This is a genomic window from Lacibacter luteus, assembly GCF_004118265.1.
Lineage (GTDB): Bacteria > Bacteroidota > Bacteroidia > Chitinophagales > Chitinophagaceae > Lacibacter > Lacibacter luteus.
Genome location: NZ_SDHW01000010.1, coordinates 1 through 57671, shown reverse-complemented (window position 1 = coordinate 57671; position 57671 = coordinate 1). Strand labels below are relative to the sequence as shown.

The following is a 57671-nucleotide window of genomic DNA, read 5'->3' as shown; positions in this document are numbered from 1 at the left end:
GAAAAATCAAAACAAAGAATTTATTTTGTATATACAAGATAATGGCAACGGCTTTGATATTAATGAGATATCAGGCAAAAAAACTCTCGGACTTTTGGGGATGCGTGAGCGTTCTATTGCAATGGGTGGTACATTTACCATTCAAAGCAAACCTGGAGGTGGAACAGAAATTGAAGTACGAGTGCCTTTAACGTAATCGAGTTTAGACCTAGAAAAAGCGATATGAAAAGAATTTTAATTGCAGATGATCATGCTATTGTAAGGCGGGGACTTCGTTTATTATTGTTGGAGGAATATCCTTCTGCAGAAATTGGAGAAGCAAGTGATGCCGAAACCCTGATTAACAAAATTATACAACACGAGTGGGATGTTGTTATTTGCGACATTAGTATGCCAGGCCGTAGTGGCCTCGATGCACTATCGCAGATAAAACAAATGGCGCCAAAACTACCGGTATTGATCATGAGTATGTACCCCGAAGATCAATATGCATTACGAGTACTTAAAGCAGGTGCCGCAGGCTATTTGGGTAAAGAAACCATTCACGATGATATTATAAAGGCGATTCACACTGTTGAGTTGGGTAAAAAATTTATTACACCAACAATTGCTGAAAAACTGGCAAAGGCTTTTGAAGAAGATCAGTCCGATCAACTCCACGAAAAACTTTCCGACAGGGAGTTCGATGTATTTAAAATGCTTGCAAGCGGTAAGGCTGTAAGTGAAATTGCCAACCAGTTTGCCCTTAGTGTTACTACTGTAAGCACATACCGCTCCCGTGTGCTCGAAAAAATGGGTATGAAGTCAAATGCCGATCTTACCAGGTACGCACTTGAAAAGAAGCTGATCTGATCTTGTAGTTTTTTTACTACAGTTTCTCCGTTAAACGCTCGATACTTATTCTTGTAAAAATGGGATAATTTGCTCGAGCAATTTAAACTGCTATATCTTGGTATTGATTGTTGATGATAATGTTAGCTATACAGAACGGATAGTAGAAATTCTTTCGGAAGACTTTCAAACGGTTAAATTCAACACAGCTGTGAGTTATGAAGATGCATTGCCGTTTGTTGATGCAGCCGATTTGCAGGTTGCAATGCTGGATATTAATCTGCCGGGTAAAAGCGGTATTGATTTGCTTAACTATATTCGGAAGAGCAACAAACATTGCAAAGTAATAATGATTACTAACCAGGCATTTGACAGTTACCGCAAAAAATGTTTAGAATTGGGAGCCGAACATTTTCTCGACAAAACATCCGATTTTGAAAAAATACCAGTACTGCTTGCAGAAATGCTGGATTAAGAATAACGATCGATTTTGATGATGATCTATCCTTTTTATTTAATCAGGATAATTGCTTGCTAATAAAAAAAGGGTATAACAAATTTGTTATACCCTCTCTTTTTTTAGCTGTAAGATTATCTTTTCAGATTCAAAGTGAAAACTCGGCTGTCGTTACAATAGCTGCTGTTGCTCCAGTACAAACTCTTGTCTGTAGTTTCTGCGTACCATTTTGTCCAGTTACCAGGTACCCAAACATCAATACGTACAGAAGTTGCATAAGGAGAAAGACGACCTTGGTAAATACCTTCTACCCAAATATCTACATAGTGGCCAGTGTAGTTATCGAAATAGGCATAGCAATAACCACGTGTTTTCTTTTCACGAGGGCCGGCTTCGGGGCCAGGTAAATCTTTTTTCTCTTTTACTTCCTGTGCAATTACAGCTACTTTCTTTTTAGTAGCAGCTTGTGCAGTTGCTTTGTTACCAAAAGCAATAGTTAAACCAATTACGGCGAACATGAAGAATACTAACTTTTTCATACTGTTTGTTTTTGTTGAGGTTTTAAATGATGATTAAAGAATTATTGTTTTTTAGGAACGATTTTATAAGGGACAGAATAAATATTTACAGCATCGGGTTGAATGGTTTCTTCGTCGCTTCCTCTTGTTTGCACAGCATCTGCTTTATTAATGCCCTGCATAAGTTTTTCAAACGGATTGTTGGGCTTTGGTACATCTCCTCTTGAAAGTCCATTGCTTACAAATACCTGTCGTAAGTTAAGGGGCGATCTTGCTGCAACCAGTTTAATCACATTCATACCATTCGGTGGACCAATGCGGAAAATTCTTGTTAACCGAACAGTATCGCCGGGGTTTATAAAGCAATCCATCGGCTGCTGGTTGTTTGCAGGAAATAATACGTTTACAAGATTGTCGGGTTGTATTTCAAGTATGTTATAATACAGCCGTTCCTGCCCGTTGTTAATGATGCGTAAATTGTAACGGTCATCGTGCTGAAAAACAATGTTGCCCGATGCATCTGTAATTGTTTTCTTAGGCAGATCTTTTATGATTGCGTTATTATTTCCTTCTGCTTTTTTATAATCAACAGGAATAAATTCAAATGTAACATTCAACTCTTCATTCTTCATATTAAGGTTGCGTAAATAAGCAGCACGGCCATAAGCAGCAACTTTTGCATTAATAAATGTTGCAATTGCTTCGTTGCCTGTTTTAATGCTGTACGCTCCTAACCGGTAATCGCCCGATGTAGAGATATAAAACGAATCGGCAGAAAAACCATCGGCACCTTGTTCTATAAACACATCGCCTTGTGCATTGGCAAGTTTTACTTGCTTATTCGTTGTAAGAATTTGGTTTACCTGTTGTGCAAGTGTTGCGTCTTTAATCTTTACGGTTACCGGCACTGTTAAGTCGCCAAAACTTACCTGGTCTAAAAATACCCATGCCGTTTTCAATACATCTTCGCTTAATTCAGTATCCAGTTCGGCCTCGCTGCTGTAATCGCCTGCTGTTGTAATAATTGCTTTGGCTAACGGCTTTGCAGTTTCTTTGTTATAGGTATTTGATGGATAAACTAACAGAGTAGTTCCTGCAAACACACTGTATATTTTGCCACAACCAATGGTTATTTTCTTTTTACTGATAATTTTTTCCGCTGTATAATAATTGGGCTTGCCTAATGCTGCACCGCCAAAAATTTCTTTGTCAAGTTCACCTTCTGCATTAGGTGTTTGGCCGGGCACAATTTTGCTCATTTCTAAGCGGATATTATCAAATAAGCCACGATAACTTGTTTTTGTATCTGCTTTGGCCAATGCTTTTGAAAATGCCAGTGACAAACTGCCGCAATGTTCCTCGCCGCATTCTTGGTTTAGTTCTGATGCTGCCGAAGCAAAAAAAGCACTCATTGGCGCTAGCCCGGGTTTAGTTTCACCCAAACTAAACAACCCTTCATTAACGATTTTAGTATTGGCAACAGGCTTGTAACCTTTAGGTGCATATTTGGTAGTAGTGCCTCGGTATGTTCCCAAGCCCGATCTTGTACTTGTTCCGCTATGGCATGCATCAATAAGAACCAACAGGTTGCCATTGCTGCCCAAGTGTTTTCTTATTTCTTCCAGTTTAAAACCAAACTCATCATCACGCAAATGCTTTTCTACGCCACCCTCGTATTCCATTGGCGAATCGTAGGTTACAAGAGCTTCATCATATCCATCAGCTTCGTCGCCGTTATTATCCATTACCTGCTGACCGTGACCGCTAAAATGAAAAACACAAATGTCGCCGGGTTTAGCCTTTGTAATAAGCTGTTGCTGCATGGCCAATAAAATGCCCTGTTTAGTAGCTTCTTTATCTCGTATAATACGAATATGGGTTTCTTTAAAACCCTGACGTTTTAAGGACTCCTTAATCAGCGGTATATCGTTTTCGGAGTTAAGCTCATTCCAGCCGGTGGAAGGGGCATAATTAGAAATGGCTACAATTAAAGCATACTTCTCGGGCACTTGTGCTGCTGCATTAAGCAAGAGTATGGTTAAGAATATGGAGAAGATCAGCTTCATGTTGTAACAGGTGGTTGTAACTATTTCGAAGCAATAATAGGAATTATAATAACCGGTTATCATACCCACTTGAAGGTATTTTAGTCTTATTCACGGGTTTCATGAAGCGGTTCGCTTCATTCTTTCTATTTTTATTGCATGGGGGCTGCTTTGTTTTACACGGCTGTTGTTATTCTGTTGTATAGTTATGTGGGATACCCGTTACTGTTATCGGTTCTTGCTGCATTTAAAAACATGCAATTAAATACCGTACAGGCAGAATGGCCGTTTGTTACTATAATTATTGCGGCATATAATGAAGAAGCTGTAATAGCCAGCAAAATCAAAAATACACTTGCGTCCGATTATCCACCCGAACGTATACAGCTAATTGTTGCTGCACAAGGTTCAACCGATGGTACTGTTGCTATTGCTTCTTCTTTTCCTGCTGTACTGGTGCTTCAATCCAACGAACGGAAAGGAAAATCTGCTGCCGTAAACGAGGCAGTAGAAAAAGCAGTGCATGAGTTTATTGTTGTTACTGATGCAAATACGTTGCTTACTGTACAAACAATAAAAACGCTTGTGGTTAAATTAAATGATGCTGCTACAGGAGCTGTTGCAGGCGAGAAAAAGGTAATGGATGCGAAAGGTACCAACATTTCGGGCGAAGGGTTGTATTGGCGTTACGAATCGTGGTTAAAAAAACAGGAAACAAAGTTTTATACGGTGGTTGGTGCTGCAGGGGAGTTGTTTGCTTTTAAAAAAGAATTATTTGTTCCTATTCCGGTACAAGCAATAACCGACGACTTCTTTTTATCGTTAGCAATAAACATGCAGGGAAAGAAAGTAGTTTATGCTGCAGATGCTGTTAGTACAGAAGTTGCATCGCTTTCGTTACACGACGAATGGAAACGAAAACTCCGTATTGCTGCCGGCGGCATCCAGTCGTTGTTTCTTGTAAAAAAGGCATTAAACCCTTTCCGTTATCCGTTGTTAAGCTTTCAGTTTTTTTCGCACAGGGTGTTGCGTTGGTTGTTTTGCGGACCTGCATTAATTATTCTGCTGCTTTCAAACGCAATGCTTCTGCTTGCAAATGAAGGAATCTTTTTTTATAGCTTTTTTTTAATGCAGCTACTGTTTTACGTTTTTGCGTTGGCAGGCTATGTTTTGTCAAAACAAAAACAATCCTTCTTTCTTTTTACTGTACCATTTTATATTGTGTTTATGCATGCGGCTATGATGGCCGGACTTGTTCGGTATTTTACAACAGGCCAATCTGTTTTGTGGGAAAAAGCACAGCGCTAATTTTGTAAAGCGATTCTTCAATAATTTCACGGCTTAAAGACTACTATCAGTAATACAGCTTCGATATTAAGCAGCCCCATCGAATACCTTAAAGGTGTTGGGCCTTTGCGTGCAGATTTGTTGAAGAAGGAGTTAGGCATTTTTACGTTTAATGATCTGCTCGAACATTTTCCTTATCGTCATCTCGATAAAACAAAAATTACACCTATCGGACAAATTACGATGCATATGGAATATGTGCAGGTTGCTGGTCGGTTAATCGACTTTGAAGTTGTTGGTGAACGAAAAGGTAAACGGTTAATAGCACATATTCGTGATAGCAGCGGAACAATGGAACTTACCTGGTTTCAGGGCATCAGCTGGGTACAAAAAATGTTGGCTATCGGCGAAGAATTTTTAGTGTTTGGCAAGCTTGGTTTTTTTATGGGCAAGCCACAAATTGTGCATCCCGAGCTGGAAGTTCGTACAGCTTACAATGCCGATGGTAAATCGTTACTTGAACCAATTTATCCTGCAACAGAAAAACTAAAAGTGCGTGGCCTTAACGGCCGCAATATTGCCAAGCTAACTGCAGCGCTGTTGCCACAGCTTCATCCAAACGATTTGCCTGAAAATTTACCGGCACATATACTTAATAAACTAAAATTTCCTTCGAGGTATCATGCCTATTTTTCCATTCATTTTCCAGCCGATCAGGAACAATACGAAGCAGCTTTGCGCAGATTGAAATTTGAAGAGTTGTTTATTGCACAGCTGCGAATGGGTATGATTAAAAGTAATCGTCATCGTTTTTCGAAAGGGGTTGTGTTTGATAAAGTAGGCGATCTGTTCAATAATTTTTACAATCATCACTTACCATTTCAATTAACGGGTGCGCAAAAAAGAGTACTGAAAGAAATAAGACAGGATACAGCCCGTGGTCATCAGATGAATCGCTTATTGCAGGGCGATGTGGGCAGTGGCAAAACCATTGTTGCATTGTTGAGTATGTTACTTGCAGCCGATAATGGTTATCAAAGCTGTTTGATGGCACCAACAGAAATTCTTGCACAACAGCATTTCAACAGTTTATCCAATCTTTTGCGTGAAATGCCGCTGACGGTTAAACTGCTAACGGGCTCAACCAAAAAAAAGGAACGGGAAAAAATATTAGACGATCTGCAATCGGGCAACATTCAATTGATCGTAGGTACACATGCGCTTATTGAAGATCCGGTGCAGTTTCAAAACCTTGGTCTTGCAATTGTTGATGAGCAACATCGCTTTGGTGTGGCGCAGCGTGCCGAATTACAAACTAAAGGTAAGCTGCCCCCGCATGTGTTGGTAATGACGGCAACACCTATACCCCGTACCATGGCCATGACGGCTTACGGAGATCTGGATTATAGTGTGATGGATGAATTACCTCCCGGACGTAAACCTGTTACAACCGTACACAGGAACGAAACAGCAAGACCATCAATTATGGATTTTGTGCGAAAAGAAATTGCCAAAGGCAGACAGGCATATTTTATTTATCCGTTGATTGAAGAAAGTTCGAAAATGGATTTCGAAAACCTGATGAAGGGATATGAAGAAGTGAAAGCATTTTTTCCTGAGCCACAGTTTTACATAAGCATGGTGCACGGTAAACAAAAGCCTGATGTGAAGGACACCAACATGATGCGTTTTAAAACAAACGACACACAAATTATGGTGGCAACAACGGTAATTGAAGTGGGAGTAGATGTGCCCAATGCAAGTGTGATGGTGATGGAAAGTGCTGAGCGTTTTGGTCTTTCGCAGCTGCATCAGCTTCGTGGAAGGGTTGGACGGGGTAGTGAACAAAGTTTTTGCATTCTTTTAACAGGCAATAAATTAACGAATGATGCCCGGGAACGGTTAAAGATAATGTGCGCCACCAACGACGGTTTTTTAATTGCAGAAAAAGATCTTGATTTGAGAGGACCGGGAGATATTGAAGGAACAAGACAGAGCGGTACGTTAAACTTTAAGCTTGCAAGTATAGTCCAAGACAAAGAAATTCTTGAGCAGGCAAAAATATTTAGCGATGAGTTGCTGCAAAACGATCCTGACCTTTCTTCGGCAGAAAATTTGCTGTTAAAATCTTACCTGTTGTTGAAAAAAGGAAAAACGGAGTGGAGTAAAGTGGCTTAACGAAATATGTGCAGAGGTATTTCCGTTTTAAATAATTAAATTCAAAGTCCATTAGATCAGAATCAAAACTCATGAAAGTACTCCGACTCCTTTCTGTTCCATTTCTGTTACTGGCTGTACCAATGTGCAGCTTTGCACAATTGTATTTTGTAGAAAACAAAGGACAGTGGGATCAGCAGGTGCACTTCAAAACAGAAGTTGGTAACAGTGCTTTCTTTTTAACTAAAGATGGGTACAGCATCTTAATCAATCATCCCGAAGATTATTTACGTTTAGCAGAGTTTAATCATGGTCATGGATTTGATTCTTCAGCCAAACAACAGTTTCGTACTGCTGCTCCCGATAAAATGCGGGCACACGCATTTCGTGTAAAATTCCTTGGCGGAAATTTCAATTCAACACCTGTTATGGAAAAACCATTGCCGGGAGTTGAAAACTTTTTTATTGGAAACGATCCTTCAAAATGGGCAAGCAACTGCAAAACTTACCAGGCTGTTACTTATAAAAACGTGTATCCTAATATTGATGTACGCTATTATGTTCAGGACGATCAGTTGAAATATGATTTTGTTGTTTACCCCGGTGCAGATGTATCCACTATTCAAATGCGATATGATGGGGCAGACAAAATCAGCCTCAGAAGCAACGAACTCATTGTGTCAACTTCAGTTGGCGAAGCCCGTGAGTTAAAACCTTATTCGTATCAGTTTGTAAACGGCAAACGTGAAGTGGTAAACAATAAGTATAAGGTTACCGGCAATACCGTAGGTTTTGATGTAAGTGCCTATAACAAATCAACCGTATTGGTTATCGACCCAACGTTGGTGTTTTCTTCATTTAGCCGCAGTACCGCCGATAACTGGGGCTTTACAGCAACGCCCGGTGCCGACGGAAGTTTTTTTGGTGGTGGTATCGCTCAGCCAACCGGTTTTCCTGTAACAGCAGGAGCAATACAAAGCACAGGCGCTGGTGGTGGAGGTTCCGGCGGCGTACCTCCGGACATTGCTATTATCAAACTCTCGCCCGATGGTCGTACAAGAATTTATGCAACATATTTAGGTGGTAACGGGCTCGATCAACCGCATAGCTTAATTGCAGATGCAGCAGGTAATCTTGTTATCGCCGGTCGTACAAATTCCGGTGCAAACTTTCCGGCAACATTGGTTGGTTCCGGTGGCGCCTACGATATTTTTGTTACAAAAATCAATGCCACTGGTACGGCAATTATTGGTTCGTTACGCATTGGCGGTACTGGCGACGATGGTGTGAACATTACTGCAAGCCGTGGTGGTGCAAATTCACTGCAACGTTTTTATGGCGATGATGGACGTAGTGAAGTGATTTTTGCAGCCGATGGAAGTATTCTACTGGCATCTTCAACAAGATCTCCATCCGGCACTGGCGCTTTTCCTGTATCTAACGGATTTCAATCTGGATTAAGCGGTAACCAGGATGCGGTAGTGCTGAAATTAAATGCAAATGCAACGTCAGTCACATGGAGTACAGTTCTTGGAGGTTCCGGCGACGATGCCGGCTTTGTTTTGAGTTACGATCCGTTAAACCCAGCTAACATCTATGTTGGTGGCGGTACAGGTAGTACCAACTTTCCAATGGGTGCAGGCGGTACATTACAAACAACTTATAACGGGGGGGTGGCCGATGGTTATCTTGCACGTTTGCAGGACAATGGCAATTCTGTTAGTTTAAACAGATCAACTTATCTCGGCACAGGCAACATTGATATGGTATATGGGGTACAGTTCGACAGCAGGGGTTTCCCCTATGTAATGGGTACAACAACCGGGAACTGGCCTGTACAGAATGCGGCCTACTCTGTAGCTAATTCTCGCCAGTTTATTGCAAAGCTTCGTCCCGATCTTAGTGCATTTGTGTATTCCACTACGTTTGGAACAAGCGGGGCGTTAAGTCCGAATATTTCACCTGTAGCTTTCCTGGTAGATAATTGTGAGAATGTATACGTTTCGGGCTGGGGAGGAGGTGCAAATAATTTTGGCGGAACAGGTTACCCAAGTGCAGGTACTACAGGATTACCAATTACACCCGATGCATTTCAACGAAATACTGATGGCAGTGATTTTTACTTTTTTGTACTGCAAAAAAATGCAGCATCACAATTATATGGAAGCTTCTTTGGACAGCTTGGTGGCGGAGGTGGATTAGAACATGTAGATGGAGGTACCAGCCGTTTTGATGCGAATGGGGTTATTTACCAGGCCCTTTGTGCAAACTGCAAAAACGTAAGCAATGGTGCGCCACTGGTATCACCTTTCCCCATTTCAGCAGGTGTTTATGGTAACGTTAATCCTGCTGGTGGAAGCGGCTGTAATTTAGGGATGGTTAAAATGCGGTTCGATCTTGCAGGTATTGATGTGTCGTTGCGTGCAGTTGGCGCTAAACAATTGAACTTCTGTCTGCCTGCAACAATACAGTTTACCGATACTATCCGTAAAGCAAAACAATACATCTGGATATGGGGTGATGGTTCACGAAACGATACTACAACAATTAACCCGTTTACGCATACTTACACAAGCACCGGCTTCTTTGATGTAAAAGTGATTGGTATCGACAGCAACTCCTGTAATGTAAAAGATTCTGCTACGATGCGTATTCGGGTAACAACCGATTCGGTAGATGTGGGTTTCAACTTTGCACGGCAAAACTGTAACAGCTTAACGTTCAACTTTACCAATACAAGCGATATACGAACAGCTTCAACACCTTTTGGTCCAAAATCATTTATGTGGGTTTGGGGCGATGGTTCAAAAAATGATACCATACCGGGCTTCGCTCCGCCGGTTGCACATACATTTCCAGGCGTTGGATCGTACAATGTTCGTTTGGTGTTAATCGATTCCAATTATTGTAATCTTGGCGATTCATCGGGCTTTGTTAACTTCCAGGTTATAGATAACATAAAAGCAGGCTTCCGTTTATCAAATGTTTGCGTGCCCGATACCATTAATGTTGTTGACACTTCGCTTGGCGCATTAACATATTTATGGGTAAGTAGTGATGGTCAAACATCAACCAATCCTGTTCCCGGCTTTATTTACAATACACCCGGCTCATACACCATCAAACAATATATTTTTAACCCTAACAGTTGTAACGGTGTAGATTCTACAGAACGTGAATTTCTGGCTGTAGGGCCACCAACAGCTGGCTTTACATATAATCCCAACCCATCGCAGGAAAATACACCAACACGCTTTACCAGTACAGCTTCTGCAGATGTGGTGAAATGGTTATACGATTTTGGCGATGGCACAACATCAACACTACGGGATCCTGTTCATCAATATGTATCACCGGCAATAAATATGGTGTGCCAAACTGTAACCAATGCTGCAGGTTGTGTTGATTCCGTATGTATTCCTGTAGAATCGATCATCAATGTGGTGAATGATCTGCCTTCGGCCTTTACGCCTAATGGCGATGGTGTAAACGATGTGTTTATGGTGCGTGGTTTTGGCATTACAAAAATGACATTGCGTGTTTATAACAGACAAGGGTTGATGGTGTTTGAAAGCCGCACACAGAATATTGGTTGGGATGGTAAATACAAAGGCTTGCCACAACCAATGGATGCTTATGCATGGACCTTGGATGTAGAATATTTTACAGGCGAAAGTTTTAAAAAGAAAGGTGATGTTACGTTGATACGATAGTAAGAAGCCCGATATCCTGATTGACCAAAACCAAGACCGACAGCGAAATAAATGCTTAAATGATGAGCCATGATGTGTAAACGAATTACAGGTGCTGCGTTGATCTTATTGTTGCTGCAAGTAACTGCAGTTGCACAGGATTTACATTTCTCTCAATTTATGAATTCGCCATTAACAACAAACCCGGCGAATACAGGATTTATTCCTGAAGCGGATTATCGTATTGGCGGCAACTTCCGCAATCAATGGACTTCTATTCCTGTGCCTTACCGCACAGCGAGTGTTTGGGGCGATGCACAGATATTTCGTAATTCAATTGAAAACGGATGGGTTGGTGTTGGTGCAGTGTTGCTGAATGATGTTGCCGGTCGTGGTAATCTTCGTTCAAATAAAGTGTATGCATCTGTTGCATATCACCAAATGATAGGCTTGAGCAGCTTGTTAAGTGCAGGATTTAATGCCGGTTATGCCAACAAACGTATCGATATAACCAAGCTTACTTTCGATAATCAATGGAATGGAAAGTTTTTTGATGCAGGTGCTCCTACAGGCGAATCCATTATTGCCAATCCGAATACTTCTTATTTCGATTTACAGGTAGGAATGAACTATGCTTATTTCCCAACAGAGAACACTTACATCAATGCTGGCGTTTCGGTACATCATATCAACAAGCCCAAAGAAACATTCTTCAGCAACGGTACCAACGAAGTGCCACGCCGTTACATTGGTTTTTTAAATGGAAGCTTTAAAGTAAACGACGACTGGATTGTAAACCCCAACGCTTATTTTTCATCGCAGGCAAAAGCCAATGAACTTGTGTTTGGAGGCAACCTTGCACACAATGTATTGGGCGATGGAAGTGTGGTTGTGTTTGGCGGGGCTTACTATCGCTGGAAGGATGCAGCTGTTGCTATGGTTGGTCTCGAATGGAAAGACATTCGTTTTACATTTACTTACGATGCTACAACAAGCAATCTTGCACGCTTTAATAATGCGAACGGAGCCTATGAATTTTCGTTGATCAAGAACGGCTACTACAACGAATATTTTGGCGATAAGAGTCAACGTAGACAAAGTATGTGTCCGAGATTTTAATGCATAAGCGCTTTACCTATTAGCGAACAGCCATTCTTTTATTTGATTTTGCCGCCTGCACTACCTTTCCGAATTTCGCCCAAAATTTCAGCACATGACCTCCGTTGATGAATATGCAAAAGTTGATCTGCAGATTGTTGAGCAACTGAAAACGATTGTTGGCGAACAGTATGTTTTTGTAGATGAAGAATCGCTCAGCAGGTATGCACACGATGAAACAGAGAATCTTCATTTTCCTCCGGAAGTGGTGGTAAAGCCACGCACAACAGAAGAGATCAGCGCCATTATGAAGCTGTGTAACGAAAAGCTTATTCCGGTTACACCACGTGGTGCAGGTACTGGATTGGCAGGTGCAGCATTGGCCGATAAAGGAGGTGTATTACTTTCTACCGAACGTCTCAATTCTATCCTCAATATTGATGAACGTAATCACCAGGTAACAACAGAGCCCGGCGTAATTACAGAAGTGTTGATGGAGGAAGTGAAAAAACTTGGTTTGTTTTATCCTCCCGATCCAAGCAGCAGAGGCAGTTGTTTTATTGGCGGAAATATTTCTGCCAACAGTGGCGGCCCGAAAGCGGTGAAGTATGGTGTGGTGCGTGATTATGTGTTGAACCTTGAGGTAGTGTTGCCCAACGGAGAAGTTATCTGGACAGGCGCCAATGTATTGAAGTATTCAACAGGTTATAATCTTACTCACTTAATAGTTGGCAGCGAAGGCACATTGGGCGTTGTTACAAAAATTGTATTGCGGTTGATTCCCTTGCCAAAGTACGATCTGTTGATGTTGGTTCCTTTTAAAAATCTGGAACAGGCGGGTGAAGCAGTAAGCGAAATATTCAGAGCAGGATTTGTGCCAAGTGGATTGGAATTAGTTGAGATCGATGCCTTACAGATTGTAAGTAAAATGGTGGATAGTTCTGCTGTACCTCTTACAGATGATACTGCTGCGCATTTAATTATTGAAGTGGATGGCAACGACATGGATGTGTTGATGAAAGACATGGAAGCAATTGGCGAACTCTTAACGAAATATGATATTGGTGAATTGTATTTTGCAGATGATGCACAGCAGAAGGCTGAGTTGTGGAAGTTGCGCCGTCGTGTAGCAGAAGCTGTGAAGATGGTGGGTTATACCATCGAAGAAGATACAGTGGTACCACGTGCCGAACTGCCGGCACTCATTAAAGGAGTAAAAGCATTGGGTAAAGAATACGATTTCAACGTAGTTTGCTATGGCCATGCAGGCGATGGTAATCTGCACATCCGTATTCATAAAGAAGGTACGCCTAACAGCTATGGCGATGCAGAAATGGCGAAATGCCTGCGTGCTATGTTTGCATTGGTACATGGGCTTGGCGGAACAATCAGTGGAGAGCATGGCGTTGGTTTAATTCAGAAAGGTTACATGGATATTGTAATGAAAGAAGCTAACCTGAAACTGATGCGTGAAATAAAAAGAGCTTTCGATCCAAACAATATTCTCAACCCGGGAAAAATTTTCGATCTGTAATAAACAAACTGGAGTCATGAAAAAAAGTATAGTTGCTTTTTGCTTAGTGCTGGTTAGTTTAAACCTGTTTGCACAAAAAGAAGAACGTGAAAAAGGTTTCAAGCAGGAACAGATGTATATCGGCTCCGGTATTAACGTAGGTTTTTCGCAGGGCTGGATACTCGGTCTTAACCCGGAGATCGGTTACAGTTTAAACAATTTCCTGGATGTTGGCATTGCTACAAATATCAACTACATCACGCAAAATTATGGCAGCGGTACGTCGTATAAATTCTTTGCATACGGTGCAGGGCCATATGTACGTGGCTGGATCATTAACCAGTTTTTTATAACAGGACAGTTTGAATACAACCGCATTGCAGAAAAATATACTGATCAATATGGATCGGTTAGAGATGCTTACGCAAGCCCCAGTGTATTGGTTGGCGCAGGTTATGGCAGCAGGCAAATAGGAAGGGCGCAGTTTTTTACAAGCATTATGGTTGATGTGTTGCGCAAACCAAATTCGCCATATGTAGACAGGCAAACAAACAGCCTGTTACCGGTGTTTCGTACAGGGTTTATGTTTTACCTGAAACCGCAAAAACGTTAAGCAAATATTTCTTTCGGCTCGCTAACAATTACAATACGTTCTTCAATTTCTTCGTACAGAAAATTTTCTTTGTACATCTGTCGCATATGAGCAATCAGGTGTGTGTAATATCCATTGCTGTTAAGTAAAAATATTTTTTTGCTGTGGATCTTTAATGTATTCCATGTCAGCATTTCAAACAGCTCATCAAGTGTGCCATAACCACCTGCAAGAATTACTGCAGCATCGCAAAGTTCATACATCATTTTTTTACGGATATGCATATCGCTTACTACATGCAGCTCTGTAATGCCTTTATGTTGTGCTTCCCATTCCAGCAGAATTTCCGGAATAATACCAACAACTTTGCCGTTGCCTTCCATTACCGCATCAGCAACAGCACCCATTAAACCTTTGCCTCCACCGCCATAAACAAGTTTAATGTTTCGTTCAGCCATTATGTGGCCAAGCTCTTTTGCATGTGCAGTAAACAAAGGGTCGTTGCCCGGTTTCGATCCGCAAAAAACAGCGAGTGATGATAGTTGCATAGTTAAAGTTAGATAGCGCAAAGTACAGAAACTGTTTCACCGTACGATTAATTCTTTATCTTCATTTTTAAACGAATTGGTATGTCGCCTTTATTGCTGTTTTCATTTGTATTTGGTTATTTTTTGTTATTACTGGTGGTAGCGTGGTACACATCTAAAAATTCAAACAACGACTCGTTTTTTATAGGTAACCGCAGCAGCAACTGGATGTTGGTGGCATTTGGTATGATCGGTACTTCGCTCAGCGGTGTTACGTTTGTAAGTGTGCCCGGGGCAGTTGCAAAAGAATCGTTTGCTTATTTTCAAATTACAATTGGTTATCTGATCGGGTACATTGCCATTGCTTATGTATTGCTTCCGTTGTATTACAAACTCAATCTTACTTCCATCTACAATTATCTCAGCGGACGATTGGGATTCAGATCATACAAAACAGGTGCCTCATTCTTTATTCTTTCAAGAACATTGGGTGCAACTGCACGGCTGTACCTTGTAGTAAAAATTTTGCAGGATGCTTTGCCTGCCAACATCAATATTCCTTTTTGGGTAACAACACTGGTTATTCTTCTTATGATCTTGTTATACACTTACGAAGGCGGCGTAAAAACAATTGTGTGGACAGATACCCTGCAAACAACATTTATGCTGTCTGGCCTTGTAATATGTGTGGTGTACCTGCTCAATCAAATGGGAATGAGTTTTGGCGATAGCATTACTGCCATGAATGAGAAAGGCTACTCCAAAATTTTCTTTACCGACCCGTCAGGCAAATTGTTTTTTCTGAAACAGATTTTAGCCGGTGCATTCATTACCATTACGATGACAGGTATGGACCAGGAAATGATGCAAAAAAATATTTCGGTGAAGACATTAAAGGATTCGCAAAAGAATGTACTTACGCTTGGTTTTATTTTAATGATCGTTTTGATGTTATTCCTTTTTCTCGGGGGCGTACTGTTATTGTTTGCACAACAGCAGGGTATTACAGCTGCAGGCGATAAACTCTTCCCCGCAATTGCATTAAACCATATGCCGCCGATCGTATCGGTTATTTTCATCATTGCACTCATATCTGCATTGTTTCCAAGTGCCGATGGCGCTATTACTGCACTCACATCTTCATTCTGTATTGATATTATCGGCATACAACGTAGAGCTGATATGAGTGATGCTGAAAAGAAAAAAGTAAGACAACGGGTGCATCTCACTTTTGCAGCTGTATTTCTTGTGCTGGTAATGGTGTACAAATGGGTAAACGAACCAAGCATGATCGGCGTGATATTAAAAGTAGCAGCTTACACATATGGGCCATTACTTGGCTTGTTCACTTTTGGCATTATAACCAAACGTGCAGTAAACGATAAGCTGGTGCCCATTGTATGTATTGTTGCTCCTGTAATCTGTTTCTTTATTGATAAATTTCAGAAACAATTATTCGGCTCGTTTGAAGTAGGACTTGAATTGCTCATCATCAACGGCCTTTTAACCTTTATTGGTCTGTTCATGATCTCTCACAAAGCAGAAGCAAAGCAGGCGATAGCCTGATTGGTTATTGCCAATTGCCTGCCGATTATTGCCTGTTTTCGGCGCATGTGTTTTATCTTTGCCGAAACGTTTTTACTTGGAGTTGATCAACCCGAAGGCCGAAACATATGCAGCACTTTATTCTTCTAAGGAAGATGCCGTATTGCAACGCATAATAGCCGAAACGGAACAATCGCACAAACAGCCGCATATGCTGAGCGGCCATCTCCAGGGTCAGTTCCTTGAAATCATCAGCAAACTGGTACAACCCCAACGCATACTCGAAATTGGTACCATGGTTGGCTACAGCAGTATTTGTCTTGCAAAAGGTCTTGCTGTAGAAGGAATACTACATACCATTGAAATGCGGGAAGCAGATGCAGCAGTTGCAAAAGCTAATTTTGAACAGGCCGGTATGCAGGATCGTATTCAGCTGCATGTTGGCAATGCACAGGAAATTATTCCGCAGTTAAACGAAACATGGGACCTGGTGTTTATCGATGCAGATAAGACGGGTTACGCCAGATACTACGAGCTGGTAAAGCCACGTTTAAGAAGTGGAGGTTTAATTCTTGCCGACAATGTGCTTTTTCACGGCGATGTGCTGGAAGAGGAGATAAAAGGCAAGAACGGAAAAGCAGTACACGCTTTTAATGAACTGATAGCTGCTGATGAGGAAGTTGAAAAAATAATGTTAACACTGAGAGACGGATTGTTTCTCATCCGAAAAAAATAAAATATACTATGAGGAGACTGTTGTATCTGTCCATGGCTCTTTTTGCTTTTGTTGCAGCAAATGCACAAACCATTTCGATTGAAGAGTATATTGATGCTTACAAAGAAATTGCAATGAAGGAAATGATCCGCACAGGTGTTCCGGCATCTATTACATTGGCACAGGGCATTGTTGAAACAGAAAACGGCAACAGTAAGCTGGTAAAAAAATCAAACAATCATTTTGGTATTAAGTGTAAAGAAACATGGACGGGTCCATCGGTAAGTCATGATGATGATGCACCCGGTGAATGTTTCCGTGTTTATAACAATGCCGAAGAATCGTATATCGACCACTCCAACTTTTTACGCACAAGAAAGCATTATAATTTTCTGTTCGATCTGAATCCGGCAGATTACAAAGCATGGGCTTATGGTTTAAAGAAAGCAGGTTACGCAACCAACCCTGCTTATCCCGCCATGTTAATCAAATACATTGAAAAATATAACCTCAACGAATATTCATTAATTGCAATAACAAGAAAAACCGGTAACGAACCGATTCTTGCAAAAAATGAACAACCTGTTTCGTCAACCCCGGTAACAACTGCAGTTACAACTGTACAGCAACAGCCCGTTGCTACGCAAACAGTTGCAAAGTCACAACCGGAAGTTGCAGCAGTTGTAAAGAAAGAAGAACCGAAAAAAGAAGTGGTGAAAGTTGCTGTAGATTACCCAAGCGGCGAGTTTCGTATTAATGATACAAGAGTAGTGTATGTTGCAAAAGGAACTGCGTTTCTGGCAATTGCACAAAAGTATAATGTACAGCTGAAGTGGTTGTTCGATTTTAATGATCTGAAAGAAGCAGAGCAATTGGAAAAAGATCAACTCATTTACCTGCAACGTAAACGCCGTACAGGTGTTGATGTGGTGCATATTGTAACAGAAGGCGAAACAGTGTACGACATAGCACAGGCACAAGGTATCCGTTTAGATGCGTTATTGCAATTGAACAGAATTACTGTTAATCAGCAACCGGCAGTAGGTGAAAAAATATTTCTGCAAACACCTGCAACAGCAGTTCCTAAATTAGCTGTAACAATAAAAGAAATTGTTTTGCAACCCGCAACAGAAGCTGATGAAATGGTGATGTTGAATAAAGAAGTGATTGTACATGTTGTGCAGCCGAAGGAAACCCTATACAGCATTTCAAAAAAATACGAAGTATCGCTGGTTCAAATTCAGCAATGGAATAAACTGGCGGGTACCGATTTAAAAGAAGGATCAGAGATCATCATCAATAAATAAACAGCATGGCAGAACCAATTAAGGTACACGATAAATATTTTGTTCCGTATATGACGGAAGCAATCGTACTTGCACGCATTGCCGAATTGGGCAAACAGATCGATACTGATTATGCAGGTAAAAAGCCATTGTTTATTGCTATCCTTAACGGGTCGTTTATGTTTGCATCCGATCTGTTCAAACAAATTCATGTTGATGCAGAGATCTGTTTTATTAAGCTTGCTTCATATAAAGGAACAAAATCTACAGGCCAGGTAATTACAGCTATTGGTTTAGATACTGACATTGTAGACAGGCATGTGGTGGTTATTGAAGATATTATTGATACAGGTAAAACCCTGAGTGAGTTTTTGCCACAACTGCATAACCAACAACCGGCATCTTTAAAAATTGCTTCTTTATTGCACAAGCCGGAAGCAACTACGTATCCTATACAAATTGATTATTTAGGGTTTTCTGTGCCGAATAAATTTTTACTTGGTTATGGCTTAGACTATGACGGTCTTGGACGCAACCTGAAAGAAATTTACCAGCTTACAGAGAACCCTTCCTGATAAGCCAACCACTAACCCGGCGAAGCAGGAGTATAATTATGAAACCACGGTATATTACTTTGGTGTGCTTGCTCCTGTTCGCAATTGTTGCGGATGCTCAATATTATTTTCGTGGGGAAGTAAAAGATCCAACAGGTGCAGGACTTGCATTGGTACGTATACGTGTACATTCTTCCAATTCATTTTATCAATCCGGTTCAACAGGTGGGTTTGGTTTGCCTTCTTCAAAAGTAAGAGATACCGTGAGCTTTTTTCTGAATGGCTACGAAGAAAAAACAGTTGTACTAAACAGTAATGAGTTTAGTACAGTAGAGATTAAGCCAAGTTCGGCCATCAGCAATCCCAAACGAAAATTACTTTCTTTAACAAAAGACAAAGTACAGGAGCGTAACAATATTGGTTTTGCCAATGGCGAAACCTATTCCGAACAAATTGAAAACAGTTTCAACAATACTGCAGAATATCCATCAGTTGGGTTTGCGTTAAATGTAGATAAAGCATCTTACAGCAATATCAGGCGGTTTATCAATACGCATTCTGTGGTACCGAAAGATGCAGTGCGTATAGAAGAGATGCTCAATTATTTTCCACAGCAATACAAAGCACCGCAACAAGGGAAAGAATTTTATACCGAATCGCAATTGACGGATTGTCCCTGGAACCCCATGAACCGTTTATTGTTTTTGCAACTGCATGCACGGAAAATAAATTACGACTCATTGCCACCAAGCAATTTTGTTTTTTTAGTTGATGTAAGCGGATCGATGGATTTACCCAACCGTTTACCCCTGTTGCAAACTGCATTTCGCATGATGGTGCAGAATCTTCGACCGATCGATACCATTTCAATGATGGTGTATGGAGGAACAGTGGGTATTGTATTGCAACCAACCGGGGGCAACGAAAAAGAAAAGATCATGGCAGTAATTGATTCGCTTGGTGCAGGAGGCGATACGCCGGGAGAGTCGGCCATCAGGCAGGCGTACAGACTTGCACAAAGTCAATTTATAAAAGGCGGCAATAACAGAGTGATACTTGCTACCGATGGTGATTTTAATGTAGGCGAATCGAGCGAAGAAGCCTTGATACAACTCATTACACAGAAACAGCAAACAGGTATTTATCTTACATGCCTGGGTGTAGGCATGGGTAATTATAAAGATTCGAAACTGGAAGTGCTTGCAAAAAAGGGTAATGGCAATTTTGCTTATCTCGATAACATACCCGAAGCAGAAAAAGTATTGGTGAAAGAGTTGATGCAAACATTGTATGCGGTGGTGGATGATGCTTACCTGAATGCATCGTTCAACACAAAACAAATAAAGAAATACCGCTTAATTGGCTTTGATAACAGGAAAGATGTGCTGGCCGACAGTGCAAGTATTTTAGAAGGTGGTGAAATTGGCACCGGCCATATTGTTACTGCGGTGTTTGAAGTGGAGATGAACAGCACTTACAATGCAGATGAAGAATTGGCAACGGCTGAGTTGGGTTATCAAACTGTAAACGAAAAAGAGAAACAAGCGGAAACATTTCAGCTTCGTAATAATTACAAATCGCTTTACACAGTAGATAGCAGTTACCGCTTCTCTGCTGCAGTTGCCATGTTTGGGTTAATGCTCAAACAATCGCCACACCTGAAAGTGTATAGCTGGGAATCGTTGATCAATCTTTTGAACAGTAGTGTAAACCGAAACGATTACTGGCAGCAGGAACTGTTGCAACTTGTTCTCAAAGCAAAAGAAATTTACAAGCCTGTTAAAGAACGCAGACGCTTATTCCGCAAAAAGAAAAAAGAAAAAACAGAGATCATCCTGTTTTAGTAATTGATCTTCTACCACTCGTTTGTTTGTTGCAGATTTTTTAACAGCCTGCAGATGTTGATGTGGAAAAACAGTACGATTCCACAGCATATTGGTGCGTTTTAGCACACTGTTTTAGTTGTGCCACACGTACCTTTGCGCTCTTAAAAATCAGTACATATGGCATTAGTAGGTAAAAAAGCTCCCTTATTTAAAACAGGTGCGGTAATTAACGGCGAAGAGATTGTTGAAGATTTCAGTCTTGAACAATACATCGGAAAGAAAAATGTGTTGTTCTTCTTCTATCCAAAAGATTTCACATTTGTTTGTCCAACAGAAATTCATGCTTTCCAGGAAAAACTGGCTGAGTTTGAAAAAAGAGATACGGTTGTGGTAGGTTGTTCTACCGATACAGAAGAAACGCATCTTGCATGGTTAACTACTGCAAAAGATAACGGTGGTATTGAAGGTGTAACCTATGCATTGGTTGCCGATGTTGCAAAAACCGTAGCAATGAATTACGGTGTACTTGGTGGGGAATACAGTTTCGATGCTGTTACACGTACATGGTCGTTCAGCGGTGCACCTATTGCATACCGTGGTACATTTTTAATTGATAAGGAAGGCATCGTTCGTCATGAATCGATCAACGATTTTCCTTTAGGCCGCAATATCGATGAAGCACTCCGCATTATCGATGCGCAGTTACACGTAGAAAAGTTTGGTGAAGTTTGTCCTGCAAACTGGGAAGAAGGCGATAAGGCAATGACTGCTACACAGGAAGGTGTTGCTGATTATTTTTCAAAAAATTAATGAAACAAAGATGTTTATTGAATTAACAGAAGATAATCTTGAGCAGTTGATTGCAGATCATCCCGATGCAATGGTGATGTATTCTGCAGGCTGGTGTGGTAACTGTCGTTTAATGAAACCGAAGTTTAAACGTTTGGCGGGCGAACAGGAAACAGTTGCGTTTATTATTGCTGATGCAGAGAAATTTCCAGGATCACGCAAGCTGGCAAGCGTAAACAACCTGCCTACGTTTGCAGGTTTCAAAGGCGGACAACTGATCAGCCAGATACAGACTAATAAAGAAGAACCCGTTAAATCGTTGATCAATGAAATTACCGGTAATTAGAAAAATACAACAGACCTGCTCGGTTGAAGAAATTGAAACGGCTATCCGTGTATTGGAAAATACATCAGAAGCATCTTCATTAAAACCCGAAGAGGTAGATGTGATTGGCGAATTGATTTCGAACATGTGCGGTGCTCTGGAAGTTCACCGGATGATTGCCGATGGTATGGCCGAAAAAGATGCAGCCAATGCATTTATGAAAAAAGTATTGGGATCAATTGATAAATAGGTTCCAACTTTAACCAAAGCAAAGAGGCAGCGAAAGCTGCCTCTTTTTATACTCATCATTCATCACTCATTCACTTTCACTCTCACCCCTTCACTATGACTTGTAAATTCAGGCGCATACATGCACTGAATAGTTGTGATGCCGCTGCTGTAATTACCTGCATGGGTAATGAACATCGGGTACTCAAAAACATAAGTGCCTTTGTTAAGCCAACTGAAGAAGAAACTGGTGCTGGCATCTTTGGTGCTTTCATAATAACCTAAGCCGCCCTGCCATTTGTATTGACTGATGACATTCACCGGTTCCATACAACTCGGACGCATATCTTTCATGTGTACATATTCCATGTTACGATCAACACGCAATTCAATACGCACTTTTATTTTGTCACCCACTTTCAATTCATCGCCTTCGTTTACAGGAGTAAGTACCGGGCCGCTTGCGGTGTTGCGCTCTACAAAATATTTCTTCTGCAATTTCAATGGTGTTTCAGCCGATGTGATCTTATCTAAGTTTTCAAAGTACTGCCAGTATGCTGCACCCCATGTTGGTTGACCATTCGATTTGCTCACACTTACATTGATGTTGCCGAATGCTGGTTTCACAAAATTGCCCTCAATGCTGCGTTTGAAATAACCGGTGCCTGCTTCTGTTTTTTCAGTTGATGTGCTGAACAATTGATCGCCTGCTTTTATTTCCACAACAGGTTCAGTAGCGATCCATTCACCGCCTTGCAACAACAATGCATAACATGCTTCAGCAGTAGCAATCGTTGTTTTCCAGTTTTGTGTTTGCTTTTGTTTCAGCAACCATGTCTTCAGATCATTCACTGCTTTTTTATCAGCCGTTACATCATTGAATACTTCGATCATCAAGGCCTGTGCTTCAACTGGTGCCTGGTACCAATAATAACCTGACGTGAAATCTTTAAAGTACATACCCATCTCTTCGTTAAAGAGTGCATTTTCTTTTAACGAATTCACAATGGCAGTTGCTGTTTTTGCATCTTTACTGCGCTGCATAGCCAATGCGATCATGCCCTGCATATACTTGCTTTGACTTAACCAAAACTGTTTCGCCTGCGTATTGTAATAATTGAACGCTGTTTCTGTTCCTTTTGTTTGTGCAACAGCAGGGAAGAAGCTACGCATATAGAGATACTGTATTTGCGTAGAACCGATATTGTTATTCTTCAACGGTGTTTTATACTTCAGCAGGTTATCGTAATCTTCTTTCACTCGTTTATCGAGATAAGGAATGGCTTTTGCCAGCATTGCATTCAACGCTGACTGTTGTTCTTTTGGCACGGCATTTAATTTTTGCAGATGACCAATACCTGTTACAATGTATTGTGTAATGTAACGATCATCGGGTCCACCTTTGAACCACATAAAACCACCGTTCACAGTTTGCATCTGTTGCAGTTGTGCAATGGTTTTGCTTAACTCACTGCTCATGCGGATCATATCGAACAACAACGCAATGTTTTTCTTTTGCTGCTCTTCATTTTTTGCCTGGAACACCCAAGGTGTTTCCTGCAGCAATGCCGATTTTAATTCTTCATTCTTTTGCAGATTGCTCATTAATGCAGCCGTGTCTTTTATTTTCCATTGCTGCATCACCTGCTGTATGCGTGGCAGTTTTTGTGTGATGTGCGATGCCAATGCATTTGCATAAAACCGGTTCCATGTTTGCTCTGCACATTCGTAAGGATATTCCATTAAGTAAGGCAATGCCTGCACTGCATACCAAACAGGATTGCTGGTAAACTCAATGGTAAAACGATGATGTGTTAAACTCTCTGATTTCTCAGAGTTGAGCAGTTTACTGAAGTTGAATGTTTTTGTGCCGTCACCATTCATCCACAACGGTAACGATTCTGTTACCAGCATGCGGTTGGTGAGTACAGGCAGTGTTGCTTCTTCACCATCTGTTTTGTTATCAGCTTTTGCAATGATCCTGTACGTTAAAGCATCGTTGAAATTATAAGGCACTTCGGTGCGGAACTTCACCACTGTACTTTGTTTTGGCCCAACAGTGAAATGCTGTACAGGAAATGTATTCTGGAACCAGCCATCAACAGGTTGCATAGTGGCTGTGTTGAGTAATTGCAGGTTGCTTACTCCGGTAATTTCTTTATCGGTGAGGTTGCTGATCTTGGCTGTAAATTCAAACCGATCACCTTCTCGTAAGAAACGTGGAGCAAATGGTTGCACCATCAGGTCTTTTTGTGTAACAATACTTGTTTCACTCAAGCCCATCGACAGGTCTTTTGTATGTGCCAGCAACTGTGCTTTCCATTTCGTTAATGCTTCCGGCACGGTAAAGCTGAACGTGATGTTACCTTCAGCATCTGTTTTCAGATCGGGGAAGAAGAAAGCTGTTTCGTTAAAGTTGGTGCGGATGGAAGAAGATGCATCAGCAGGTTTTTCTTTTGACGGAAGGATTGCGTCCTTAAAATTAGCAGTGGAATCAGCACCAATGTTGCCAGCCCAATTATTATTTTCTTCACGCTTCATAGCCATTGCCTCTTTGGGTGCTGTCGCAGGAGCCATTTGTTGATCTGCAAGAATACGAGGAGATGTTCTCTTATACGCTACTCCTTCAAACATGCCAAAGTAGTTGCCGATTTGTTTAAATAAATCATAATGCTTTTCATAATCGACAATGTCTTCAACAACATAAGATTTCTCATTTGAATTAATTGTTGCAAACCCTGCACCACTCCAGTTACTCTGCAAATAATTTATCGGAAATAGATTCGGTTTATTCCATTGATGAATCCTGAACTGATCAAGCGATGCATCGTACATACTTGCCAGCATTTCTGCTGCTACTTTATCGCCTTTGTAGCCACTGATCTTGATCTTCCATTGTTCTTCACTACCTGGTAATGTTTTATCACGGAAGGTTTCATACGTGATGTTCAGATCTTTGTTTGTCCACGGAACATGCACATAACGGGTAAAGTTGTAGAAGCGGTTATTTTTTACAAACGCATAGGCATAACCAAAACCACCTCTTTGCTTTTCAGTAACAGGAACAATGAATTGTTTCTGTTCGTTATTCAGTTGGTAGAACTGCATGTTGCCTGTTGAGCTGTTCGGATCAAGCTGAATTAAAAACACATTGGCGGCACTTGTTCCAAACTGAAGCGTTGCATTAGTGCCCGGCTCTCCTGTTACAGTGGAAGGCAGTTGCCAAACATATTCAGGCGTTGACAGTTTATTGGTTGCATCCGATAACTGCACATAAGTTTGATTCTTTACTTCCTTGCCATCTTTGTCTTTCGTAATTGCTTCTATCAAGTACCAGCCGGCTTTCAACTGACCACTCACCACTGACCACTCACCACTTGCTTTCGATGTATCAGTCTGTTCAAACAACTTTGCTCCCTTCTCCCAATTTTCTTTATCAGCTTCGTTGTTGTATTCATCATTCGGAAAATCGGCGAAGTAATCTTTCTCATTGATGATGAACTGATCAGGTGCTTCCCAATAACGGTTGCGGATAAGACGCTCAGGTGATTTTAATTTATACATGCTTACTGTAACCGTACTCTTCACAAATTCATTCATCAGGTTTTGTGTGCGGATGTTGATGCTGTTGAATTGTGCAGCCTGTTGCAATTCACCTTTCGGCAAGCTGATCATTAATTGCAATGCACTGTACCCAACACTGATGGCTGTTTCGCCACTTCGTGTTTCACCATTTAAGTCGGTTACATCAGCAATCACTTTATAATCGAACACAGGGTCCAATTCTTTACGCACCTGTTTATCGGGTACAGCGTTGAACTTGATTTCAAAACTGCCATCTGCTTTTGTAGTGGCTTCACCATGCGCAATTTCCTGTGCATTCATTTGCGGCCAGCCCCATTTCCAGCTAAGCCAGGGATAAAGCAAACGAGGTTGACGCACTACACGGTACTTAACTTTTGCGCCATCAATATTATTACCTGCATACGCTTTTGCTTCGCCAGTAACAGTAATCGCATCGTTAATACGGAAACTTTGTTTGACGGGTTGATACTCTACAAAAAACTTCGGCCGCTTGTATTCTTCTACAGAAAAATAAGCACTGGCACTGGTGGCCGATTCCTGTAAATAATATTGACCGTTGATGCGGCCAACAGGTAACACAAACTTTCCTGCATAAGAACCAAATTCGTTTGTTGTCAGTTTTATGGAATCTACTTTCTGGTAATTGGCATCGTAGAGATAAATAGTTGTACCAAGATTGCTCACAACTTTTGGTAAACGGGTTGTTGCATCCGTTGCAGTAACAATGCCTTTGAAATAGATTGTTTGCCCGGGGCGATAAATCGAACGATCGGTAAAGAAGAAAGTGCGTCTTGTTTTTGCTTCATCAACAGTTGAAGGCTTGTCCTCGTAAATATAGCCATACGCAGCATCATCTAAAAAGAGATGATCTTTTTCATAGCTGATTTCTAATGTGCGGCTATGCCTGTTTTCACTTTTACTGCCGACAGTAAACCAGCCATTAACATCGGTGTTGTAATTGCCCACTTTGTTGTTGACAGTCTTACGCAGGTTGTAATCGTAATAACGTTCCCAAACAGTCACTGCTGCTTTTTGCAATGGCTGACCGCTTTCCCTGTTCAATACAAAAAAGTTATTGTTACTGTGCATCCATGCAATGGCACTTACATGAAAGAACTGAACAGCCAATGCATTTTTTGTAAGCGTGAATTTTTCATCTGCACTTGCAAGTAAGAGATAAGTGCCAACAGGTAATGCAGGTACTTTTATTTCTGTGCTGTGTTGCTGGTAATCTTCTGTAGCGGACAAGGAATAAGAAATTGTATTAACTGCTTTCAGTGCAATCAATTTTTTCCAGTATTCATCTTCCCAACGATTCTGTTCCATATTCTCCATATCAGTTTTGCTGACAGGAATAATGCGTAAAAAGATTTTGGGAACGTTTTTATAGTTCACTAAGGAGCGGAAAGGTCGGCCGGGCAGATTTACTTTTTCTGAAGTAAGTGACAGTTGTTTGCTTTCTATTTCTTTAATGAGATTTGCACAATTCGCTCTTCCTTCGCTCAATGTTGTTTGTGCAGTAATACGTTTGCACAACTCCATTGCTTTCTGGTAATAATAGCGTGGGTTCTGTTCGTCGTTTACTTTATGCTTTTTAAAATCGTAGGTAGAAGCATAATCGACATAATCTCTTGCAAGCAGGTATGCAGCCTGCGAAGAAACCGGTTGAAAGTTGTATTGGTGCAGCAAATGATTCAACGCCATGCGGTACAACTCTGTTTTATTTTCCATGGTTGCATAGCGATGCACAAATTGTAAACGTAAAAGGTCAACATCCATCAATGCATCCGGCTTTGTATCGTTGACGTGAAAAGCAATTAACTCTTTGTACAGTAGCAAAGCTTTGTGCGTAAGCGATAACGAATCAGTAGTGTTGAATTTTCTTGTAATAAAATCGGCAGCAGGGTCGTAAGCTGCAGCCATATTCAATTCAAACACTTCCTGGGGTTTGGTAACGCTGCGTTCATCGTTGCTGAAATAATCAATGGCACGGTGTGCCAGCAGATCGTACAATGTTGGACGAAGATGACGCACATTGCCTTTGTTGATCACTACATCAAATGCATCGAGCTTGGTTTGCTGCAACAGTTTTTTGTTTTGCAGCGATGCAAGAAACAGGCTGCTGATCTTTTTGTGCAGATCATCAATGGTCCATGTATTAATATCAGCCTTATTAAAACCAACTGTGTTTGTACGTTGGTAAAACTTCCAGCGGTTGTTCTGAAAAAATTGCCAGTATGCTTCTGCTGCGTAATTGGTTAAAACAGATTTTAATGGTTCAGCAGCAATGCTGATCTCTTTCTCCATTTCAGCAATAGCTTTTTCATCAGCATCTTCTTCTTTCTGCTGTTGCAGACTTAAGCGAAACAATACAGCTTTGAGCAACTGTCCGTTGTTCTTTTCTTTTTTAGCTGCATCGTAAATGGTCTTTACTTCTTTCAGGGCCGATTCGGTCAATCCTTTTTTGGAGATCAGGTCATCAACTTTTTTCCAGGCAGCTGTGTAATTGAATTTGTTTTGTGCAAATAAACTCATGCTGAATAAAAGGATAAACAGGTTAACAAGCGAAATACGTTTCAACATAGAAATCGTTTTTTGTAAGATAATCAAATACTGTGCTGATGAGATGCAAAGAAACAAGGAATTGCATAAACAGTATCAGGACGTCGCAGACGTAAGATACTTATTGTCCGCAATTCCGGTGTCTGACGTTTGCAACGTCCTGACACCTGAATTGCTTTAACGAATCTTTATCAGCTTTTGTTTTGCCTTCTGCTTTTTTGTTGCGTCTGAATTAAAAAACAAAGGAGGTTTTTATGAACAGAATTTTTACACTCGTAGCTTTTCTCTTAATGGCAACTGCAGGTTTTGCAGGTTGGGACGATGGCCGGTTGAGTATTACCAGCATGTCTGTTAACCCTGTTCGTGTAATGGTTGATGGCAGACAGGTGCAGGTTGGAAACCGTGAATTTCAGATCAGCAATTTAAACCCAGGTTATCACCGTGTGCAGATCTATGCGGTTAATAACAATAACAACAACAATAAACGGAGAGGTATTTTCGGCAACAACCGTGATGAACTTATTTACAACACTAACGTAAACATCCGCAGAGGTATGCATACCGATATTGTTGTAAACCGTTTTGGTAAAGTGTTTGTTGATGAACAGGCAATCGATAACCGTAATGATGATTGGAACAACCGTGACGACCGCAACAACGGCGGCTGGGGTAACGATCGTAACAACGATGGCTGGGGCAACGACAGAAACAACCGTTACCAGCCGATGGATTATCAAAAATTTCAGCAGTTAAAACAATCGGTTGAACGTAGCAATTTCGATGATAATAAAATGGAATTACTCCGTTCGGTTTTGCCTAACAATGCAGTAAGTGCACAACAGGTAAAGGAACTTGTACAGCTGATGAGTTTTGAACAAAACAAACTTGAGCTTGCGAAGTATGCTTACCGTTACACAACCGACAGAAACAATTACTTTATTGTAAACGATGCGTTTTCGTACGGTACAAGTAAAACTGAACTTACACGATATATTTCTTCGTACAGAGATTAATGCAGCATTTAGTAAAGGCATCTATTGTAAAAGCCCCCGGTAACGGGGGCTTAGTTATTTTTTCTGAAAGAGTAACGTCAGCAACCGGGGAATATTCGTTCGGTTATCCTCATCAAAATATTCATTGAGTGTAAGCAGTTGTAATCCGTTTTCTTTTGCAGCATCAAGAAAATCGCTTACATGATGATTAAAACAGGTAACAACCTGTGTACCTGCTTCCGTTTCAAATCTTGCCTTACTGCCACTGTATTGTTTAAAGGGATGCAATTCGCTGATGTAGAGATGACCGCCGGTTGTTAATGCGTCTGCTGCTTTTTTAAGTACCGGCGATAGCTGCTCAATATGTTCAAGCACAAGACTGAAACCAACAAGATCGAACTGCTTTGTTGCAAAACTCCAGGGCTGTGTAATATCGGCCTGTACAAACTGTACATGTGTTGCAGTAATTTTTTCTTTTGCTTTGCTAAGCATTTCTTCACTCAGATCAACTGCTGTAACCGACGCAGCTTTGTCTCTCAACCAAACTGTATTTTTCCCTGTGCCACAACCAATTTCCAAACAATGCGTAAACGATAGTGGTGTTAATGTTTCCCGTAGCGATCTTGCTTCAAGATCACGGGTTTTATTAGCGTTGGTATCGTATTGCTGTGCCCAGTTGTTGTAGGCTTGTTGTACACTTTTCATATGCAAAGCTTAATCAATTTGCAGATCGTATTTATCCAGCAAGCCGGACAGTCCGGCTGTTGTAAATTTCGCCTTCTTTAGTTTGTTTCGTTCGGCGTCAATGGAAAAATTGATTGCCGTTCTGAAATCGGCTTTCTCTAAAACAGTGTTATCAAAAGTTGTATGCAGTAAATCGCAATCGTCGAACACTGCACTATGCAGATCAGCTTCTGTAAAATCAATCTGCTGCATAGTACATTTTGTAAAGCGGGTGTTTTTCAGTTTCAGTTTATAAAATGTTGAATGACTAAGCTGGCAACTTGTAAAGCCGGCAGTAAATAAAAACTGATTACAATCTTCAAAACGTAAGCCCATCAATTTGCAATTGGAGAAAATAATTTCCTGGAACGAAGTGCTGTTGATTGAAGCAGCACTGAGGTTGCAGTTATCGAACACACAATCGATAAAGGTTATTTTTGAAAGATTGGTTTCTGCAAAATTGCAGTTAATGAATTTGCAGTTTTCATAATCGCCAACCGGTAAGTTTTTGCCGGAATAATCAATGCCTTCAAACTGCTTGTCTTCTTCGTAAACTCGTTGCATAGAACTAATGTAAAGGAATTAATGAAAGGCTGAAAATAGTGGTAAAGTTATTTTATTCGAAAGAAGACTTCTTTTATATAAACTTTTACTCCTTGCCTGTTTACGGCTTCATCAGCAGAAATACCAACGATGTCGCCTGGCTTCATTTTTTTTGTAAGGTCTTTTGCATCATTACAAAGAATGTTGGTAGTACATCTTTGAATTGATGCCTCGCAAAATGCAGGCTGATAATAAATGACAAGGCTTTTTACATTGATCCAAGTGAAATTTACCGTCACTGTTTTCATTTTCAACAGATCAGAAACAGTAATTAAATTAACCGTGTCGGAATAAATTTTTCCATCTATCATCAATCGGAAATCTTTCTCAGTAACCGACTGGCTTCTCGAAGTCAGCCCAAGAAATAAAAACGAAATAAGAAGAGGAATAAACAGTGGTTTCAATCTTTGCTTTTTGTAATAACGGGAAATACTGTCTTTGATTATCCAGTAAAAGAAAAACCCCGCAATTCAATTGCGGGGTTTTAATATCACTCTTAAAAAGAATCTTATTTTCCTAATACTGCGGCCATTGTTTTACCAATATCAGCAGGGCTTGCTACTACGTTAATACCACACTCAGCCATGATCTTCATTTTTGCTTCAGCAGTATCTTCAGCACCACCAATGATGGCACCGGCATGACCCATACGACGACCGGGAGGCGCTGTTTGTCCGGCAATAAAACCTACAACAGGTTTCTTTGCATTTTCTTTATACCAACGTGCAGCTTCTGCTTCCATACCACCACCAATTTCACCAATCATTACCACTGCATCTGTATTCTCATCGTTCATAAATAATTCCAACGCTTCTTTTGTAGTAGTACCAATAATAGGATCGCCACCAATACCTACTGCAGTACTTACACCCAAGCCTGCTTTTGCAACCTGGTCAGCAGCTTCGTAAGTAAGTGTACCGCTTTTTGAAACGATACCGATACGGCCTTGTTTAAACACGAAACCGGGCATGATACCAACTTTACATTCGCCTGCAGTAATTACACCGGGACAGTTAGGTCCGATCAAACGGGTATTTGTTCCAACGAGATAATTCTTCGCCTTCACCATATCCTGTACAGGAATACCTTCGGTAATACAAACCACCAGTTCAATACCGGCGTTTGCAGCTTCCATAATTGCATCGGCAGCAAATGCAGGTGGTACAAAAATGATACTTACATTGGCCCCCGCCTTTTTAACCGCTTCTTCTACAGTGTTAAAAACAGGACGGTCTAAATGTGTAGTACCACCTTTACCAGGTGTAACACCACCAACAAGGTTTGTACCGTATTCGATCATTTGTGTTGCATGGAAAGTACCTTCGGTGCCGGTAAAGCCCTGCACAATTACTTTAGAGTTTTTATTAACGAGGATGCTCATTTGGAATACTTTATTAGTGGCGCAAAGATAGGGGATGATGATTTAGGATTGGGGATTTACGATTGCAGATTTTTGTTACGCTGCATATAATCCTGTGCTTACGAATGAGCATTAGCTAAGCATGGTTAACGGCTTGCTGTTGCAGAATTGTTCTTGCCAGTATAGCCCCAGGTTAAACTTCCCCAATAGCTTTGCCAAACTGTTGAAGAATGTATTTCTTCTGTGCCTTTTGGGTAGTGAGTCATACGTACACAACTAACCATCCATTCACCACTTGTTGTAACGGGGAAACGTATTTCGCCGTTTGCATTACTCTTATAACTGCCGGTAGTTACGCCTGTTGGCAATTTGTGCCATGTACGCACTTTAGCATTGCTCAAAGGATTGCCATTAAACAAAACCTGTACAGTAAGTGAGTCGCCGTTTTTTAGTAAGTAAGGATGGGAGAGGGGAATAATATCAATTGGTAGTCCTGTTTGTTTTTTATAGATGTTTGTTTTAACCGCTCCAACCTGTACAATGGTTTTAACCGAACGCTGGTAAAATTCTCTTCCTGCCGAATCTGTTTCATTCAACTGCTTTCTGATGTCAATTACATTTTGCAAACCATCTTCTTCAAGGTAGGCGTTAAACTTTGCTGCATCCAGTTCAATAAACGAATTACTGTTGTTGAAGCAAACCATTGCAGTGCCTTCTTCATGTATAGAAAATTGCAGCGAGTCGCCTTCATCATCACAAAGCCCATCGCTGATGTTGTCTGCAACATCTGCGTAGTAAAGTTTCAGCTCATTTACTTTCTGTCGGTTGCCCATCCAGTTATCGCCGGTAAAATTTTCACCCACACGAAAACGGATATTCACTTCTTCAGTTCGGGAAAAAAGATATTGCTGAGGTTCCAGCCAAAACTCATGTGCGGGCAAATGCATTGCAAGCAGCAAAATGAACAGATATGTAAGCCGGTATTTTAATCGCATACAATTCAATTAAAACGTAGCTGTTTTATTTCTTCCCTTTGGGGGATTAAGAAGAGCCCATCATCTCATCCATGTCTCTGTCGCTTTTAATTTTTCCCTTTGCTTCGAGCATACGCATATCTTTTGCATCCTGCAAAAAGTCGGATGCGAAAATGAATTTGTTCAGCTCATCATTTTTACTGAAGATGATGTCTTTGTTAGAACCTTCCCATTCTTTATGCCCCTGGTGCATGAAAATAATTTTATCGCCTATTTCCATTACACTGTTCATGTCGTGTGTGTTTACTACCGTGGTCATGCCAAACTCAGTAGTAATTTCTTTAATCAACTTATCAATTACCAACGAAGTTTTGGGATCAAGACCGGAGTTAGGTTCATCGCAAAACAAAAACTTCGGGTTTAGTACAATAGCACGTGCAATGCCCACACGCTTCTTCATACCTCCACTTATTTCTGCAGGAAATTTATCGTTAGCGCCGGTAAGATTTACACGGGCAAGCACTTCGTTTACTTTATCGTGTTTTTGTTTTTGATTGAGATTGGTAAACATATCGAGCGGAAACATCACATTCTGTTCCACCGTCATTGAATCGAATAATGCTGAACCCTGGAACAACATACCAATCTGTTGACGAAGCATTTTCCGCTCTTCATCATTCATGTTGGTAATACTGTCGCCATCGTATAAAACTTCACCTGCATCGGGTTCAAACAAACCAATGAGGCATTTCATCATAACCGTTTTACCGCTGCCGCTTGCACCGATAATTAAATTGCATTTTCCTGTTTCAAGCGTTGCAGAAACATTATCAATAACGGTGCGGCCGTTGAAACCTTTGCTGATATTTTTTATCTCGATCATGTGTTATAACAATAATGCAGCCAGCGCATAGTCGGCCAATAAAATAAGAATACAACTTACAATTACGCTCTTTGTACTTGCCCGGCCAATTTCAAGCGAACCACCTTCTACATGATAGCCGTAGTATGCAGGAATGCTGGAAATAATAAAAGCGTACGTATAGGTTTTACTCAGTGCAAAAAAAACGTTGTAAGGAATAAAATCTTCGAGCAAGCCATCGTTGTAAATACTTGGTGGCAGAATGCCCGATAAGTTACCTGCAACTTTACCACCCCAGATGCCGAGTACTGCTGCTAATACAACCAGACAGGGAACAACGATCAACGCCGCTAAAATTTTCGGCATAATCAGGTAAGCCTTGGTGTTGATGCCCATAATTTCCAAAGCATCGATCTGTTCGCTGATGCGCATATTACCTAACTCCGATGCAATACGGCTGCCAACAACACCTGCCAACACAACGCATATTAATGTAGGGGCAAGTTCAAGAATAATATTATCACGAACAATTACTGCAATAACAGTTTTAGGAATGAGTGGTGTTATCAGCTGGTAAGCTGTTTGCACCGTAGTTACCGCACCAAGAAAGATGGAGATGATAACAACAATGCCAACAGAGCGTATGCCGATCTCGTTACATTGGTGCATCAGCTCTTTCCAGTAAAGACGCATATTTTCCGGCTTGGAAAACATTCCTTTGATCATCAAAAGGTAGCGGCCAAAATGCGTGAAGAAATTCATAGAATGAAGATAGTGAAATAATGATTAGTCGGCAGACGATAGACCACGGACGACTGACAACAGCATAGTACTATACCAATTAGTTAACAATTTAAAATGATGATCTGTAATTGATGTAGTTGACAGGCTATAAAAAAACAGACCACAGCAGAATATGAAACTAATCTGGTAACGATTAATCAGCATAATCTGCTGTGGTCCGTCGTCTGTAATCTGTCGTCGATCATCACATATCGTGACTTACTTTACGAAAGCGTTTCCACCATGGCGATTTAATGATGGCTTCATCAACATCTGTTTTGCCTTTCATCTGCGCATCAATAACAGAAATCAGCACCATGTTAAAAATGGAACGCACCGAACTGCCAAGCTGCAGAATATGCACCGACTTTTTCAAGCCCAACAGGATTGGTCCTATTGCATCTGCATCGCCCACTTCCTGCAACAGGTTGTAAGCAATATTGCTGCTGGCAAGGTTGGGGAAGATGAGTACGTTAGGCTCGCCATTCACCAATTCACTAAAAGGATAATTCTCTTTCAGAATTTCTTTGTTGAATGCAACCAATGGTTGAATATCGCCTTCGCACACAAGATTGGGTTCACGCTGCTTTACAATTTCTCTGGCTTTTGCCACCATCTTGGCTTCAGGGCTGTCGCTGCTGCCAAAGTTGGAGTAGCTGAGCATAGCCACACGTGGTGTAATACCAAATGCACGAACTTCTTTTGCAACAAGCTGCGTAATATCTGCAAGCTCTTCTGCTTTCGGATTAAAGTTCACTGTTGCATCGGCAAGGAACAATGGTCCACGTTTGGTAAGCATAATGTACATACCGGCGATCTTGCCGGCTTTTTCATCTTTACCAATGATCTGCAATGCAGGGCGAATAGTATCAGCATACTTACGGCTTAAACCGCTGATGAGTGCATCGGCTTCACCTGTTTCCACCATCATACAACCAAAGTGTGTACGTTCCTTCATTGCTTTTACGGCTTCGTAACGATTCAATCCTTTACGTTGACGCTTCTGGAAAAACAGTTCGCCAAATTGCTGACGCATCGCTTCGGTTTCTTTATCCTTACTCTTCGGATCAAGAACAGGAATGCCATCCAGATCGATGCCGTTTACGTCGGCCATGTCTTTGATGTTGTTCACATCGCCCAACAAAATCGGATATGCTACACCTTCTTCATACGCAAGCTGTGCGGCCTTCAATACTTTTACATTTTCTGCATCAGCAAATACCACACGGCGTGGATCTTTCCTTGCCTTGCTGCCAATGGCACGTAACAACTGGTTATCGATACCCAAACGTTTATTGAGTTGTTCTTCATACGCATCCCAATCGGCAATGGTATGTTGTGCCACACCACTTTCAATAGCTGCTTTTGCTACAGCAGGTGCCACATAACTTAACAAGCGTGGATCAAGCGGCTTGGGAATAATATAGCTGGGGCCAAACGAAATATTCTTTTCGTTGTAGGCCATATTCACAATATCTGGAACCGTTGTTTTTGTTAACTCGGCCAACGCTTTTACAGCAGCCAGTTTCATTGCTTCGTTGATCTTTGTAGCACGTACATCCAACGCACCACGGAAAATATAAGGGAAGCCCAATACGTTGTTGATCTGGTTCGGATAATCGCTGCGGCCTGTGCCCATGATCACATCTTTTCTTGCTTCAAGTGCATCTTCGTAAGTGATCTCCGGATCGGGATTGGCCATTGCAAATACGATCGGCTTTTTCGCCATACTCTTCACCATTTCTTTCGAAACAGTATTGCCTTTACTTAAACCAATAAACACATCAGCATTTTTCATGCCTTCATCCAATGTCATTGGTTTGCTTTTTACAACAAACTCTTTTTTCTGTTCGTCAAGATCAGTTCTTTCATCGTGGATGAGACCTTTACTGTCGAACACTTTAATGTTTTCTTTTTTTGCACCAAGTGCCACGTATAATTTAATACAGGAAATGGCAGCAGCACCTGCACCATTTACAACAATCTGTACTTTGTCGATTTTCTTATCCTGTAATTCCAATGCATTAATGAGTGCAGCGGCACTGATGATAGCCGTACCATGCTGATCGTCGTGCATTAATGGGATTTTCATTTCCTCTTTCAAACGCTTTTCAATGTAAAAGCATTCGGGAGCTTTAATGTCTTCAAGATTGATACCGCCGAATGTTGGTTCAAGCGCTTTAACGATCTCAACAAATTTTTCCGGATCTTTTTCATTGATCTCGATATCGAATACATCAATGTCTGCAAAAATTTTGAAGAGTACACCTTTACCTTCCATTACGGGTTTACCCGCTTCTGGACCAATATCGCCCAAACCAAGTACTGCTGTACCATTACTGATTACGGCAACAAGATTTCCCTTTGCTGTGTACTTGTAAACATCTTCAGGGTTGCGGAAAATTTCCATACAAGGCTCAGCCACACCGGGCGAATAAGCCAATGAAAGATCACGCTGGGTTTTTGCTTCTTTAGTTGGAATGACTTCGATTTTACCGGGACGCCCTTTGGCATGATACTCCAATGCCTGCTGGCGGCGCAATTGTTCTTTATTCATACGTTTCAATTATGCAATCAATCGTTAACAATCTAAACAGGGCGGCAAGGTACGAAAAGAATGAAAAGGGAATTTTGTGAACTTAATTTTGCATTATAGATATGCTTTTTACATAAAGAGGTTTTTATGGAAGAAGAATTTATTTAAAAGTATTTACTAAGAGTAACCCCTTGATTTTTGTAGAAACATGCGCACATCGTTGGCGAAAAAAAAAAAGAAGTTATATTCGCCCTGTTAAATTATTAAACACCAAACTACTAACAACGAGAAACAGAAATTATCTGCAAATTGTGTTGCTATTCCTTGTCTTTTTTAATTCCTGTAAAAAGGATTTTAAGTCAAACACCATTCCTGAGCAAAAGGCAACTTTCCCAACAACAGAAAAGGATATTCAAAATGTAAAAATTGTAACAGCTATCTCAGGCTTGTTAAAGGAAGTTTATAAAAATAAGCTGGCTTTTTATGAAGTTAATGCAGCTATTTATTCAGGTTATTATGAAGATGAACGTGTGCATTTGAAAGATTTGCTTTTTCCAGAAGCAAGCGAACTTTATCAGCAGCAGAGCTTCAGGAAGTATGGCGCAACCGTTGGTGAATTCAAAAAAAGCTTTTTTAAAGAATTGGCCAGTGATAAATATCCTGCATTAAATTTTTTAAGCAAATACAATGTACAGAATCAAAGCGACATGACAACTGCTTCTCCGGTTGATACTGCAGCAGAAATCTTTGCGAATTCTTCGGGAGTTTCAATTTACTTCCCATATTCAGAAAACTTTCAGGTGCCATTAACAACACAATATTTCAGTAATATCAATACTGATCCATGGGGTTATTTGGCAACAGTTATTCCTGCGGATAGAGAAGCAAACGCTGCACCAGGCGAACAGCCAATGAAGAACAGGCGTTTTGTGAATGGGGATTACGAGTGGTATATTGATTACACGCCTGTAACTGTTGATGATAATTATGCTGAGAATAACATTACCCATATTGTTGGATTTGGGGCCAGTCCAACAATAATTAATAGCGATCCGCCGGTTATTCAAAATACCAATCGTGTTTATACTGGTTGGGTTAGAGTTATTAATAAGCAATATGACAATTTTATTTCTTTTAATAGTGAAAACGGAGGAGCCGGCGAGTTTAAAGTTTGTAGAATTAGTGGTTATCTTCAACAGGCTAATCAACAAGTGACTAATTTTGCCGGAGACATAGCTAGCGTATCAATTAAACGGAGGGATGTTCGAAAAGGAATATGGAAACGTATCTATGCAAGTTGGGATCCTGATTGGAAAAATGATAATTTGGAACAGATTCTTGCAGTGTACGAGGAGGACAGGGAAGATACCAAAGTGTTCACGGGCTCACTCAAAACTACTGTTAAAATCGACAATGTTAATGTTGAAGGAAACATTGGCTATAATATTACAGTTAAAAGTCAAGATAATATAGTGCGTCAACTAAAATATACAAGGTCATCTTATTTCAGTGATGCAAAAAATTCCCAAGGCTGGGGGTTCGAACTTACCGATAAATCTGGCGGAGGGAAACGATTCGATACAGAGTTTTTAAGCACAGGCTCATGGCCAGCATATGATGGCAATTATTCATCAGGAGCTGATTGGAATTTTACCTTTCCATACAAGACATTTTAATCAATACAAATAAAAAACCTGGTTTTTTCTTAAAAACCAGGTTACTCATTAAATATGAAGCTATACCTGTTTTTAATTGGATTTTTAATAATTCCATTCTATTTTTTTGCTCAAGAGAAATCTTTTTTCCTTTCTTATGGAAATGGCCTTGGCGGCAGTTTTTTTTCATCTACTTATCCAGAATTTACACCTCTGCCTGGGAATCGTAATTATTCCAAAAAAAAATTTATTGGACAAACACAGGATATTATCCTTGGCTTTCGAACAAAAAATAACTGGACTCTTAGAATCGGATTAAATTATCAATCTTTCTCGAAAAAGGTGTCGTTTACGGATACACTTGCAGGTAGTACCATTGTATCTATCAATCATTCTATTCGAGATCGAAATTTTATGTATTGTACAGCTGTTGGTAAAGAAATAGTAAAAAGGAAACACCGGTATAGTTTTGGATTGGGTATCTATTATCTTGAAAGCTATTTACATAAAATAGAAGTGTATTCATCTCGTTTAGTTGATAACGAAAATCCATGGAAAGGGATTAAAAATGGGGAAGCTGGTCTTTTAAGTGAAGCAGCTTATGAATATCAATTTCAACCAAAAGTATCTATTGGGGTTAAAGGACAGTTTTACTACACAGCAACTGCAGTATATGCTGAGTCAATAACATTATTCCCTTACATCTCTGTCAGATTTTAATTTAAACTCAAACAATATTCTTCAACAAATCCTCAAAGCTTTCTCTTCTACGGATGAGTATTGCTTCACCATCTTTTACCAATACTTCAGCAGGGCGGTAGCGTGAGTTGTAATTACTGCTCATTTCAAAACCATAAGCACCTGCGTTGTGTATGCAAAGGATATCGCCTTCTTTTATTTCGGGCAACATACGATCACTGGCAAACGTATCGGTTTCGCAGATATAACCGGTGATCATGTGTTTCTTTTCTTCACCGTTGGGGTTACTTAAATTGCTGATGTAATGATAGGCATCGTACATCATGGGGCGGATGAGATGATTTAAGCCTGTGTTAATACCCGCAATGATCACATCTGCATTTTGTTTCAGCACATTTACTTCGGCGAGTAAATAACCACATTCACTCACTAAGAATTTACCCGGCTCAAACCATACCTGGAGTTCTTTACCATTCGCCAATGGATGATCTGCAAATGCCTGTTTTAATTTTTGTGCAAGCTCTGCAATATTGGTTTCTTTTTCATGCTCCATGTAGGGCACTTTAAAACCACCGCCAAGATCAATTACTTCCAGTTCGGGAAAATGCGGAATGAGATCGAACAACACTTCAATCCCTTTTACAAATACTTCCGCATCTTTTATTTCGCTGCCGGTATGAATATGCAATGTGCGGATGAAGATGTTATTGTCTTTTACAATTTGCTCAAGTTCTGCAATCTGTTCAACAGGAATACCAAACTTGCTTTTATTATGACCTGTTGAAATTTTTAAGTTACCACCTGCCATGATATTTGGACGCAGACGGATACCAACAGGATAACTATGACCGTATTTCTTTCCAAACTTTTCAAGATTCGATAAACTATCGATGTTGATGTGTACGCCTGCTTCAACAGCTTCTTCAATTTCAGCAAACGAAATACCATTGCTGGTGTACAATACATTTTCAGGTTTAACACCTGCATGCAATGCGAGCTTTACTTCGTTAATGCTGCTGCAATCGATATTACAACCAAGACTGTTGATGTATTTGATCACATGCAGATTGGTTAATGCTTTTGAAGCATAAAAAATGCGTGTATCCAAAACAGAAAAACCGTTCACCAGTTTTTCGTATTGTGTTTTGATCTTGTTTGCATCGTACACATATACAGGCGTGCCGTATGTTGCTGCAATTGCTGACAGTTGATTGGTGGGTATTGTGGTCGTCATTGTAATTTTTGCTGGCTGCGAATTTAGTTGAAAAATCGGTCGGGATACTTTGCTGCCTGAACGATCATCTGTAAGTTATTTGGTAAAAGAAAAACCCCGACGTTTCGGTCGGGGTTTTATTTAAGATTTTGTTTCTTCTTCGTTCGATTCTTCGTCGTTACTTTCCTCTTCTTCCTGTTGCTCCTCGCTGGTTTCAGGCTCTTCTTCAATAACTTCTTCCTCTTGTGGTTCTTCTGCTGTTTCTTCTTCGGCTTCTTCGTCAACAATCTCTTCTTCAGTAATTGTTTCTTGCCCACTTATTACTTCCTCAACCACCTCTTCAATAGTTTCTTCTCCGGGTTCAACAACAGGTTGTTCCAATAATTCACCATCTTCTGTTACAACCAATGTTTCGCCGGTTTCAAGTTCCTGTGCTTCTTCACCTGCAACGTGTAATGTGTCGCTTTGTACAGCTGTCGGGTCAATGATGTCGGTAGAAATAACCTCTTTGATCTTTGGAAGATCTTCGGGAGAGTTAATGCCGAAGTAATCCATGAACGAACGGGATGTACCATACACCAATGGATGGCCGGGTAGCTTTTCGTTACGTCCGAGTATAACGATCAATTCTTTTTCCAATAATTTCTGTACTGCATAGTCGCAGTTTACACCACGGATAGCTTCCATTTCACCTTTGGTGATGGGTTGCTTATAGGCGATAATGGAAAGTGTTTCTAATGCAGCCGTGCTTAAACGTTTTAAAAATTTATCGCCGTTGATCTGTGCTACCGTTTTATGATAATCCCTTTTGGTAAGGAATTGCCATCCGCCACCGCTTTCACGAACTTCGAATGGATAAAATTCAGCTGCATATTTTTCTTTAATAGCTGCAATCGCTGCTTCAGTCTGATCCAGGCTTGCACGGTCTTCAATAAAGCCCAATGCATTATTCACCAGGTCGCACAGTTCCAGTGTGGTAAGCGGACGTTCAGCTGCAAAAATCAGCGCTTCAATATGAGGGATGATTACACTTAATTCCATTCGTAATTTGAAAATTTGAAAATTGGTGAATTTGAAAATTAAGTGAAATCCTCCAATCTTACGTAATTGCTTTGCATTTCGGCTGAAACAAGTGCTTATCCGTTCAGAGCTGCTGCACCACTTACGATCTCTGTAAGTTCGGTAGTAATAGCTGCCTGGCGTGCACGGTTATAGCTGATGCGGAGTGAACGTAACAATTCGTTGGCGTTATCGCTTGCTTTATCCATTGCCGTCATACGGGCACCATGCTCGGAAGCATTGGCATCGAGTACAGCTTTAAATAATTGTGTATTGAGGATTTTCGGCATCAATTCGGTAATCAATTCTTCTTTACCAGGCTCGAAAATAAAATCAGATTTTGTTTTTGAAGTGCTGCCTTGATTTTCCACTTTAGGAATAGGCAGGAAACGTTCTACTTTAAATTGCTGGGTTGCTGCATTCTTAAACTGGCTGTACACCAGTTCCACCACATCAAATTCGCCTTTCGAAAAAGCTTCCATTGCTGCCGCAGATGCTTTCTGAATATTTTCGAAAGAAAGCTGCAGGAACAAATCTTTAAATGTATCGTTTGCTTTGTAACCGGTACGTTGCATTGCTTCGTAACCTTTTTTACCAATGCCCCATATTTCTACATTGCCTTTGCTGTATTGCTCAGCATATTGTTCGTTAATTACCTGGCGGGCCAGTTTAACAAGGTTGGCATTATAACCGCCGCATAAACCACGATCGCTTGTAACAAGGATAACAAGTACTTTATTTACTGCACGTTCAGTAGCCAGTTTCATACTAACACTACCATCGCTGTTGCTCACAATATTGCTGAGCATATCCTGCAGTTTTTGTGCGTAGGGACGCATCTGGATGATCGCATCCTGTGCTTTACGCAGTTTGGCTGCACTCACCATTTTCATCGCTTTAGTAATCTGCTGGGTGCTTTGCACACTCTTAATCCTGTTACGAACCTCTTTTAATTGTCCGGGCATGGTTTACACGTTTATTTTCAGGCCGCAAAGGTAAAGGAATCGGGCTAACATCCCCAAGCCGTGAGCGAATTTGTGGAAAAGGAGTTGGAGGTTTTTTCAGCCCTGTTTCAAGCTCAAAACGGGTAGAAACAGGGTTTTTCTTATTTTCAGCCTAACCAAAACTGCTTATGCACGCAACCAACTGCTTAAACTGCGGAACCGAAACGGAGCCCTCGCACCAGTATTGCTCTGCCTGCGGGCAAAAGACCGATACCCATCGTTTAACGTTAGGGCATATTCAGCACGATCTTGTACATGCAGTAACCCATGCGGATAAAAGTATTTTTTCATTGGTTTGGCAATTGCTGCTGCGGCCCGGTACAGTTGCCCGGGAATATGTTGAGGGAAAGCGAAAGAAGTATTTTAACCCGTTTGCATTTCTTTTTATTGTTGTAGGGCTTGCTTCGGTTATTCTGATCAGCTCGGGGTTTACCAATTTTGGGGCTAACCCACGTGTGCCGCCCAATCCTGTGTCTGCTTTTTTTAATAAGCATGTTAACCTCATTATTTTTCTTAATGTGCCGTTACTGGCAATGTTCAGCAGTTTATTCTTCAGAAAAGGAGGGCGAAACTTTGCCGAGAACCTGGTGCTTGCTGCTTATACTTCAGGTGAGCGCTCTGTTTTCTTTAGCCTTGTAATTGCGCCTTTATGGATGTTGTTGCATACACAGTATTACCTGATGTTAACACTGTATATTCTTTCATGGTTCAGCTATTATGCATGGGCCAGCAGCAGGTTTCATAACGGGAAAAAAGGGGTGGGTTTTGTTAAAGGATTTCTTGTGGCTTTGTGTACACAGCTTGTAACTGTAATAATTGTATCAGCTACTTACGCCATCTATTTTTACTTTTTTTATAAACGGGCATAAAAAAGGCAGCTTATTAAGCTGCCTTTTTATTGTGGGTAGATTGCTTATTCGTTATTCTGTATCATCATCATATTACGACCTTCTGCACGTCGGAAATTATTGTTTTGTTGATTGCCACCTTGTGTACCGCTGAACTTGTTAAACCGGTAGGTAAAGCTCAACATAAAATACTGCGTTAAACGGTTGGTGCGTGTATCGGTAACATACTGTTCTGTTACACTACGGCTGATGTTGGTGTTTTGTTTAAAGATATCGAAACCTGCAAGTTTGATGATACCGTTTTTCTTTTTAAAGATCTCTTTTTCAACCGATGCATTTAACAACGCAATATTTTCTTGATTAGATGAGGTTAAACCTTCGTAAATGAAGTAATCAAAATCCCAACGCAGGATAAAGCCTGCACCGAAATCAATTCGTCCATCGTTGCTGAGTGTAATGGTATGTAAACGGTTGAGGTTATTGTTTGCAGAATAATCAGTATAGTTAAGATTGTAGCTTGCTCCGGTGCGTAACTCCAGCCAGCTTAAATTATAATCGAAATCTACACCAGGGCTCCATATCCAGTTATGTGCTGTGTTTCTGATATCTGCACCAACAATACTATCTGTTGCTGTTTTTGTTACCTGGTTCGATACACTCACATTGTTGTTATAGTTCAACATACTGCGTAAGCCAATTACATACTTACGGTTTTGGAACGGACGACCATAGTTCACAAACAAATTACTGTTGTAATAGCCTTTAATATTTACAGGCTGTGTAAACGTAGCACCGGTAAATCGACCGGAACCATCTTTAAAGTTGGTAACCTTGTTTACGATCTGGTTGTTGATGAAGTTGAACGATCCGTTCACCATAAAAATTTTACCAGATCCAAAGTTGAAATTATTGAACGTTCCGTTAAACACATGGCTTGTTGATGGCTTAAGGAAAGGGTTACCTGTTGATTTATTCAATTGACTGCTTTCTTCTAACACAGGCTGCAGCTGATCGAAGCTGGGCTGGCGTGCGCTACCGTTATAATTAAAGTTTAATGTTTTTGAACGTGAGAAACTATACTGAAAACGGGCTACAGGAAACCAGTTGAAATTTGTAATTGGTTTATAGGCACTGTCTTTTGTAATGCTGTAACCATTTAAAATTACAGGCTGTACCATTACACCAATGGTGTAGTTGTATTTTTTCATAACCGTTCTTACAGCTGCGCTGATGCGGTTATAATTGAAGTCGGTTTCGTAGTTATTGCTGAGGTAGCTTACAAAAGCATAATCGTTACCGGTTAATGGATCTTTTGTGTACACCTGTTTATTATTCCCTGAAAAGTTACGGTTGAAATTATAGTTCAGATCAAGGAAACGATTAGCTGTTAATGGTTCGGTATACGTAAACCTTGCATTGAAGCCGCTGTTACGGTTATCCTGGATGGTATTACGGAACTGCAGCGAATCTCTCAGGAAAGCTCCGTTCGCATCGTAGAAGTTGGTATAGTTTTCTTTCAGCTGATCCGATTCGCTGCCGGAAAGCGTTAACTGACCATTAAACGAAAAGTTTCTTCCCCTTTTCTTAAAACGGTGGTTGTACAGAAGCGAAGTACTGAAATCGGGACGTTTTGATAACACCGATGTTTGGTTGCTGTCGGCTCTTGTTTGCAACTTTCCATTATAGTAATGCGATGAATCGAAAGAAAGATTATTACCATCTGCATACGAAAAACTCGGGTTAACTTTTATGTAGTTAAATGAGTCAATCCAGTATTCAAGATTTGCAAATGCACGATGGGTGCCACCTTTATTGGTAGTTGCTTTGTATGTATTGGTAAGCAACGAAAAGAGTGGCTGATCTCTTGAAGTAAAAGATTCGGTTAATGTGTTACGGTGTGTATAGGTATAGCTTCCATAAAAAGAGTTACGCTTACCAAAATCGGTACGGTAGTTAAGACCAACCGAATTAAGATTGGTAATACCATTTTGATTATTGCTGTTATTGCCGCCGCCACCGCCGCCGCCAAACTGCATACCACCACCACCGCCACCGCTGCCTTCATTTGCACGAAAGGTAGAAGTGTTGTTGTTATTGCTGTTTACAATAAGCGAAAGCTGCTGACTGTTGTTAAAACGGTTTAAGGCACCTGCTGCTACGTAACGGTCGTCGGTACCGTAACCAATCATGGCCCGGCCAAAGTAACCCTTGTTTTTATCTTTCTTTAATTGCAGATTAATGATCTTCTCCGGTTCACCATCACGAACACCTGATGCATTTGATTGGTCGCCGTAATCATCTACTACCTGTACTTTATCAATCATATCGGCAGGAATTTCCTGTGTGGCAGTTTTGGGGTCGCCGCTGAAAAAATCTTTGCCGTTTACTTTTACTCGTGTTACCTGTTTGCCATGTGCTGTAATATTTCCCTGGCGATCTACCTGCACACCCGGTAGTTTTTTCAACAACTCTTCGGTAGTTGCATTGGGCTTGGTTTGAAACGCACCTGCACGGTATTCAACCGTATCTTCTTTCATAGTTACAGCAGGCGCTTCAATTACAATTTCTGCCAGATCGAGGTAGGTGTTTGTAAGAACCAGCTCGCCAAGATCAATATTCGATACACCGGCAGAAGGTTTAAAAAACTCCTTTACCATCGGCTTATAACCCGAGTAGCTGATGATAATTGAATAAGCCGAAGCGGGAATTTTTGTAAAACTGAACTCACCTTTCGCATTGGTGATGGTTCGCAGCGTGTCTTTCGGTAAATCCTTTTCAACCAGTTTAACTGTTGCTTTTTCCAAACCTTTAGCACCGGTAGAGTCGGTTACTTTACCGGATATTCCGGAAGTTTGGGCAAGTGCCGGTACAGAAACAGTGGCGATAAGGATAATGAGTAATAGTTTCTTCATAAACTTGTTTGAAATGCGAAATACGAATTTTTTCGTTTAAATATGAAATTGCAAAATGTTAAATAATAGACGATAAGCTTTTCTAAAACTTGCATAACCCTGAATCTTCGGGATAAAAGGCAAAACTATTCCTTCAATGGCCGCCCCTTATCCGTACAGGAGGGTAAAATGCTTAAAAGCCCTTTAGGTTCTGTTAAAGTATTAACGGGCAATGTGTTCGGTCAGGTATATTCCGGCTATGGCTTTTCAAAAAACAAATAAGGGCAATTTTCTCTCAACACTTAATCATTACCTTTGTCGGCCTCTGCAAAAGGGGTGTTTCTGTCAAATTGGCTTTAAATAAAACCTTGCATTGTATTTGACTGAACCAAAGCTTAAATCATAAATTGACTCATTAATATATTCTCATGTTAGGATTCCTATCGAAACTCTTCGGAGGCAGTAAAAGTGAAAAGGATGTACAGAAACTTACACCTATCGTTGAAAAGGCCAACGAATTCTTTCAGCAATATCAAAGTTTAAGCAACGATCAGCTCCGTAATAAAACAGCGGAGTTTCGTGAACGTATCAAAGCGCATTTAGCGGCTATCAATGAGGAGATCAGCAACCGCACCAGCGAAGCTGATGCCTTAACAGAAGATCAGATACAGCAGAAAGATGAAGCCTATCAACAAATTGATAAGCTGAAAAAAGAGCGTGATAAGAAGATCGAAGAAATTCTGGAGCAGATCCATCCCGAAGCGTTTGCTGTGGTAAAAGAAGCTGCCCGTCGTTTCACCAATAACGAAGAATTGCAGGCAACTGCAACCCAACTCGACAGAGATTTGGTGATCAAACGCCCACATATGCGCATTGAAGGCGACCAGGTATTTTATAAGAAATCGTGGATGGCTGCCGGCGGGCAAGTTACCTGGAACATGGTGCATTACGATGTACAGTTAATAGGTGGTAGTGTTTTACACCAGGGTAAAATTGCCGAAATGGCAACCGGTGAAGGTAAAACGCTTGTATCTACATTGCCTGCCTATCTCAATGCATTAGCCGGCGAAGGTGTACACCTTGTAACCGTGAACGATTACCTGGCCCGTCGTGATAGTGAATGGAACGGAACCTTGTTTGAGTTCTTAGGGTTAACTGTTGATTGTATCGATAAACATCAACCCAACAGCGAAGACCGCCGCAAAGCATATTTAGCCGATATCGTGTATGGTACCAACAACGAATTTGGTTTTGATTACCTGCGTGATAACATGGTGGTAAACTCTGCAGAGAAAGTACAACGCAAACTGCACTTTGCAATGGTGGATGAGGTAGATAGCATTTTAATTGATGAAGCCCGTACGCCATTGATTATTGCCGGTCCGGTTGGTACTGGCAGTAACGAGCAGCAGTTCCACAACATGCGCCCACGTATTGAGAAACTGGTGGATGCACAAAAACGTTTAGCACAGCAATATTTGAACGACGCTAAGAAAGCAATTGCCGAAGGCGACGATGATGCGAAAAGTGGCGGACTTGCGTTAATGCGTGCATGGAGAGGTTTACCTAAGTACGGTCCGTTAATCAAGTATTTAAGTGAGCCCGGTATTAAAGTGAAACTGCAGAAAGCAGAAAACTATTATCTCGCCGATCAGCAAAAAGAAATGCCGAAGGTGGATGAAGGTTTACTTTTCCATATTGATGAAAAGAGCAATTCGGTTGAACTGACCGACAAAGGTTTGGCCATGCTCACCAAAGAAAATGAAGACCCGACTTTCTTTGTATTGCCAGATATCAGTACAGCATTAGCTGCTATTGAAAGAAGTGCAGATGCAGCAGAAGAAAAACTTCAGCAGAAAGAATCGTTGTTAAATGAATACTCAGCAAAAGCAGATCGTATTCATACTGTATTGCAAATGCTGAAAGCATATGCCTTGTTTGAAAAAGATGTAGAGTACGTAGTGTTGGATGGCCAGGTAAAGATCGTTGATGAGCAAACAGGTCGTATTCTGGATGGCCGTCGTTACAGCGATGGTTTACATCAGGCTATTGAAGCGAAAGAGAATGTACACATCGAAGCTGCAACACAAACTTATGCAACTATCACGCTGCAGAACTACTTCCGTATGTATCACAAACTTTGTGGTATGACGGGTACTGCGGAAACAGAAGCAGGAGAGTTTTGGGATATTTATAAACTTGATGTTGTAAAAATTCCTACCAACCTCAATATGATCCGTGACGACAGACAGGATCTGGTGTACAAAACCAAGCGTGAAAAATACAAAGCAGTTATTGAAGAAATTGAAGTGATGCGTGCAGCAGGCCGTCCGGTTCTGGTAGGTACAACATCAGTAGAGGTGAGTGAATTGCTGAGTAAGATGCTGCAGGTGAAAAAGATTCCGCACAATGTATTGAACGCAAAACAACATGCGAAAGAAGCACAGGTTGTTGCTGAAGCAGGTTTGCCAAGCGCTGTAACCATTGCTACAAACATGGCCGGTCGTGGTACCGATATTAAATTGGGTGCTGGTGTAAAAGAAGCAGGTGGTTTGGCAATTCTTGGTACAGAACGTCACGATAGTCGTCGTGTCGATCGTCAGTTGCGTGGTCGTGCAGGTCGCCAGGGTGATCCCGGTTCTTCACAGTTCTATGTATCGCTGGAAGATGATCTGATGCGTATGTTCGGCAGTGATCGTATTGCCGGCATGATGGATAAACTCGGTTACAAAGAAGGTGAAGTGATCCAGCACAGCATGATCACCAAATCAATTGAACGTGCACAAAAGAAAGTAGAAGAAAACAACTTTGGTATACGGAAGCGTTTGCTTGAGTACGATGATGTAATGAACAAACAGCGTTCGGCAATTTATACACGTCGTAATCACGCATTAAGCGGCGAACGTTTGGCTCTCGATACAGATAATGGATTCTATTCTGTTGCAGAAGGATTGATCGCTTCGTTCAAAGAACAAAACGATCACGAAGGATTTAAAATGGCTGCTATCATCAACTTTGGTATTGATACAACCATTACTGCAGAGCAACTCGATAAATCGGATAGTAATGCATTAGCCGAAGCTTTGTATGTAGAAGCAAAAACAGCTTACCTGCGTAAGTGCGATGCGTTGAAAAAAGATGCATTGCCGGTGTTCCAAAATATTAAAGTAACGCAAGGCTCGCATATTGAAAATGTGTTTGTACCATTCAGCGATGGTAAACGTGGTTTACAGGTGCTGGCGTCGATGAACAAAACCATCGATTCAAAAGGACATGAACTTGTAAGTGCATTAGAACGTACATCAACACTCGCATTTATCGATGAAGCATGGAAAGAACATTTACGTGCAATGGACGATTTGCGTACCTCAGTACAAAACGCTACTTACGAACAAAAAGATCCGTTGGTGATTTATAAAGTGGAAGCATATACGTTGTTCGAACAGTTGAATAGTGAGATCAACAAGAATATTGTTTCCTTCCTTGCACACGCAGGGTTACCTGTTGAAGAAAATAACGCCGGACAAATTCGTGAAGGTCGTGAACAGAAAACCGACATGAGTAAAATGCGTCAACGTAAAGAAGATATGGTTGCTGCAGGTGCCGGTAATGAATTGATGGAAACACCGGATTACTACGATCCGTCTGAAAATGTAAAACAGGAACCGGTTGTTGCAGGTCCGAAGATCGGACGTAACGATCCCTGTCCTTGCGGTAGTGGTAAAAAATACAAACAATGTCACGGTAAAGATTTATAAAATGAAACCTCCTTCGGGAGGTTTTTTTAGCTGCTGAACATTCTTTGTTTCTAATCGTTTAAAAAATACATTTGCCCCATGAATATTGCTTCTTATATCGATCATACGATTCTTAAACCAACTACATTGGTTAGTGATATTGAACAACTGTGCACCGAAGCCGGTCTGTATAATTTTGCAGCTGTATGTGTGCCGCCGCCATTCACAAAATTTGCAAAAGGATTGCTTGGTGGTACAACCGTTAAAACGGCAACAGTAATCGGGTTTCCGTTTGGCTATTCGGCTATTGAGGCAAAAGTTACAGAAACGCTGCTGTCAATTGTTGACGGCGTTGATGAGATTGATATGGTGGCAAATATTTCGGCTATTAAAAACGCCGACTGGAATTTTGTAAAGCACGAAGCTGAAGTGTTAATACCAATGGCACATAAAAAAGAAAAGCACATCAAAGTAATTATTGAAAGCGGTGTGCTTACCGATGAAGAGATCATCCGTTGCTGTGAAATTTATGCTGAACTTGGCGCAGATTTTGTAAAAACTTCTACCGGTTACGCCGAAAAAGGCGCTACTTTAGAGGCGGTGCAACTGATGCGGAAGCATTTACCGTCTAACATCAAAATCAAAGCATCGGGCGGCATCCGTAATTATGCTTTTGCCAAACAGTTAATTGAAGCAGGAGCAGACAGATTAGGTTGCAGTGCAAGCGTTGCCATTGTAAAAGAAAGTTTGAATCAGTAATATGAAAAAAAATATTCTGCTTTGCCTCATGCTATGTGTTGCAGTTTTTGCTCATGCGCAAATAGCAACAGACACCGTAAGCAGCAATGTGTTTGTTATTAAAGACAGCCGCATTGATTTGCTTGCAAAAAAGAAAGCGGAGATCAACAAAAAAGCAGCTGATGCAAAACGCCCGACCAAAGGGTTTCGCATACAGGTGTTGAACACCACCGACCGTACCCAGGCATTGGCTGCAAAATCAAAATTGCTTGCACAATATCCCGATCATAAAACCTATCTCTTATACCAGGCCCCATATTTCAAACTCCGCATCGGCAATTTTGTTGAACGTAACGAAGCCGATGATCTGAAGAAAGAGCTGGCGAAAATGTTCCCAACCGGTGTTTTTGTTATTCCAAGCGATATTGAATACAAAGCTCCGCCCGAGAAAGAAGAAATTATTAAGTAATCCTTCGTCCGACGCCTCGTTTGACGAATAATCATCCTGGTGTCTGCTCACCCGAAGGGTGACTGTACAACAGTAATTATTTAGTGATGACCAGTCATCCTTCGGATGAACAGTCATCAAGAAAGCCTGCAGCGTTGCAGGTTTTTGTATTTTTGCGCATCTATGTTAAAAGATCAGATACAGCTACTTGCTAAAAAATATAAAGAAGAGTTTATTGCAGTGCGTCATCATCTGCATGCAAATCCCGAACTCAGTTACAAAGAATTTGAAACATCAAAGTTTGTACAAGCGAAACTTCAGGAGTTTGGTATTCCGTTTACCGTAATGGCCGAAACAGGTGTGGTTGGTTTGATCGAGGGAAAGAACCCATCTTCAAAAGTGATTGCACTCCGTGCCGATATGGATGCATTGCCAATACTGGAAGAAAATGATGTGCCCTATAAATCAAAAGTAGATGGTGTAATGCATGCATGCGGACATGATGTACACACCACCTGTTTACTTGGTGCTGCAAAAATTCTCAACGATTTAAAAGCAGAGTGGGAAGGAACAGTGAAGCTGATCTTTCAACCAGGCGAAGAAAAAAATCCTGGCGGTGCAAGTATTATGATCAGGGAAGGTGTGCTTGAAAATCCAAAACCGCAATGCATTTTTGGTTTGCATGTGCATCCCGGTTTGCAGTTGGGACAATTAAGTTTTCGTGGCGGTAAAGTAATGGCCAGTGCTGATGAGTTATATCTAACGGTGAAGGGTAAGGGCGGACATGCAGCTGCACCGCATTTAGCAGTTGATCCTATTTTAATTGCCTCGCATTTGGTGGTGAGTCTGCAACAGATCATCAGCCGCAATCGTAATCCACATAATCCTTCGGTATTATCTATTACTGCATTTAATGCTGGTACAACAACCAATGTTATTCCCAACGAAGTAAAGATCATGGGTACGTTTCGTGCAATGGATGAGCAGTGGCGTTTTGAAGCACACGAGCTCATTCGCCGTAATGCAAAGCTGTTGGTTGAAAGTATGGGTGGTGAACTTGATCTGCATATTGATGTTGGTTACCCCACAGTGTACAACAACGAAGCACTCAACGAAAAAGCAAAAGCAAAAGCTGCTGCATTTTTAGGTGAAGCACATGTTGAAGAGACAGAGCTGCGTATGGGGGCAGAAGATTTTGGATACTACTCACAGGTAATTCCCGGTTGTTTCTTTCGCTTAGGTGTAATGAATAAAGAAAAAGGAATCAGCAGTGGTGTACACACACCAACATTTAATATTGATGAAGATGCGATTGAAACAGGTATGGCAATGATGGCTTGGTTGGGAAGTACGGTTGAGCCGTAAGTTTTTTCTATTTATTTGACATTTTGGTACTTAAGCCATACCTCTCAAAAAGAAGCTGTAATTCCTTAAACATTATATCGCATTTATCAGGAGAGATAATTTCATTGCTACTGGTTTTAAAACCGAGACATTCAAAACAGATCTCTATATATTCAAAAGGTTCGTTTTTTTGGTTGTAAAAAACAATTGCATTTCTTGGCATGTAACACATTACTTTTGATTGTTCAATAAGTGTCCATTTAGAGCAGTCATTATATAGAATATCTGTTAATGAATCGATTTGAGAACTGTTTAACTCAACAACATCAGTAAGCTTACTCAAATCAACTTTTCCATTAAGCAATGGTATGCTATAACTTCTACGTTGTTGTCCCTTTATTGCATCGTCTTGTAAGTGAAATGAAACAAGTTTAATTTGTTTCGCACTTGTAAAGGGAAAGAATGACAATCGTTTATTAAGAGAATATTTTACAAAGCCTGTAGGTGTTGGCTTTAATTCGTTGCTGGCCGTATCTTGTCCGTAAGATATAACTGTAAAAGTTAAGAACAATATTGTTGCTAATCCTTTCATGAAGTAGTCTTTCATTTGTTAAACATCAATTACTTCAAATACTCCTTCGGTATCAATAAATCTTTATTTTCTGTTTGCCAGAACACGGTTAAGATCCACCAGCGTTTTCCATCGTTATACAATTGAACGCTGTTGATGCCACGCATAAACGGTTCGGCATCGGTTGCAGTTCTTCTTGCTTCATAAGTGCTGAAGCAATGGGCGATATGTCCATACATTTCCTGCTTGCGGTGAATTTCTTTTTCAAAAAAGCCATTCTTTTCTAACACGGGTCCGCTTTGTGCAGTATAGTCTTCAACAGTCAACACCCGTTTCACAACTTCGCCTGTAGGCCTTACAGCAGTTGCCACTAATTTTCCTTCCGGCAAAAACAAACTCCGCATACGGTTCCAGTTTCTTGCTTCACCTGCAGGCCCGCTGATGACATTGTACAACGCCGCAATAATTGCATCAACAGTTTCTACATCAGTAACAGCAGCAGCAACAGAATCTGTTTTTGTTTGTGCATGTATTGTACAGCTGATAAGGACGAATAAAAAGAGAAAAAGTTTCTTCATTTTATTTTTTCTTGAAAGATACGTTTGTAATACGAGCGTTGGGTTTAGTCTTCAAAAATTACATTACATTTAGTCAATATAAAATAAGAGCTATGCCTATACGTATGACAGATGATCCGCAGGATCAACAGGAGCAACATAGTAATGATGGTGGTGGCGGTGGAAATTTTCCCGTTGGACCCGGCGGCGGTGGAAGAGGAGGAGGTGGTTTGCTAAGCCTCTTGCCTTTATTGCTGAATATGTTTGGCCGGGGTGGCGGCGGTGGTAAAGGAATTATTCTGTTATTGGTTGTAGCTGGAGGTGCTTATTTTTTATTAGGTCGTGGTGGTTGCAATGTAAGCGATATTGCAAGCCTTGCAACCGGTGGCTTTTTAGATCCAAAGCAATTTGAAAAAGCAGAGATCTATGAACCGCTGGCCGATGATGATACAAAAAATCCGTTGCCCGAATCGGCAAACCTGCAACGCTTTTGTCCTACACCGCAAAATCAAGGCTCACAAGGAAGTTGTGTTGCATGGAGCAGTGCTTTTGCTGCACATACAATTTTAGAAGCAACACGCACAGGTAAACAACCAAATGAAGTTGCTTTTTCTCCATCGTTCATGTACAATCAAATTGGATTGGAAGGTTGCCAGGGTTCATACATTATTCGTGCAATGGAGTTTATGACCAAGCGTGGCGATGTTCCTTTCGATCAGTTTCCTTACAACGATCAGGATTGCCAAACACAACCCGGAAGTAATCTGCAACAGGAAGCGCAACAGTTTCGCATGCGTGGATTTAACCGTTTGAGTTTGGGCGATAGAAATGATGCGGTTGATCTGCAGGCCATCAAACAAAATCTTTCACAGGGTGCGCCTGTTGTAATTGGTATGATGGTAGGACAAAGTTTTATGCAACCCATGATGGGACAGGATCTGTGGGTGCCTGCTCCCGGCGATCAAAGTATGATGGGTTTTGGCGGTCATGCCATGTGTGTGGTTGGTTATGATGATAAAAAATACAGCGGCTCATTTTTAATTATGAACAGTTGGGGTCAGGAGTGGGGCGTGAATGGATTTGCATGGGTACGTTACGGCGATTTTAAAAATTATGTACGTGAAGCGTATGGTGTAAATCCAATGCATTCAGGTAATGAAAATGTACAGCAGTTTGCATGTGAGCTTGGATTGGTAAGTGTACAGTATGATGGTAAAAAAACAATAGCAGGCGATTACATTGCTTTACGGAATATTGGTGGTAATCGTTTTGAAACAACAGTACCTGTTCGTCCGGGTGATAAATTTAAAATGGAATTGAAGAACACTACAGAGTGTTATGTGTATGTGTTCGGTAAAGAAGTGGATGGAACAAGTTATACCTTGTTTCCTTATCCACGAACCGACGATCCAACGAAAACAAAATATTCTCCGTTCTGTGGTATTACAGGCGTGCGTTTGTTTCCGAAAGATAAAAGCATGACGCCTGATAGTATCGGCAACCGTGATGTGATTGCAGTAGTTGTGAGTAAGAATGAACTGGATTGGTATCAACTCAATCAACAGATCAGCAGCGATCCTTCAGCTGATTTTGGTAGCAGGCTTAACCGTGCATTAGGTTCATCGCTTATCCGCAACGTACGTTATTCGTCAACCGGTAAAGGAACCATGCGGTTCGATGTTACAGGCGATGCCAATAATGTAGTAGCTTGTATTGTTGAAGTAACGAAGTAAACGCTTGCTTTTATTCATGAAAGAATCTGCTGTTCAATTCATCAAACAACTTACACATCCTGTAAAAGGAAAATTGTTTCTGCTGTTCAAGCTGCCATCCGCTTTTTTCAGCGGCGTACGCATTCAATCAATAACAGAAGAGCAATGCGTTGTAACGGTGCCGTACAAGTGGTTTTCACAAAACCCTTTTCGCTCAACGTATTTTGCCTGTTTGGCAATGGCGGCTGAAATGACGACAGGTGTATTAGGTTTAATGCAGATAAGTGGACGAAAGCCTGCAGTATCGATGCTGGTTGTAAACATTGAAGGCAGTTTTTTTAAAAAGGCAACTGATGTAACAAGGTTTGTTTGTGAAGATGGAAAGGAATTTGAACGGTTGGTTGATGAAGCAATTGCAACAGGCGAAGCAAAAAGCATCAAAGCAAAATCTGTTGGTCGTAACAAAGCTGGTGAGATTGTTGCTGAATTTTATGTTACATGGTCATTTAAAGCAAAGAGTTAGTAACGTGATCATTTGAGAATGCATGGACATTTTCAAATCTTCAAATTAAATCATTTTCAAATTGTCTTTATGAAACTTTCATTTCACGGAGCTGCACGTTGTGTTACAGGCAGCAAGCATCTACTTACAGTAAACGGAAAAAAATTATTACTGGATTGTGGTTTGTTCCAAGGTATGGGAAAAGATACCGATGCTATGAACCGGCATTGGGGATTTGATCCTTCAACAATTGATTACATGATCCTCAGTCATGCACACATCGATCACAGCGGTTTAATTCCTAAGTTGTGTAAAGATGGATACCAGGGTAAAATACATTGTACCGATGCTACGGCAAGTCTTACGGCTGTTCTGTTAGAAGACAGTGCGGAAATACAGGAAGATGATGTGAAGTATGAGAACAAACGGCGTGCAGCGATGAATATGCCTTACTTGCAGCCATTGTATACAGTAGAAGATGCAAAAAAAGCATTAGACCGTTTCGAGCAACATGAGTACAGTACATGGTTTAAAGTAGGGGATGGAATAGAAGCCATGTTTACGGATGCCGGTCATATCATTGGCAGCGCCTGTGTGCATTTAAAAGTAACAGAGAACGGTAAGACAAAGCGCATCACATTTTCGGGTGATATAGGCCGTTACCGGGATGTGATTTTGAAGTCGCCGCAGGAATTTCCGCAGGCCGATATCATTATCATGGAATCAACTTATGGTAACAGTTTGCACGATAACGCTGTTTCAACACCCGATCAGTTATTGCAATGGATTGAAAAAGCATGCCTGCAGAAAAAAGGTAAATTGATTGTCCCCGCATTCAGTGTTGGTCGTACGCAGGAACTGTTATACGATCTTAATCAACTCGAACTCGAACGTCGCTTGCCCGAGCTTGAATACATTGTAGACAGTCCGTTGAGTATGGAAGCAACACAGATTGTAAAAAGCTATCCCGAATATTTTAATAAACGCATTCAGAAAGTATTGCAAAGCGATAGCGATCCTTTCGGCTTTAAAGGAGTACGGTTTGTAAAAACAGTGGAAGAATCGAAGCTGTTAAACTTCAAGAGCGGTCCTTACGTAGTCATCAGTGCAAGTGGTATGGCCGATGCAGGCAGGGTAAAACATCATATCAACAATGCTATTGAAAACAGTCGTAATACCATTCTGCTCACTGGTTATTGCGAACCAAGATCACTTGGCGGCAAGTTGTTAGCAGGCCGTAAAGAAGTGAAGATTTTTGGTGTTGAAAAAGAAGTGCATGCAGAAATAGGGCAGATACGCAGCATGAGTGCACATGGCGACTATGAAGATATGAGCCAGTGGCTGGCTTGCCAGGATCCTAAAGAGGTTGAAAAATTATTTATTGTACATGGTGAGTACGATGTGCAACATGCGTTTCAGCAACGTTTAATGCGCAAGGGTTTTACAGACGTAATAATTCCTGAAATGCATTTTGAGATTGGCATTTAATAAAAAAGCCCCCGAATCGGGGGCTACCACTTAGAATAAATTCAATGTGGATTTTGGGTAATGTAAATTCAGAGAAAAAATGATTCGTTATCCTTGGTCCGTACTAATCTTGCCTGTAAATACCACCCAAACTAACCCCCTTCCGCCATTTTAAATTGACCCCCTAAAAAAATCATCCAAAAACTGGTGGAGAGATGTTCTGAAGCTGTTAAAGAACTGGCTGTTTTTTGTTTATCAAAC

46 protein-coding genes (1 of these 46 running past the window's edge) are annotated in these 57671 nt (G+C 40.8%); 28 read left to right on the top strand and 18 right to left on the bottom strand.

All coding sequences use genetic code 11. From position 1 onward, the window contains the following. The 3 genes from ESA94_RS21030 to ESA94_RS21020 form a co-directional block, all read left to right on the top strand. On the top strand, positions 1-196 hold the final stretch of the coding sequence (locus tag ESA94_RS21030; RefSeq protein WP_129132935.1) for a PAS domain-containing sensor histidine kinase. The gene continues 3215 nt to the left of window position 1, outside the view; only the last 196 of its 3411 coding nucleotides appear in the window; its start codon lies beyond the left edge, outside the window; it ends in the stop codon at positions 194-196. Positions 197-222: 26 nt separating this feature from the next. Next, positions 223-852, top strand: a complete 630-nt coding sequence (locus ESA94_RS21025) for a response regulator (protein ID WP_129132934.1) — start codon at positions 223-225, stop codon at positions 850-852. A 97-nt stretch (positions 853-949) separates the two neighbouring features. Continuing rightward, on the top strand, positions 950-1306 hold the full coding sequence (locus ESA94_RS21020; protein WP_164972823.1) for a response regulator: 357 nt from the start codon (positions 950-952) through the stop codon (positions 1304-1306). 116 nt (positions 1307-1422) lie between these two features. Here the strand turns inward: ESA94_RS21020 and ESA94_RS21015 are convergent, their stop codons facing one another. Next, entirely contained in the window at positions 1423-1827 is a 405-nt protein-coding gene (locus ESA94_RS21015; RefSeq protein ID WP_129132932.1) for a hypothetical protein, read from the bottom strand. A 41-nt stretch (positions 1828-1868) separates the two neighbouring features. After that, positions 1869-3872 (bottom strand): caspase family protein, encoded by a 2004-nt coding sequence (locus ESA94_RS21010; RefSeq protein ID WP_164972822.1) that lies wholly within the window; start codon positions 3870-3872, stop codon positions 1869-1871. Positions 3873-4106: 234 nt separating this feature from the next. On the opposite strand from ESA94_RS21010, the gene ESA94_RS21005 reads away from it, so the two are divergent. From ESA94_RS21005 to ESA94_RS20980, 6 genes are all read left to right on the top strand, one after another. Beyond that, positions 4107-5159 (top strand): glycosyltransferase family 2 protein, encoded by a 1053-nt coding sequence (locus ESA94_RS21005; protein ID WP_164972821.1) that lies wholly within the window; start codon positions 4107-4109, stop codon positions 5157-5159. A 45-nt stretch (positions 5160-5204) separates the two neighbouring features. Beyond that, the gene (gene recG / locus ESA94_RS21000; protein WP_129132929.1) at positions 5205-7316 is read left to right on the top strand and encodes an ATP-dependent DNA helicase RecG; all 2112 of its coding nucleotides are present in this window, start codon (positions 5205-5207) and stop codon (positions 7314-7316) included. A gap of 71 nt (positions 7317-7387) precedes the next feature. After that, a complete protein-coding gene (locus ESA94_RS20995; RefSeq protein ID WP_129132928.1) occupies positions 7388-11008 on the top strand; it encodes a DUF7948 domain-containing protein in 3621 nt (1206 codons plus the stop codon). Between the two features lie 69 nt (positions 11009-11077). After that, positions 11078-12106: a PorP/SprF family type IX secretion system membrane protein gene (locus ESA94_RS20990; RefSeq protein ID WP_129132927.1), complete on the top strand. Its 1029-nt coding sequence runs from the start codon at positions 11078-11080 to the stop codon at positions 12104-12106. A gap of 94 nt (positions 12107-12200) precedes the next feature. Continuing rightward, entirely contained in the window at positions 12201-13619 is a 1419-nt protein-coding gene (locus ESA94_RS20985; protein ID WP_129132926.1) for an FAD-binding oxidoreductase, read from the top strand. A 16-nt stretch (positions 13620-13635) separates the two neighbouring features. Further along, positions 13636-14211: a hypothetical protein gene (locus ESA94_RS20980; protein WP_129132925.1), complete on the top strand. Its 576-nt coding sequence runs from the start codon at positions 13636-13638 to the stop codon at positions 14209-14211. Here the strand turns inward: ESA94_RS20980 and ESA94_RS20975 are convergent. After that, positions 14208-14738 carry an LOG family protein gene (locus tag ESA94_RS20975; RefSeq protein ID WP_129132924.1) on the bottom strand — a complete coding sequence of 177 codons (531 nt, stop codon included), beginning with the start codon at positions 14736-14738 and terminating at the stop codon, positions 14208-14210. The genes ESA94_RS20980 and ESA94_RS20975 overlap by 4 nt on opposite strands. Before the next feature lie 81 nt (positions 14739-14819). Here ESA94_RS20975 and ESA94_RS20970 point away from each other — a divergent pair, with 81 nt between their 5' ends. The 8 genes from ESA94_RS20970 (at position 14820) to ESA94_RS20935 (ending at position 22007) form a co-directional block, all read left to right on the top strand. Beyond that, on the top strand, positions 14820-16283 hold the full coding sequence (locus ESA94_RS20970) for a sodium:solute symporter (protein ID WP_129132923.1): 1464 nt from the start codon (positions 14820-14822) through the stop codon (positions 16281-16283). Positions 16284-16359: 76 nt separating this feature from the next. Continuing rightward, positions 16360-16998 carry an O-methyltransferase gene (locus ESA94_RS20965; protein ID WP_129132922.1) on the top strand — a complete coding sequence of 213 codons (639 nt, stop codon included), beginning with the start codon at positions 16360-16362 and terminating at the stop codon, positions 16996-16998. A gap of 8 nt (positions 16999-17006) precedes the next feature. Next, positions 17007-18284, top strand: coding sequence for a glucosaminidase domain-containing protein (locus ESA94_RS20960; protein ID WP_129132921.1), 1278 nt, complete (start codon positions 17007-17009; stop codon positions 18282-18284). A 5-nt stretch (positions 18285-18289) separates the two neighbouring features. Further along, positions 18290-18838 (top strand): hypoxanthine phosphoribosyltransferase, encoded by a 549-nt coding sequence (gene hpt, locus ESA94_RS20955; protein ID WP_129132920.1) that lies wholly within the window; start codon positions 18290-18292, stop codon positions 18836-18838. A gap of 68 nt (positions 18839-18906) precedes the next feature. Continuing rightward, positions 18907-20661, top strand: a complete 1755-nt coding sequence (locus ESA94_RS20950; RefSeq protein ID WP_164972820.1) for a vWA domain-containing protein — start codon at positions 18907-18909, stop codon at positions 20659-20661. 159 nt (positions 20662-20820) lie between these two features. Continuing rightward, positions 20821-21453: a peroxiredoxin gene (locus ESA94_RS20945; protein WP_129132918.1), complete on the top strand. Its 633-nt coding sequence runs from the start codon at positions 20821-20823 to the stop codon at positions 21451-21453. Positions 21454-21463: 10 nt separating this feature from the next. Next, a complete protein-coding gene (locus ESA94_RS20940; protein WP_129132917.1) occupies positions 21464-21778 on the top strand; it encodes a thioredoxin family protein in 315 nt (104 codons plus the stop codon). Beyond that, entirely contained in the window at positions 21759-22007 is a 249-nt protein-coding gene (locus ESA94_RS20935) for a DUF6952 family protein (protein ID WP_129132916.1), read from the top strand. Before ESA94_RS20940 ends, ESA94_RS20935 begins: the two co-directional genes overlap by 20 nt. A 62-nt stretch (positions 22008-22069) precedes the next feature. Here the strand turns inward: ESA94_RS20935 and ESA94_RS20930 are convergent, their stop codons facing one another. After that, positions 22070-28153, bottom strand: a complete 6084-nt coding sequence (locus ESA94_RS20930; protein ID WP_129132915.1) for an alpha-2-macroglobulin family protein — start codon at positions 28151-28153, stop codon at positions 22070-22072. Between the two features lie 233 nt (positions 28154-28386). Between ESA94_RS20930 and ESA94_RS20925 the strand changes: the two genes are divergently transcribed. Further along, positions 28387-29145: a DUF4476 domain-containing protein gene (locus ESA94_RS20925; protein WP_129132914.1), complete on the top strand. Its 759-nt coding sequence runs from the start codon at positions 28387-28389 to the stop codon at positions 29143-29145. 54 nt (positions 29146-29199) lie between these two features. On the opposite strand, the gene ESA94_RS20920 is transcribed toward ESA94_RS20925, so the two are convergent. From ESA94_RS20920 to ESA94_RS20885, 8 genes are all read right to left on the bottom strand, one after another. Then, positions 29200-29829 (bottom strand): class I SAM-dependent DNA methyltransferase, encoded by a 630-nt coding sequence (locus tag ESA94_RS20920; protein WP_129132913.1) that lies wholly within the window; start codon positions 29827-29829, stop codon positions 29200-29202. 9 nt (positions 29830-29838) lie between these two features. After that, positions 29839-30411 carry a pentapeptide repeat-containing protein gene (locus tag ESA94_RS20915; protein ID WP_129132912.1) on the bottom strand — a complete coding sequence of 191 codons (573 nt, stop codon included), beginning with the start codon at positions 30409-30411 and terminating at the stop codon, positions 29839-29841. A gap of 47 nt (positions 30412-30458) precedes the next feature. Next, positions 30459-30854, bottom strand: a complete 396-nt coding sequence (locus ESA94_RS20910; protein ID WP_129132911.1) for a hypothetical protein — start codon at positions 30852-30854, stop codon at positions 30459-30461. Positions 30855-30958: 104 nt separating this feature from the next. Next, complete coding sequence (gene sucD / locus ESA94_RS20905; protein WP_129132910.1) at positions 30959-31831, bottom strand: succinate--CoA ligase subunit alpha; 873 nt, start codon at positions 31829-31831, stop codon at positions 30959-30961. 125 nt (positions 31832-31956) lie between these two features. Next, the gene (locus ESA94_RS20900; protein ID WP_129132909.1) at positions 31957-32805 is read right to left on the bottom strand and encodes a DUF4198 domain-containing protein; all 849 of its coding nucleotides are present in this window, start codon (positions 32803-32805) and stop codon (positions 31957-31959) included. Positions 32806-32851: 46 nt separating this feature from the next. Next, on the bottom strand, positions 32852-33667 hold the full coding sequence (locus tag ESA94_RS20895; RefSeq protein WP_129132908.1) for an ABC transporter ATP-binding protein: 816 nt from the start codon (positions 33665-33667) through the stop codon (positions 32852-32854). A gap of 3 nt (positions 33668-33670) precedes the next feature. Then, positions 33671-34408, bottom strand: coding sequence for an MlaE family ABC transporter permease (locus ESA94_RS20890; RefSeq protein WP_129132907.1), 738 nt, complete (start codon positions 34406-34408; stop codon positions 33671-33673). Positions 34409-34634: 226 nt separating this feature from the next. After that, the gene (locus ESA94_RS20885; RefSeq protein ID WP_129132906.1) at positions 34635-36986 is read right to left on the bottom strand and encodes an NADP-dependent malic enzyme; all 2352 of its coding nucleotides are present in this window, start codon (positions 36984-36986) and stop codon (positions 34635-34637) included. A 170-nt stretch (positions 36987-37156) separates the two neighbouring features. Here ESA94_RS20885 and ESA94_RS20880 point away from each other — a divergent pair, with 170 nt between their 5' ends. Both ESA94_RS20880 and ESA94_RS20875 read left to right on the top strand, forming a co-directional pair. Then, positions 37157-38641, top strand: a complete 1485-nt coding sequence (locus ESA94_RS20880; protein WP_129132905.1) for a hypothetical protein — start codon at positions 37157-37159, stop codon at positions 38639-38641. A gap of 54 nt (positions 38642-38695) precedes the next feature. Beyond that, a complete protein-coding gene (locus ESA94_RS20875; protein ID WP_129132904.1) occupies positions 38696-39340 on the top strand; it encodes a hypothetical protein in 645 nt (214 codons plus the stop codon). Between the two features lie 7 nt (positions 39341-39347). On the opposite strand, the gene lysA is transcribed toward ESA94_RS20875, so the two are convergent. The 3 genes from lysA to atpG all read right to left on the bottom strand — a co-directional run bounded on the left by lysA (position 39348) and on the right by atpG (position 42556). Next, positions 39348-40553 carry a diaminopimelate decarboxylase gene (lysA, locus tag ESA94_RS20870; RefSeq protein ID WP_205756034.1) on the bottom strand — a complete coding sequence of 402 codons (1206 nt, stop codon included), beginning with the start codon at positions 40551-40553 and terminating at the stop codon, positions 39348-39350. A 120-nt stretch (positions 40554-40673) separates the two neighbouring features. Continuing rightward, on the bottom strand, positions 40674-41573 hold the full coding sequence (gene scpB / locus ESA94_RS20865; RefSeq protein ID WP_129132903.1) for an SMC-Scp complex subunit ScpB: 900 nt from the start codon (positions 41571-41573) through the stop codon (positions 40674-40676). Positions 41574-41668: 95 nt separating this feature from the next. After that, complete coding sequence (gene atpG / locus ESA94_RS20860; protein WP_129132902.1) at positions 41669-42556, bottom strand: ATP synthase F1 subunit gamma; 888 nt, start codon at positions 42554-42556, stop codon at positions 41669-41671. Between the two features lie 167 nt (positions 42557-42723). Here atpG and ESA94_RS20855 point away from each other — a divergent pair, with 167 nt between their 5' ends. Beyond that, complete coding sequence (locus ESA94_RS20855; RefSeq protein ID WP_129132901.1) at positions 42724-43464, top strand: DUF3667 domain-containing protein; 741 nt, start codon at positions 42724-42726, stop codon at positions 43462-43464. Positions 43465-43508: 44 nt separating this feature from the next. Here ESA94_RS20855 and ESA94_RS20850 read toward each other — a convergent pair whose 3' ends face one another. Further along, positions 43509-46355, bottom strand: coding sequence for an outer membrane beta-barrel protein (locus ESA94_RS20850; protein ID WP_129132900.1), 2847 nt, complete (start codon positions 46353-46355; stop codon positions 43509-43511). A 407-nt stretch (positions 46356-46762) separates the two neighbouring features. On the opposite strand from ESA94_RS20850, the gene secA reads away from it, so the two are divergent. The 4 genes from secA (at position 46763) to ESA94_RS20830 (ending at position 52622) form a co-directional block, all read left to right on the top strand. Continuing rightward, positions 46763-50092, top strand: a complete 3330-nt coding sequence (gene secA / locus ESA94_RS20845; RefSeq protein WP_129132899.1) for a preprotein translocase subunit SecA — start codon at positions 46763-46765, stop codon at positions 50090-50092. Positions 50093-50170: 78 nt separating this feature from the next. After that, complete coding sequence (gene deoC, locus ESA94_RS20840) at positions 50171-50830, top strand: deoxyribose-phosphate aldolase (RefSeq protein WP_129132898.1); 660 nt, start codon at positions 50171-50173, stop codon at positions 50828-50830. Between the two features lies 1 nt (position 50831). Further along, positions 50832-51278 carry an SPOR domain-containing protein gene (locus ESA94_RS20835; protein ID WP_129132897.1) on the top strand — a complete coding sequence of 149 codons (447 nt, stop codon included), beginning with the start codon at positions 50832-50834 and terminating at the stop codon, positions 51276-51278. Between the two features lie 105 nt (positions 51279-51383). Further along, positions 51384-52622: a M20 metallopeptidase family protein gene (locus ESA94_RS20830; RefSeq protein WP_240671118.1), complete on the top strand. Its 1239-nt coding sequence runs from the start codon at positions 51384-51386 to the stop codon at positions 52620-52622. A 7-nt stretch (positions 52623-52629) separates the two neighbouring features. On the opposite strand, the gene ESA94_RS20825 is transcribed toward ESA94_RS20830, so the two are convergent. Together ESA94_RS20825 and ESA94_RS20820 are read right to left on the bottom strand one after the other, a co-directional pair. Further along, positions 52630-53208: a hypothetical protein gene (locus ESA94_RS20825; RefSeq protein ID WP_164972819.1), complete on the bottom strand. Its 579-nt coding sequence runs from the start codon at positions 53206-53208 to the stop codon at positions 52630-52632. A gap of 14 nt (positions 53209-53222) precedes the next feature. Continuing rightward, positions 53223-53750: a hypothetical protein gene (locus ESA94_RS20820; protein WP_205756033.1), complete on the bottom strand. Its 528-nt coding sequence runs from the start codon at positions 53748-53750 to the stop codon at positions 53223-53225. A 92-nt stretch (positions 53751-53842) separates the two neighbouring features. Between ESA94_RS20820 and ESA94_RS20815 the strand changes: the two genes are divergently transcribed. From ESA94_RS20815 to ESA94_RS20805, 3 genes are all read left to right on the top strand, one after another. Further along, entirely contained in the window at positions 53843-55462 is a 1620-nt protein-coding gene (locus ESA94_RS20815) for a C1 family peptidase (RefSeq protein WP_129132894.1), read from the top strand. A gap of 16 nt (positions 55463-55478) precedes the next feature. Further along, complete coding sequence (locus ESA94_RS20810; RefSeq protein ID WP_129132893.1) at positions 55479-55964, top strand: DUF4442 domain-containing protein; 486 nt, start codon at positions 55479-55481, stop codon at positions 55962-55964. Between the two features lie 69 nt (positions 55965-56033). Next, positions 56034-57431, top strand: a complete 1398-nt coding sequence (locus tag ESA94_RS20805; protein ID WP_129132892.1) for an MBL fold metallo-hydrolase — start codon at positions 56034-56036, stop codon at positions 57429-57431. The last annotated feature ends 240 nt before the right edge of the window (positions 57432-57671 follow it).

Coding starts and splice junctions, on each gene's coding strand:
- ESA94_RS21025 (WP_129132934.1), top strand. CDS start 223: ATGAAAAGAATTTTAATTGCAGATGATCATGCTATTGTAAGGCGGGGA.
- ESA94_RS21015 (WP_129132932.1), bottom strand. CDS start 1,827: ATGAAAAAGTTAGTATTCTTCATGTTCGCCGTAATTGGTTTAACTATT.
- ESA94_RS21010 (WP_164972822.1), bottom strand. CDS start 3,872: ATGAAGCTGATCTTCTCCATATTCTTAACCATACTCTTGCTTAATGCA.
- ESA94_RS21005 (WP_164972821.1), top strand. CDS start 4,107: ATGCAATTAAATACCGTACAGGCAGAATGGCCGTTTGTTACTATAATT.
- ESA94_RS20995 (WP_129132928.1), top strand. CDS start 7,388: ATGAAAGTACTCCGACTCCTTTCTGTTCCATTTCTGTTACTGGCTGTA.
- ESA94_RS20990 (WP_129132927.1), top strand. CDS start 11,078: ATGATGTGTAAACGAATTACAGGTGCTGCGTTGATCTTATTGTTGCTG.
- ESA94_RS20985 (WP_129132926.1), top strand. CDS start 12,201: ATGACCTCCGTTGATGAATATGCAAAAGTTGATCTGCAGATTGTTGAG.
- ESA94_RS20980 (WP_129132925.1), top strand. CDS start 13,636: ATGAAAAAAAGTATAGTTGCTTTTTGCTTAGTGCTGGTTAGTTTAAAC.
- ESA94_RS20975 (WP_129132924.1), bottom strand. CDS start 14,738: ATGCAACTATCATCACTCGCTGTTTTTTGCGGATCGAAACCGGGCAAC.
- ESA94_RS20970 (WP_129132923.1), top strand. CDS start 14,820: ATGTCGCCTTTATTGCTGTTTTCATTTGTATTTGGTTATTTTTTGTTA.
- ESA94_RS20960 (WP_129132921.1), top strand. CDS start 17,007: ATGAGGAGACTGTTGTATCTGTCCATGGCTCTTTTTGCTTTTGTTGCA.
- hpt (WP_129132920.1), top strand. CDS start 18,290: ATGGCAGAACCAATTAAGGTACACGATAAATATTTTGTTCCGTATATG.
- ESA94_RS20945 (WP_129132918.1), top strand. CDS start 20,821: ATGGCATTAGTAGGTAAAAAAGCTCCCTTATTTAAAACAGGTGCGGTA.
- ESA94_RS20940 (WP_129132917.1), top strand. CDS start 21,464: ATGTTTATTGAATTAACAGAAGATAATCTTGAGCAGTTGATTGCAGAT.
- ESA94_RS20935 (WP_129132916.1), top strand. CDS start 21,759: ATGAAATTACCGGTAATTAGAAAAATACAACAGACCTGCTCGGTTGAA.
- ESA94_RS20930 (WP_129132915.1), bottom strand. CDS start 28,153: ATGTTGAAACGTATTTCGCTTGTTAACCTGTTTATCCTTTTATTCAGC.
- ESA94_RS20925 (WP_129132914.1), top strand. CDS start 28,387: ATGAACAGAATTTTTACACTCGTAGCTTTTCTCTTAATGGCAACTGCA.
- ESA94_RS20920 (WP_129132913.1), bottom strand. CDS start 29,829: ATGAAAAGTGTACAACAAGCCTACAACAACTGGGCACAGCAATACGAT.
- ESA94_RS20915 (WP_129132912.1), bottom strand. CDS start 30,411: ATGCAACGAGTTTACGAAGAAGACAAGCAGTTTGAAGGCATTGATTAT.
- sucD (WP_129132910.1), bottom strand. CDS start 31,831: ATGAGCATCCTCGTTAATAAAAACTCTAAAGTAATTGTGCAGGGCTTT.
- ESA94_RS20900 (WP_129132909.1), bottom strand. CDS start 32,805: ATGCGATTAAAATACCGGCTTACATATCTGTTCATTTTGCTGCTTGCA.
- ESA94_RS20895 (WP_129132908.1), bottom strand. CDS start 33,667: ATGATCGAGATAAAAAATATCAGCAAAGGTTTCAACGGCCGCACCGTT.
- ESA94_RS20890 (WP_129132907.1), bottom strand. CDS start 34,408: ATGAATTTCTTCACGCATTTTGGCCGCTACCTTTTGATGATCAAAGGA.
- ESA94_RS20885 (WP_129132906.1), bottom strand. CDS start 36,986: ATGAATAAAGAACAATTGCGCCGCCAGCAGGCATTGGAGTATCATGCC.
- ESA94_RS20875 (WP_129132904.1), top strand. CDS start 38,696: ATGAAGCTATACCTGTTTTTAATTGGATTTTTAATAATTCCATTCTAT.
- lysA (WP_205756034.1), bottom strand. CDS start 40,553: ATGACGACCACAATACCCACCAATCAACTGTCAGCAATTGCAGCAACA.
- scpB (WP_129132903.1), bottom strand. CDS start 41,573: ATGGAATTAAGTGTAATCATCCCTCATATTGAAGCGCTGATTTTTGCA.
- atpG (WP_129132902.1), bottom strand. CDS start 42,556: ATGCCCGGACAATTAAAAGAGGTTCGTAACAGGATTAAGAGTGTGCAA.
- ESA94_RS20855 (WP_129132901.1), top strand. CDS start 42,724: ATGCACGCAACCAACTGCTTAAACTGCGGAACCGAAACGGAGCCCTCG.
- ESA94_RS20850 (WP_129132900.1), bottom strand. CDS start 46,355: ATGAAGAAACTATTACTCATTATCCTTATCGCCACTGTTTCTGTACCG.
- secA (WP_129132899.1), top strand. CDS start 46,763: ATGTTAGGATTCCTATCGAAACTCTTCGGAGGCAGTAAAAGTGAAAAG.
- deoC (WP_129132898.1), top strand. CDS start 50,171: ATGAATATTGCTTCTTATATCGATCATACGATTCTTAAACCAACTACA.
- ESA94_RS20835 (WP_129132897.1), top strand. CDS start 50,832: ATGAAAAAAAATATTCTGCTTTGCCTCATGCTATGTGTTGCAGTTTTT.
- ESA94_RS20830 (WP_240671118.1), top strand. CDS start 51,384: ATGAACAGTCATCAAGAAAGCCTGCAGCGTTGCAGGTTTTTGTATTTT.
- ESA94_RS20825 (WP_164972819.1), bottom strand. CDS start 53,208: ATGAAAGACTACTTCATGAAAGGATTAGCAACAATATTGTTCTTAACT.
- ESA94_RS20820 (WP_205756033.1), bottom strand. CDS start 53,750: ATGAAGAAACTTTTTCTCTTTTTATTCGTCCTTATCAGCTGTACAATA.
- ESA94_RS20815 (WP_129132894.1), top strand. CDS start 53,843: ATGCCTATACGTATGACAGATGATCCGCAGGATCAACAGGAGCAACAT.
- ESA94_RS20810 (WP_129132893.1), top strand. CDS start 55,479: ATGAAAGAATCTGCTGTTCAATTCATCAAACAACTTACACATCCTGTA.
- ESA94_RS20805 (WP_129132892.1), top strand. CDS start 56,034: ATGAAACTTTCATTTCACGGAGCTGCACGTTGTGTTACAGGCAGCAAG.